56 protein-coding genes and 2 pseudogenes (1 of these 58 only partly in view) are annotated in these 55,682 nt (G+C 69.5%); 29 read left to right on the top strand and 29 right to left on the bottom strand.

Going from position 1 to position 55,682, the window contains the following annotated elements:
* Positions 1 to 313, bottom strand: the 5' portion of a protein-coding gene (locus tag PV734_RS18095; RefSeq protein ID WP_319091289.1) for a hypothetical protein. Its footprint begins 431 nt before the window's first position; 313 of the gene's 744 nt are visible here — the first part of the coding sequence; its start codon is at positions 311 to 313; the stop codon falls past the left edge of the window.
* 382 nt (positions 314 to 695) lie between these two features.
* Between PV734_RS18095 and PV734_RS18090 the strand changes: the two genes are divergently transcribed.
* Positions 696 to 2,435 carry an FAD-dependent monooxygenase gene (locus PV734_RS18090; RefSeq protein ID WP_319290291.1) on the top strand — a complete coding sequence of 580 codons (1,740 nt, stop codon included), beginning with the start codon at positions 696 to 698 and terminating at the stop codon, positions 2,433 to 2,435.
* Positions 2,436 to 2,445: 10 nt separating this feature from the next.
* Here the strand turns inward: PV734_RS18090 and PV734_RS18085 are convergent, their stop codons facing one another.
* The 7 genes from PV734_RS18085 to PV734_RS18055 form a co-directional block, all read right to left on the bottom strand.
* Entirely contained in the window at positions 2,446 to 3,030 is a 585-nt protein-coding gene (locus PV734_RS18085; RefSeq protein WP_319290289.1) for a helix-turn-helix domain-containing protein, read from the bottom strand.
* Positions 3,031 to 3,160: 130 nt separating this feature from the next.
* Positions 3,161 to 3,829 carry a response regulator transcription factor gene (locus PV734_RS18080; protein WP_319290288.1) on the bottom strand — a complete coding sequence of 223 codons (669 nt, stop codon included), beginning with the start codon at positions 3,827 to 3,829 and terminating at the stop codon, positions 3,161 to 3,163.
* A complete protein-coding gene (locus PV734_RS18075) occupies positions 3,826 to 5,118 on the bottom strand; it encodes a sensor histidine kinase (RefSeq protein ID WP_415924223.1) in 1,293 nt (430 codons plus the stop codon). Before PV734_RS18075 ends, PV734_RS18080 begins: the two co-directional genes overlap by 4 nt.
* Before the next feature lie 18 nt (positions 5,119 to 5,136).
* Positions 5,137 to 5,976 (bottom strand): ABC transporter permease, encoded by an 840-nt coding sequence (locus tag PV734_RS18070; RefSeq protein WP_319290284.1) that lies wholly within the window; start codon positions 5,974 to 5,976, stop codon positions 5,137 to 5,139.
* Positions 5,973 to 6,920: an ATP-binding cassette domain-containing protein gene (locus PV734_RS18065; RefSeq protein WP_319091295.1), complete on the bottom strand. Its 948-nt coding sequence runs from the start codon at positions 6,918 to 6,920 to the stop codon at positions 5,973 to 5,975. The genes PV734_RS18070 and PV734_RS18065 overlap by 4 nt, the downstream gene beginning before the upstream one ends.
* A 178-nt stretch (positions 6,921 to 7,098) precedes the next feature.
* A complete protein-coding gene (locus tag PV734_RS18060; protein ID WP_319290283.1) occupies positions 7,099 to 8,634 on the bottom strand; it encodes an aldehyde dehydrogenase family protein in 1,536 nt (511 codons plus the stop codon).
* Between the two features lie 113 nt (positions 8,635 to 8,747).
* Positions 8,748 to 9,560 carry an SDR family NAD(P)-dependent oxidoreductase gene (locus PV734_RS18055; protein ID WP_319091297.1) on the bottom strand — a complete coding sequence of 271 codons (813 nt, stop codon included), beginning with the start codon at positions 9,558 to 9,560 and terminating at the stop codon, positions 8,748 to 8,750.
* Positions 9,561 to 9,632: 72 nt separating this feature from the next.
* Between PV734_RS18055 and PV734_RS18050 the strand changes: the two genes are divergently transcribed.
* Together PV734_RS18050 and PV734_RS18045 are read left to right on the top strand one after the other, a co-directional pair.
* Entirely contained in the window at positions 9,633 to 10,088 is a 456-nt protein-coding gene (locus tag PV734_RS18050; RefSeq protein WP_319091298.1) for a MarR family winged helix-turn-helix transcriptional regulator, read from the top strand.
* A 61-nt stretch (positions 10,089 to 10,149) separates the two neighbouring features.
* Positions 10,150 to 10,605, top strand: coding sequence for a MarR family winged helix-turn-helix transcriptional regulator (locus PV734_RS18045; protein ID WP_319091299.1), 456 nt, complete (start codon positions 10,150 to 10,152; stop codon positions 10,603 to 10,605).
* A gap of 45 nt (positions 10,606 to 10,650) precedes the next feature.
* Here PV734_RS18045 and PV734_RS18040 read toward each other — a convergent pair whose 3' ends face one another.
* From PV734_RS18040 to PV734_RS18025, 4 genes are all read right to left on the bottom strand, one after another.
* A complete protein-coding gene (locus tag PV734_RS18040) occupies positions 10,651 to 11,814 on the bottom strand; it encodes an XdhC/CoxI family protein (protein ID WP_319091300.1) in 1,164 nt (387 codons plus the stop codon).
* Between the two features lie 123 nt (positions 11,815 to 11,937).
* Complete coding sequence (locus tag PV734_RS18035) at positions 11,938 to 14,124, bottom strand: xanthine dehydrogenase family protein molybdopterin-binding subunit (RefSeq protein WP_319091301.1); 2,187 nt, start codon at positions 14,122 to 14,124, stop codon at positions 11,938 to 11,940.
* Positions 14,121 to 15,101, bottom strand: coding sequence for a xanthine dehydrogenase family protein subunit M (locus PV734_RS18030; RefSeq protein WP_319091303.1), 981 nt, complete (start codon positions 15,099 to 15,101; stop codon positions 14,121 to 14,123). Before PV734_RS18030 ends, PV734_RS18035 begins: the two co-directional genes overlap by 4 nt.
* Positions 15,102 to 15,106: 5 nt before the next feature.
* Positions 15,107 to 15,754, bottom strand: a complete 648-nt coding sequence (locus PV734_RS18025; protein ID WP_319290281.1) for a (2Fe-2S)-binding protein — start codon at positions 15,752 to 15,754, stop codon at positions 15,107 to 15,109.
* A 281-nt stretch (positions 15,755 to 16,035) separates the two neighbouring features.
* On the opposite strand from PV734_RS18025, the gene PV734_RS18020 reads away from it, so the two are divergent.
* The 3 genes from PV734_RS18020 (at position 16,036) to PV734_RS18010 (ending at position 18,403) form a co-directional block, all read left to right on the top strand.
* Positions 16,036 to 17,235 carry a sensor histidine kinase gene (locus PV734_RS18020; RefSeq protein ID WP_319091305.1) on the top strand — a complete coding sequence of 400 codons (1,200 nt, stop codon included), beginning with the start codon at positions 16,036 to 16,038 and terminating at the stop codon, positions 17,233 to 17,235.
* Positions 17,219 to 17,911: a response regulator transcription factor gene (locus tag PV734_RS18015; RefSeq protein WP_319290279.1), complete on the top strand. Its 693-nt coding sequence runs from the start codon at positions 17,219 to 17,221 to the stop codon at positions 17,909 to 17,911. The genes PV734_RS18020 and PV734_RS18015 overlap by 17 nt, the downstream gene beginning before the upstream one ends.
* 141 nt (positions 17,912 to 18,052) lie before the next feature.
* Positions 18,053 to 18,403: a DUF4333 domain-containing protein gene (locus tag PV734_RS18010; protein WP_319290277.1), complete on the top strand. Its 351-nt coding sequence runs from the start codon at positions 18,053 to 18,055 to the stop codon at positions 18,401 to 18,403.
* Between the two features lie 219 nt (positions 18,404 to 18,622).
* Here the strand turns inward: PV734_RS18010 and PV734_RS18005 are convergent, their stop codons facing one another.
* The gene (locus PV734_RS18005; protein ID WP_319094923.1) at positions 18,623 to 19,147 is read right to left on the bottom strand and encodes a MarR family winged helix-turn-helix transcriptional regulator; all 525 of its coding nucleotides are present in this window, start codon (positions 19,145 to 19,147) and stop codon (positions 18,623 to 18,625) included.
* 84 nt (positions 19,148 to 19,231) lie between these two features.
* Here PV734_RS18005 and PV734_RS18000 point away from each other — a divergent pair, with 84 nt between their 5' ends.
* Positions 19,232 to 20,284: an ABC transporter permease gene (locus PV734_RS18000; RefSeq protein WP_319094922.1), complete on the top strand. Its 1,053-nt coding sequence runs from the start codon at positions 19,232 to 19,234 to the stop codon at positions 20,282 to 20,284.
* Between the two features lie 58 nt (positions 20,285 to 20,342).
* Positions 20,343 to 20,804, top strand: a complete 462-nt coding sequence (locus PV734_RS17995; RefSeq protein WP_319094921.1) for a MarR family winged helix-turn-helix transcriptional regulator — start codon at positions 20,343 to 20,345, stop codon at positions 20,802 to 20,804.
* A gap of 149 nt (positions 20,805 to 20,953) precedes the next feature.
* Here PV734_RS17995 and PV734_RS17990 read toward each other — a convergent pair whose 3' ends face one another.
* Positions 20,954 to 21,886, bottom strand: coding sequence for an NADP-dependent oxidoreductase (locus tag PV734_RS17990; RefSeq protein WP_319094940.1), 933 nt, complete (start codon positions 21,884 to 21,886; stop codon positions 20,954 to 20,956).
* Positions 21,887 to 22,659: 773 nt separating this feature from the next.
* Here PV734_RS17990 and PV734_RS17985 point away from each other — a divergent pair.
* The 4 genes from PV734_RS17985 (at position 22,660) to PV734_RS17970 (ending at position 25,948) form a co-directional block, all read left to right on the top strand.
* The gene (locus PV734_RS17985; RefSeq protein WP_319094920.1) at positions 22,660 to 23,052 is read left to right on the top strand and encodes a nuclear transport factor 2 family protein; all 393 of its coding nucleotides are present in this window, start codon (positions 22,660 to 22,662) and stop codon (positions 23,050 to 23,052) included.
* A 27-nt stretch (positions 23,053 to 23,079) separates the two neighbouring features.
* Positions 23,080 to 23,775: a type 1 glutamine amidotransferase domain-containing protein gene (locus PV734_RS17980; RefSeq protein ID WP_319290275.1), complete on the top strand. Its 696-nt coding sequence runs from the start codon at positions 23,080 to 23,082 to the stop codon at positions 23,773 to 23,775.
* Positions 23,776 to 23,955: 180 nt separating this feature from the next.
* Positions 23,956 to 24,831, top strand: coding sequence for a helix-turn-helix domain-containing protein (locus PV734_RS17975; RefSeq protein WP_319290273.1), 876 nt, complete (start codon positions 23,956 to 23,958; stop codon positions 24,829 to 24,831).
* Positions 24,832 to 25,015: 184 nt separating this feature from the next.
* A complete protein-coding gene (locus PV734_RS17970) occupies positions 25,016 to 25,948 on the top strand; it encodes an NADP-dependent oxidoreductase (RefSeq protein ID WP_319290271.1) in 933 nt (310 codons plus the stop codon).
* Between the two features lie 369 nt (positions 25,949 to 26,317).
* Here PV734_RS17970 and PV734_RS17965 read toward each other — a convergent pair.
* Positions 26,318 to 26,937, bottom strand: a pseudogene (locus tag PV734_RS17965) (lyase family protein); the annotation flags it as partial.
* A gap of 81 nt (positions 26,938 to 27,018) precedes the next feature.
* On the opposite strand from PV734_RS17965, the gene PV734_RS17960 reads away from it, so the two are divergent.
* Positions 27,019 to 27,825 (top strand): SGNH/GDSL hydrolase family protein, encoded by an 807-nt coding sequence (locus tag PV734_RS17960; RefSeq protein WP_319094916.1) that lies wholly within the window; start codon positions 27,019 to 27,021, stop codon positions 27,823 to 27,825.
* A gap of 69 nt (positions 27,826 to 27,894) precedes the next feature.
* Positions 27,895 to 29,193, top strand: a complete 1,299-nt coding sequence (locus PV734_RS17955; protein WP_319290269.1) for a DUF3533 domain-containing protein — start codon at positions 27,895 to 27,897, stop codon at positions 29,191 to 29,193.
* Positions 29,194 to 29,277: 84 nt separating this feature from the next.
* On the opposite strand, the gene PV734_RS17950 is transcribed toward PV734_RS17955, so the two are convergent.
* Complete coding sequence (locus PV734_RS17950; RefSeq protein ID WP_319094913.1) at positions 29,278 to 29,853, bottom strand: PadR family transcriptional regulator; 576 nt, start codon at positions 29,851 to 29,853, stop codon at positions 29,278 to 29,280.
* 422 nt (positions 29,854 to 30,275) lie between these two features.
* Between PV734_RS17950 and PV734_RS17945 the strand changes: the two genes are divergently transcribed.
* Positions 30,276 to 31,154 (top strand): alpha/beta hydrolase, encoded by an 879-nt coding sequence (locus PV734_RS17945; protein WP_319290267.1) that lies wholly within the window; start codon positions 30,276 to 30,278, stop codon positions 31,152 to 31,154.
* Positions 31,155 to 31,464: 310 nt separating this feature from the next.
* Complete coding sequence (locus PV734_RS17940) at positions 31,465 to 31,695, top strand: hypothetical protein (RefSeq protein ID WP_319094911.1); 231 nt, start codon at positions 31,465 to 31,467, stop codon at positions 31,693 to 31,695.
* A gap of 203 nt (positions 31,696 to 31,898) precedes the next feature.
* Here the strand turns inward: PV734_RS17940 and PV734_RS17935 are convergent, their stop codons facing one another.
* A complete protein-coding gene (locus PV734_RS17935; protein WP_319290265.1) occupies positions 31,899 to 32,468 on the bottom strand; it encodes a TetR/AcrR family transcriptional regulator in 570 nt (189 codons plus the stop codon).
* Between the two features lie 465 nt (positions 32,469 to 32,933).
* The gene (locus tag PV734_RS17930; RefSeq protein ID WP_319290263.1) at positions 32,934 to 34,151 is read right to left on the bottom strand and encodes an acetyl-CoA C-acetyltransferase; all 1,218 of its coding nucleotides are present in this window, start codon (positions 34,149 to 34,151) and stop codon (positions 32,934 to 32,936) included.
* 481 nt (positions 34,152 to 34,632) lie between these two features.
* On the opposite strand from PV734_RS17930, the gene PV734_RS17925 reads away from it, so the two are divergent.
* From PV734_RS17925 to PV734_RS17910, 4 genes are read left to right on the top strand one after another with little or no spacing between them, the layout of a single operon-like run.
* Complete coding sequence (locus tag PV734_RS17925; RefSeq protein ID WP_319094908.1) at positions 34,633 to 35,778, top strand: acyl-CoA dehydrogenase family protein; 1,146 nt, start codon at positions 34,633 to 34,635, stop codon at positions 35,776 to 35,778.
* Between the two features lie 42 nt (positions 35,779 to 35,820).
* Positions 35,821 to 36,558, top strand: coding sequence for an SDR family oxidoreductase (locus PV734_RS17920; protein WP_319094906.1), 738 nt, complete (start codon positions 35,821 to 35,823; stop codon positions 36,556 to 36,558).
* 17 nt (positions 36,559 to 36,575) lie between these two features.
* Complete coding sequence (locus PV734_RS17915; RefSeq protein WP_319094905.1) at positions 36,576 to 37,334, top strand: glucose 1-dehydrogenase; 759 nt, start codon at positions 36,576 to 36,578, stop codon at positions 37,332 to 37,334.
* A 35-nt stretch (positions 37,335 to 37,369) separates the two neighbouring features.
* Positions 37,370 to 37,996 (top strand): TetR family transcriptional regulator, encoded by a 627-nt coding sequence (locus PV734_RS17910; protein WP_319094904.1) that lies wholly within the window; start codon positions 37,370 to 37,372, stop codon positions 37,994 to 37,996.
* A gap of 233 nt (positions 37,997 to 38,229) precedes the next feature.
* Here the strand turns inward: PV734_RS17910 and PV734_RS17905 are convergent, their stop codons facing one another.
* The 6 genes from PV734_RS17905 to PV734_RS17880 form a co-directional block, all read right to left on the bottom strand.
* Positions 38,230 to 39,696, bottom strand: a complete 1,467-nt coding sequence (locus tag PV734_RS17905) for a class I adenylate-forming enzyme family protein (protein WP_319290262.1) — start codon at positions 39,694 to 39,696, stop codon at positions 38,230 to 38,232.
* Between the two features lie 74 nt (positions 39,697 to 39,770).
* Positions 39,771 to 40,655: an MBL fold metallo-hydrolase gene (locus tag PV734_RS17900; RefSeq protein ID WP_319094902.1), complete on the bottom strand. Its 885-nt coding sequence runs from the start codon at positions 40,653 to 40,655 to the stop codon at positions 39,771 to 39,773.
* A gap of 60 nt (positions 40,656 to 40,715) precedes the next feature.
* Positions 40,716 to 40,952 (bottom strand): hypothetical protein, encoded by a 237-nt coding sequence (locus tag PV734_RS17895; protein ID WP_319094901.1) that lies wholly within the window; start codon positions 40,950 to 40,952, stop codon positions 40,716 to 40,718.
* Between the two features lie 98 nt (positions 40,953 to 41,050).
* Complete coding sequence (locus PV734_RS17890) at positions 41,051 to 41,491, bottom strand: tautomerase family protein (protein WP_319290260.1); 441 nt, start codon at positions 41,489 to 41,491, stop codon at positions 41,051 to 41,053.
* 68 nt (positions 41,492 to 41,559) lie between these two features.
* The gene (locus tag PV734_RS17885; RefSeq protein WP_319290258.1) at positions 41,560 to 42,465 is read right to left on the bottom strand and encodes an alpha/beta hydrolase; all 906 of its coding nucleotides are present in this window, start codon (positions 42,463 to 42,465) and stop codon (positions 41,560 to 41,562) included.
* A gap of 173 nt (positions 42,466 to 42,638) precedes the next feature.
* Positions 42,639 to 43,703, bottom strand: coding sequence for an AraC family transcriptional regulator (locus tag PV734_RS17880; protein WP_319290256.1), 1,065 nt, complete (start codon positions 43,701 to 43,703; stop codon positions 42,639 to 42,641).
* On the opposite strand from PV734_RS17880, the gene PV734_RS17875 reads away from it, so the two are divergent.
* Positions 43,693 to 44,739, top strand: coding sequence for an AraC family transcriptional regulator (locus PV734_RS17875; protein ID WP_319290253.1), 1,047 nt, complete (start codon positions 43,693 to 43,695; stop codon positions 44,737 to 44,739). The two genes, PV734_RS17880 and PV734_RS17875, sit on opposite strands and share 11 nt — an antisense overlap.
* Before the next feature lie 90 nt (positions 44,740 to 44,829).
* Positions 44,830 to 45,304, top strand: a pseudogene (locus PV734_RS17870) (fumarylacetoacetate hydrolase family protein); the annotation flags it as partial.
* A gap of 14 nt (positions 45,305 to 45,318) precedes the next feature.
* Here the strand turns inward: PV734_RS17870 and PV734_RS17865 are convergent.
* On the bottom strand, positions 45,319 to 45,729 hold the full coding sequence (locus PV734_RS17865) for a cation:dicarboxylate symporter family transporter (protein ID WP_319290251.1): 411 nt from the start codon (positions 45,727 to 45,729) through the stop codon (positions 45,319 to 45,321).
* 809 nt (positions 45,730 to 46,538) lie between these two features.
* On the opposite strand from PV734_RS17865, the gene PV734_RS17860 reads away from it, so the two are divergent.
* From PV734_RS17860 to PV734_RS17850, 3 genes are read left to right on the top strand one after another with little or no spacing between them, the layout of a single operon-like run.
* A complete protein-coding gene (locus tag PV734_RS17860) occupies positions 46,539 to 47,603 on the top strand; it encodes an aromatic ring-hydroxylating dioxygenase subunit alpha (protein WP_319290249.1) in 1,065 nt (354 codons plus the stop codon).
* Positions 47,600 to 47,830: a hypothetical protein gene (locus PV734_RS17855; protein ID WP_319094838.1), complete on the top strand. Its 231-nt coding sequence runs from the start codon at positions 47,600 to 47,602 to the stop codon at positions 47,828 to 47,830. The genes PV734_RS17860 and PV734_RS17855 overlap by 4 nt, the downstream gene beginning before the upstream one ends.
* Positions 47,827 to 48,762: a PDR/VanB family oxidoreductase gene (locus tag PV734_RS17850; protein WP_319094837.1), complete on the top strand. Its 936-nt coding sequence runs from the start codon at positions 47,827 to 47,829 to the stop codon at positions 48,760 to 48,762. The genes PV734_RS17855 and PV734_RS17850 overlap by 4 nt, the downstream gene beginning before the upstream one ends.
* 170 nt (positions 48,763 to 48,932) lie before the next feature.
* Here the strand turns inward: PV734_RS17850 and PV734_RS17845 are convergent, their stop codons facing one another.
* Positions 48,933 to 49,604: a hypothetical protein gene (locus PV734_RS17845; RefSeq protein WP_319094836.1), complete on the bottom strand. Its 672-nt coding sequence runs from the start codon at positions 49,602 to 49,604 to the stop codon at positions 48,933 to 48,935.
* Between the two features lie 274 nt (positions 49,605 to 49,878).
* Here PV734_RS17845 and PV734_RS17840 point away from each other — a divergent pair, with 274 nt between their 5' ends.
* The 3 genes from PV734_RS17840 to PV734_RS17830 are packed head-to-tail and all read left to right on the top strand — an operon-like array spanning position 49,879 to position 52,293.
* Positions 49,879 to 50,535 (top strand): helix-turn-helix transcriptional regulator, encoded by a 657-nt coding sequence (locus PV734_RS17840; protein ID WP_319094835.1) that lies wholly within the window; start codon positions 49,879 to 49,881, stop codon positions 50,533 to 50,535.
* Positions 50,536 to 50,567: 32 nt separating this feature from the next.
* On the top strand, positions 50,568 to 51,095 hold the full coding sequence (locus PV734_RS17835) for a toxin-antitoxin system, toxin component (RefSeq protein ID WP_319094936.1): 528 nt from the start codon (positions 50,568 to 50,570) through the stop codon (positions 51,093 to 51,095).
* A 13-nt stretch (positions 51,096 to 51,108) separates the two neighbouring features.
* The gene (locus PV734_RS17830) at positions 51,109 to 52,293 is read left to right on the top strand and encodes an MAB_1171c family putative transporter (protein ID WP_319290247.1); all 1,185 of its coding nucleotides are present in this window, start codon (positions 51,109 to 51,111) and stop codon (positions 52,291 to 52,293) included.
* Positions 52,294 to 52,366: 73 nt separating this feature from the next.
* On the opposite strand, the gene PV734_RS17825 is transcribed toward PV734_RS17830, so the two are convergent.
* Positions 52,367 to 53,389, bottom strand: coding sequence for an alpha/beta hydrolase (locus PV734_RS17825; RefSeq protein ID WP_319290245.1), 1,023 nt, complete (start codon positions 53,387 to 53,389; stop codon positions 52,367 to 52,369).
* A gap of 214 nt (positions 53,390 to 53,603) precedes the next feature.
* Between PV734_RS17825 and PV734_RS17820 the strand changes: the two genes are divergently transcribed.
* Positions 53,604 to 53,831 carry a hypothetical protein gene (locus tag PV734_RS17820; RefSeq protein WP_319094832.1) on the top strand — a complete coding sequence of 76 codons (228 nt, stop codon included), beginning with the start codon at positions 53,604 to 53,606 and terminating at the stop codon, positions 53,829 to 53,831.
* Here the strand turns inward: PV734_RS17820 and PV734_RS17815 are convergent.
* Together PV734_RS17815 and PV734_RS17810 are read right to left on the bottom strand one after the other, a co-directional pair.
* Complete coding sequence (locus PV734_RS17815) at positions 53,806 to 54,555, bottom strand: 4'-phosphopantetheinyl transferase family protein (protein WP_319290243.1); 750 nt, start codon at positions 54,553 to 54,555, stop codon at positions 53,806 to 53,808. The two genes, PV734_RS17820 and PV734_RS17815, sit on opposite strands and share 26 nt — an antisense overlap.
* On the bottom strand, positions 54,503 to 55,411 hold the full coding sequence (locus PV734_RS17810; protein WP_319094830.1) for a metallophosphoesterase: 909 nt from the start codon (positions 55,409 to 55,411) through the stop codon (positions 54,503 to 54,505). Before PV734_RS17810 ends, PV734_RS17815 begins: the two co-directional genes overlap by 53 nt.
* Between the last annotated feature and the right edge of the window lie 271 nt (positions 55,412 to 55,682).

Here is a 55,682-nt window from a genome sequence, read left to right as displayed (position 1 = left end):
CGGTGTCGATGACGCCCTCCGGTCCCACCAGGGCCCGCATGTCCTCGACCCACCCGGCGGGCGCGATGCCCTCACCGATGAGCAGAACCCGGTCTCCGGCACGGAGTTCGAGGAGACCGTAGACGATTTCGGAGATCGGCCGGGCCAGCTCCTGCCAGATGTACGGCAGGCCGCCGGCGATGCCCATGGCCATTTCCCACTTCACCCGCTGCTCGATGTCGTGGACCTCAGGACCGAAACGCTCCTCGTCCCACGGCTGGATGTACTCCCACGGGTCTCCGCCACCGAAGCTGTCCCTGGTTTCCGCACTCATGTCGTCATGTCCTCCGTTGACTGCCGGAATCGTGTGGTGAGGGCGGCATTTCTCCGGCTGGAACGCCGCCGCCGACGCGCCCGGTCCCTCAAGCGCGGATGTTGACCGGGGCTCCGACATCTCGATCTCGACGCGCACCTCGGTGCCCCGTCGATCTGCGAGGCGCAACGGGGTCGATGTCGTGTTGGTATCCGACAACCAGAGCCAGGCAGTGGCTCCCGGTATCGCTGTGACCAGCGGGAGGCGCCATGACGCCCCCTCTCTCTTGAACCCAAGACGAGCGTAGCACCGCACGCGATCGGTCAAAAGTCTTGTGTTTTTGCAGGTCTTCCATACATCGACATGCGCGTGTAATTCTGACCCAGGTTCAAGAGATGGGACCATGAGTGGTCCGACCCTTACTCAGGAAGGCAGATCCTCAATGTCTGACCAGCACGAGAGAGCCGCATCCCGGCGTGTCCTGGTCGTGGGAGCAGGGCCAGTGGGCCTCGCCCTCGCGACCGAGTTGGGGTGGCGTGGAGTACCGGTCACCGTGATCGATCAGGGCGACGGCCAGGTGCCCTTTCCAGCGGGTGAAGCGATCTTTTCGCGCACCATGGAACATCTCCGCCGCTGGGGTTGCGCGGAAGAGGCCCGCACGGAGTCGGCACCGCCCCCGGACTACCCGCACCGCACGGTGTTCGCCACCTCCGCCACGGGGCGTGTCCTCACCGACTTCGACTACGGCGTCACCAACCGGTCTTCGGGCGTGTACACCCGGCTGACGCCGGAGGGTCCCGCGTTCCTGTCCAAGTTCTCCTTCGTACCGTTGCTCGCGCGCACCGCCGGCGAACTGCCGGGAGTCGAGATCAGGTACGGCACCCGTCTGGAGACGACGGAGCAGGACTCCGAGGGTGTCCTGGCCGTGGTGCGCGACGTGGCGAGCGGTACCACCGAGACGCTGGCCGGCACGTATCTGGTGGCCTGCGACGGAGGCCGCAGCGGCATCCGTCGGGCACTCGGCATCGAGTTCGAGGGCATGTTCGCCCAGGGGCACAACTTCGCCGTGCACTTCCGTGCGCCACAGCTACTGGACCTGCTGCGGGAGAAGCTGGGCGGCCCCGCGGTGCAGATCCACACCCTCGCGTCCGCGCGCAGGCCGTACATCACGGTCGTCAACGGCGTGGACGAGTGGCGGCTCTCGGTCTACCTGGACGAGGAGCCCGACCCCGATGACGCGGTCGCCTGGATACGCGAGGCCGTCGGTGCGCCGATCGACGTGGAGATCCTCGCGGCGCAGCCCTGGAGCGGACACTGCGTCGTGGCCCGTACCTACCGCGAGGGGCGGGTCTTCCTCGCGGGCGACGCGGCGCATCTGCTGTGGCCCAAGGGCGGCTTCGGAGCCAACACCGGGATCGGTGACGCCGTGGACCTCGGCTGGAAGCTCGCCGCGACACTCCAGGGGTGGGGAGGCCCGGCGCTCCTGGACAGCTACGAGCGGGAGCGGCGGCCGATCGCCGTCCGCAACGTCACCGAAGCGTCCAGCAACTGGAGGGCCGACGCGCAGCTCGTCCCCGATCCGGCGCTCGATCGCCTGGACGCGGAAGGCGAACGGCTGCGACGTGAGCTGGGCGAGGAGATCCGCCGGTCCCGGGCCAAGGAGTTCCGCTGCACGGGCGTCCAGCTCGGATACCGCTACAGCGGCTCCCCGATCTGTGTGCCGGACGGCAGTCCGGAGCCGCCCGACGAGCCGGACGAGTACGTACCGTCGACATGGCCCGGCTGCCGCGCACCGCATGCCTGGCTGCCCGACGGCGGTTCGGTGCTCGACCACTTCGGGCGCGGGTTCACGCTCGTGGTCTCGGGTTCCGCGGACCCGACGCCCCTGGTGGAGGCCGCCCGCGGGTGTGGTGTGCCGTTGACGGTGCTGCGCCTCGCCGACCCGGCCGCCGTGGAGTTGTACGAACGGCCGCTGGTGCTCGTCCGCCCGGACGGCCACGTCGGCTGGCGAGGCGGACAGGCTCCCGTGGATCCCGCCGCCGTGCTCGACATGGTGCGCGGGGCGACGCACCCGCCCCTGGACCCGGAAGCGGCCGGTACAGGGCGGGCGGTGTCAGCGGGGGTCGGGCCTCACCTCGTCTGAGGTACCGCGCTCAGCGCTTCCGCCCCTTGGCCGCTGAACTCCGTGCCGTGACGGACTCCAACAGAAACCGGATCATCTCGTGGGCCGGTCTGTTCCAGTCGTTGGGCACGTGCGCCCCTTCGAAGACGGCGACCGCGACATCGCGCACGAGCTTGGCATCGATGCCGGGGGCGTCGTCGAGGCCGCGCTCGGCCAGGAACTCGTCGACCAGTCCGACGATCCAGTTCAGGAAGGTGTTGTGGGCCTCGCGAACCGCCTCCGAATGGGGAAGCCGGTCGTGCATGGCCTGGTGCAGCGGCCGGGAGTAGCGCATGTCGGACAGCCCGCGCACCAGGCGGCTCAGTGGGTCGGCACCGGCCTGCTCCTCGTTCAGGATGCGGATCTCGCGACTGAGCATGCGGTTGATGGCGGCGGCGAAGATGTGGTCCTTGGAGTCGAAGTACCAATAGACGTTGCCCCGGGCCACGCCGGCGGCGGCACTGATGTCCGCCATCGTCGTCTTGTCGTAGCCCTTCGCCAGAAAGAGCTCGGTGGCCGCGGCTAGCAGATCACCCGTGCGCTCCTCCCGGGGGATCTGCTGGCGGTTCCGCGGCATCCCGACTCCTCCCGTGAGTTCACCCCGTCTCCCGTGAGTGTAGACACCGTCGGGCCGCCCCTACGCAGGAGGAAGGAGTGCCGTACCGGATGCGGTCGAGTTCCCGCGGGCCGGCAGACCGCTCGTCGGTTCAGTCCGCGGTGGGCCGGACGAGGCCGTGGTCGTAGGCGAAGATCACGGCCTGGATACGGTCACGGGCGCCGATCTTGGCCAGTACACGGCCGACATGCGTCTTGACCGTGGACTCGGACAGTACGAACCGCGTGGCGATCTCCCCGTTGGTCCAGCCTTTGCCGACAGCCACGAGGATCTCGCGTTCCCGGTCGGTCAGGGAGGTCAGCCTCGGGTCCTCGGCCGGGTCGGTTCTGTGGGAGGGGACGTACTGGGCGTACTCCTCGAGGAGGCGGCGGGTGAGCGCGGGCGCGATGACGGCGTCTCCGACGGCGACCGCGCGGATCCCGGCGAGGAGTTCCTCGGGACGCGCGTCCTTGAGGAGGAACCCGCTCGCGCCGGCCCGCAGGGCGGCGTGGACGTACTCGTCGAGGTCGAACGTCGTGAGCACGAGGACGCGGGAACGCTCGCCGGCCGCCACGATGCGGCGGGTGGCCTCGATGCCGTCCATGCCGGGCATGCGGACGTCCATCAGGACGACGTCCGGGCGCAGTTCGGCCGTCTTGCGGACGGCCTCGGCTCCGTGTCCGGCCTCGCCGACCACGTCGGTCTCCGGGACGGAGTCCAGGAGCAGGTGGAAGCCGTAGCGTTGCAGCGGCTGGTCGTCCACGATGAGCACGGTGGTCATCGGTCACCGCCGCTTCCCGGCGTGAGGTCGAGGACGGCCTCGACGCTCCATCCTCCGCCGGCCGTCGGTCCCGCATGGACGGTGCCGCCGTACAAGGCCGCTCTCTCCCGCATGCCCACCAGGCCGTGTCCTTCCTCGTTCGGCGGTCCGGACGATACGTCCGGACCGGTGTCCTGGACCCGAATGGTCAGCCGGCTGTCCTCGACGAGGATCGCCAGGTGTACCCGGGTGTCGGGTGCGGCGTGCTTCAGGGTGTTGGTGAGGGCTTCCTGGACGATGCGGTACACCGTCAGCTGCACCCCGCTGTCCAGGGCGTCGATGTCGCCGGAGGTCCGGTAGACGACCTCCAGCCCCGCGGTACGCACCGTGGCGCACAGGGCGCCGAGGTCCAGGATGCCGGGCTGCGGGCTGAGTTCGGGCCCGCCGGTGGGACCGCCGTCGGCCTCGCGCAGCACGCCGAGCACGCGCCGCAGTTCACCGAGGGCCTGTCGGCCGGTGTCGCCGATGAGCTGGAGGGCCTCCTTGCCCCGTTCGGGGGCGATGTCCGTGGCGTAGGCGCCGGCGTCGGCGAGCGTGATGATGACGGACAGGTTGTGGCCGACGATGTCGTGCATCTCGCGGGCGACACGGGTGCGTTCGGTGGCCGTGGCCAGCCTGCTGCGCTGGTCGCGCTCGATCTCCAGCCGGGTGGCCCTCTCGCGCAGTCCGGCGAGCTGGGCGCGGCGGATCCGGACCGTCATGCCGAGTGCGAGGGCCGCGGTCGCCGTGCTCAGCAGGAAGAACAGCGTGTCCCAGACGGACACGGCCGAGGACGCGCGAATCGCGGCCAGTGTCATGGCTGCCGTCATGGCGGCACAGGCGTACGGCAGCTGCCGCAGCCGCCCGTGCAGGGTCAGGCTGTACAGCGCGACGAAAAGGGCGATGTCCGCGCGCAGCGCGGCGCCCAGGGACCACTGCAGGACGAACACCGCGGCGATGACGCCGAAGGCCAACGCGGGCTTGCGCCGCCGCCACAGCAGCGGCAGTACCAGGCCCGCCTGCAGGACCAGCATGCCCGCGACGGGCAGGTGGGTGAAGGCGAGCCGGAAGCGGCGCGGGCTGTCGCCGTCGTCCACACCGCCGTGGATCAGGTCGGGCAGGCAGAACACCAGGAAGACGAGGGCGACGACCGCGGTGTCCAGCACCCAGGGATGTGCCCGGTCGGCCTGCCGCAGCCGCTGGCCGCCCCGGGACAGCCGGGCGACCAGCGGTCCCATTCCGCTGAGGTCATCACTGCTCACGGGCGTCACCTGTCCATGGTGCGGGCCTCAGGCGTCGCTGCGCGCGAGCCGGTACGCCGCGCCGCCCAGCACCACCGCCGTCCAGCACAGGAACACCAGCAGTCCGGCGCCCGGCGACAGGGCCGTGGAGTCGTGAGTCAGGGCGAACATCGACTCCCCCGCGTTGGACGGGAGGTAGGGGCTGATGTCGTCCCGCCAGGAACTCGGCAGCAGGGAGATCAGTCCCGGTATCAGCATGAACGTGGCGACCAGGACCGAGATCCCGCCGGCCACCGACCGCAGCAGCGCGCCCAGGGCGACGCCGATCACCCCGACCAGGCCGAGATACAGCCCGGCGCCCAGCAGACTCCGCAGGACGCCCGCATGCGAGAGGCTCATGGCCGCGGGCGTGCCCGAGACGATGCCGCTCCCGATCAGGAAGGTGACGAACGCACCCAGGGTCCCGACCGCCAGGGCGACCAGTCCGAACACGGCCGCCTTGGACCACAGCACGGGCAGCCTGCGGGGCACCGCCGCGAGCGTCGAGCGGATCATGCCGGTGGAGTACTCGCCCGCCGTGACCAGGACGCCGAGCACACCCAGGGCCAGCTGGGCGAAGTTCGTACCGAACAGGGACAGGCTGACGGTCGAGGAGTCGGCGAAGTCCGAGTCCAGGTTGCCGGAGTCGATCCCCGACCTGTAGCGGCTCGCGGCGATGAGACCGAAGGCGACCAGGAAGAGCAGGCCCAGGCCCAGGGTGATCCAGGTCGAGCGCAGGGACCACAACTTGGCCCACTCGGAGGCCAGCACGCGCCGTCCGGTCACCCGGTATACGGGTCGGGCGGGGGTGGTGCGCGGTTTCTCGGTGGTTGCGGTGAGGGTGCTCATGCGGGCCTCCCGACGGCCTCGGGGGTCTCTGTCCCGGTCGTGGAACCGTGGTACTCCACGGCGTCCCTGGTCAGGTCCATGAACGCCTCCTCCAGCGACACGGTCCGCGCGCTCAGCTCGAACAGCGCGATCCCGTGCTCGGCGGCCTTCAGGCCGATCTCACGGGCGGTCAGCCCGGTCACCTGCAGTTCCTCGGAGCCGATCCGGCCGGTGACGTCGACGCCCGGTCCGGCCAGCACGTCCCGCAGCCGTGCCGGGTCCTGGGCCGCGACGTTCACCATGTCGCCGCCCGCCTCACGGATGAGGTCCGCCACGGTCGTGTCCGCCAGCAGCCGGCCGCGTCCCACGACGATCAGGTGGTCCGCCACCAGGGCCATCTCGCTCATCAGGTGCGAGGACACGAACACGGTCCGACCCTCGTCGGCGAGCCCCTTGAGCAGGTTGCGGATCCAGAGCACTCCCTCCGGGTCCAGCCCGTTGACCGGCTCGTCCAGCATCACCGTCTGCGGGTCGCCCAGCAGCGCCGCCGCGATGCCGAGCCGCTGTCCCATTCCGAGGGAGAAGGCGCCGGCCCGCTTCTTCGCGACACTGCCAAGGCCGGCGAGGCCGATGACCTCGTCGACCCGGCTGCCCGGAATGCCGTGCGTCAACGCGAGTGCCCTGAGGTGGTTGTACGCCGAGCGGCCCGGGTGGATCGACTTCGCCTCCAGGAGGGCGCCGACCTCCTGGAGCGGTGCGTGGTGGCGGGCGTAGTGCTGGCCGTTCACGGTGACGGAGCCGCTCGTCGGGGCGTCCAGGCCGACGATCATGCGCATCGTCGTGGACTTGCCCGCGCCGTTGGGTCCCAGAAATCCGGTCACGGTGCCCGGCTTCACGACGAAGTCCAGCCCGTCGACAGCCGTCTTCTCGCCGTATTTCTTGGTCAACTGCCGTGCGTCGATCATGCGCGTTCTTTCTCTCGGGCGGCGGCGTCCGTCACTTCGGGCGCCTCACCGGCAACGCTAGGTGCCGGATCACCCGAATCCGGTGGTACCGGGAGGCTGACCTGCGCCGTACTGGTCGTACCGCGGTACTACGCCCCCACCTGCGAGGCGCTTACGGCGTCTCCCGGCCGAAGCCGTGTCAGTCGGTCTGCTGACCGTCTTCGGCCAGGATCCTGTCGCGTACGCCGGCGAGGGCTCCCGCAATCGCGCCCGGGGGCCTGCCGAAGGTGGTCGCCGAGAACTGGGCGGGTCCGGTCTTCGCCGTGAAGGAGTGCGGGTAGGCGAACTCCCGGAGCCCTTCCTCGCCCTGCTTGCGCCCGTAACCGCTGTCGCCTCGACCGCCGAAGGGCACCGCGGGGTTCATGGAGAACACCAGGGCGTCATTGATGCTGGTCATTCCGACGCGGAGCCGGCGGGCGATGGCCTCGCCGCGGTCGCGGCTGAAGACGGCGCTGCCCAGTCCGTACCGGCTGGCGTTGATGTGGGCGATGGCCTCTTCGGTGTCGGCGACCTTGACGACGGCCAGTGTCGGACCGAACGTCTCCTCCGTCGCCGCGAGGGCGTCGGGGCTCACGCCGACGAGGACGGTGGGAGTGACATAGCGTTCCCCCACCGCGTCGAGGCCGCCCACGGTGGCTGTCGCGCCGCGATCGAGAGCGTCCTGGATGTGCTCCCTGATGATCGGGATCTGGGTGGGCAGGGGAACCGGCCCGATCTCCGCGTCCTCGTCGCTGCCGACGCGTACCTGCCTGGCGAGGTCGCTGATCTTCGCGACGAACTCGTCGTGAACCGACTCGACGACGTAGGCCACTTCGAGACTGATGCAGCCGTGCCCGGTGTTCTGTACGGCGCCCCAGACGACGTGCCTGGCGGCTTCGTCGAGGTCGGCGTCCTCAGCCACGATGACGCCGTCCTTGCCCCCGAGTTCCAGCAGTACGGGGGTCAGGGTCTGCGCGCACTGGGCGGCCACCGTCCTGCCCGTGGTGACGCTGCCGGTGAACGCGAGCTTGTTCAGACCGGCCTCGATGAGCGCCCCGCCCGTGGCCCCGAACCCGTTCAGGCTCTGCAGGACGGAGGGAAGGTCCGGAACGGCCCGCTGCCAGGTCCGGACGATCCACTCCCCGACACCGGGCGTGATCTGGCTGGGCTTGAGGATGGCGGCGTTTCCGGCCGCGATCGCCTCGATCAGGATGGCCCCCGGCGTCAGGAGAGGGAAGTTCCACGGGCCGATGACACCGACGACGCCGTAGGGCTGGTATTCGACCCACGCTCGCTGGTTGGGCACGGTACGGCTGCCGGGGACCTCCCTGCGCCCCAGCACCCGCTCGGCGTTCTCGATGGCGTACTGCACATGCTCCAGAATCCCGAGCACCTCGACCCGGGCGTCGTCGAGCGGCTTGCCGTTCTCGGCGTGAATGAGGGCGGCCCCCTCCTCGCCGCCTACGGCTATCTCCCGCCGCCACGCGCGCAGCCGCTCCGCGCGGCCCTCGAATCCGAGGTCCCACCAGGGCCCGGCGGACGAGCGTGCGGCAGCGACAGCCGCGACCGTCTCTTCCTTGCCGGCCACGGGGTACCGGGCGAACTCTGCCCCGGTGGCCTGGTCGACGGTGACCACATGGTCTCCGTTCTGGCCGATGGCTCCGTCACGCGTGATCGCCGGAGTGTTGTTGATCATGGTCTTTCCTACTTTCCTGCGGGTGGTGGCAGACGGGGGCACGGTCTTCGGCGCGATGAAGGGCAACCGCGCGGCAGCGGGTGCGCGCCGACGTGAATGACTTCAGCGAAGGCTCATGCGGAGCCCGACAAGCCCTGAGCCCGCGACTTCGTGTAGCGAACCGCGGGTGTCGGCTGGTTGCCGCCCGCGACAAAGGCGGCCTCCGCGGCGAGCAAGGCGTCCAGGGCCGAGTCCTGGTCCTCCAGACCAGGGGCACAGACGGTCTCGCCCAGGTGCAGCCCGGCCAGGCCGGCCGAGGCCACGTCCTCGGGCGGCATCGCCCAGGGGATGCGGTGGCCGGCGCCGCCGTTCCACTCCGTTGCCACAACGCCGGGGCACACCACCTGGACGCGAACCGGGGTGTCGGCGAGTTCACCGGCGAGGGTGCGCGTGAAGCCCAGGACGGCGGCCTTCGCGGCGACGTACAGAGTGCGCCGAGGTGCTCGCGAGTCGGCGAGGCCCCCACTGAACGCCAGCAGCGAGGCGACGGTGACGATCGAGCCTTCGCCTGCCGCGAGCATTCCGGGAAGTGCGGCGTGGACCAGCCGAACGGGGGCGACGGCGTTGAGGGTGAGCAGGCGGTCGATGTCGGCGGGGTCGACATCGACGAGCGGGGCGTAGCCGCCGGCGCCTGCGTTACTGATCAGCATGCCCACGTCCCCGGCGGCCAGCCGGTCGGTGACAGCGGTGATGCCGTCATGCGTCGCGAGGTCGGCCGGCAGCACCTCGACGGCTGATCCATGGGTGCGGAGCTCGTCGGCGAGATCGGCGAGCCTGTCGGCGCGTCGCGCGACCAGAACGAGGTCGTGATCGTCCGCCAGGAGACGGGCATAGGCGGCGCCGATACCGGAGGAGGAGCCAGTGATCAAAGCGATGGGGCGATTCATGGGACCAGAGTCCATCAACCGCTGGGTATATGTCAAACGCTTGATAGCTTTGAAGTGTCGTATCCTTCTCGCGTGATACGCAATGACGAGGAGCCGGTCGGACTCGGTGCGCTCGACCGGGTGACCTGGGCGTTGCGCCGCGCGGAGCTGGCGGTGCAGAGCCTCAAGGAGCAGCGGCTGCGCCCGCTGGGCATGATGGCGGCGCACTACACACTCCTGATCTCCGTGCACGACGAGCCGGGGCTGACCGGCGCCGAACTCGCCCGCCGGCTCAACGTGACCCCACAGGCCATCGCCTCACTGGTGGCGCGCCTGGAGGGCCGCGGGCAGTTGGAGAGACGTGAGCACGCGCGCCACCGGCACATCCAGGAGCTGCACCTCACCGACGCCGGTCGGGAGGCGTTGCGCGCGGCCGACGCGGTGATCGCCGACATCGAGCGGCAGATCACCGATGGTCTCGGCGCCGAGACAGCACGACTGCGAGCACTGCTCGACCAAGTGGCCAAGGCGGTTCGCGAGATCTCGTGATTCACACACTTGAGGGCAATCAAGTAACTTGACAAGTGCCCAGGTGTCGTATTCTCACCGGGTGACGAAGGATGATGAACGGCCGATCCCTGCCGAGCACTTGACCCGGGTGACCTGGGCCCTGCGGCGGGCGGAGTGGGCCGTGCAGGCCCGTAAGGAGCAGCGGCTACGACCGCTGGGCATCGCGGCCGCGCAGTACACCCTGCTGATCTCCGTCCACACCGATCCCGGCCTGACCGGCGCGGAACTGGCTCGCCGCCTGAACGTCACCCCGCAAGCAGTGGCCTCCCAGGTGTCCCGCCTGGAGGAGCGGGGTCAACTGGAACGCCGACCGCACCCGCGCCACGGCCACGTGCAGGAGTTGCACCTCACCGACGCCGGCCGCGACTCCCTGCGGGATGCCGAGGCCGTGATCGTGGACATCGAACTGCGGATCGCCGAGAAGCTCGGACCGAAGAAGGCCGCACAGCTGAGGGCACTGCTGGACGAGGTGGCGGACGTGGTCCGGGAGGCGTAGGACGGTTGGTGGGCGCCCGCCTCGTCTCCGGGCGCTGTGCAGGGGTTACGGCGCCGTCACCAGGCCGGGCAGGGGCAGCACGGGAAGGTGGATGGGGCCGGTGCCGTGTGAAAGAGGCCGTCCTGTGCCGCGGTTGGTGTCAGCGATGATCTCCGACGTGATGGAGATCGCTGTCTCCTCGGGGGTGAGGGCGCCGATGTCCAGGCCGATCGGTGAGTGCAGACGCGCCAGTTGGTCCTGGGTGACGCCGGCTTCCCGGAGCAGGTCGACGCGGTGCTCGTGGGTGCGTCGCGAGCCCATGGCACCGACGTAGGCAACGGGGAGTGTCAGTGCCAGACGCAGCAGGGGGATGTCGAACCTGGCGTCGTGGGTGAGGACGCAGACGGCGGTGCGGGCGTCGGTCTCGGTGGCCGCGAGGTAGCGGTGGGGCCAGTCGGTGACGACCTCGTCGGCGTGCGGGAAGCGGGCCGGGGTGGCGAAGACCGGGCGGGCGTCGCAGACGGTCACCCGGTAGCCGAGGAAGCTCCCCGCCCGGCTGAGAGCGGCGGCGAAGTCGACGGCGCCGAAGATCAGCATGCGGGGGCGGGACGCGTGCACGTGGACGAGGACGGTGAGCCTGCGCGGGCAGGCGCCGTCGTCCGGGTTGTCTGCTTCTCCCCCACCGCCGCCGACCTCGATCGAGGCGGTACGGCCCGCCCGCAGGAGCGCACGCGCATGCGCCACGACCGCCCGGTCCTCGCCCTCGTCGCCGAGTGTGCCGTCGTGGGCCCCCTCGGCGGGGACGTGGAGCGTACGGCCGACAAGCTCACCGGGACCGTCGACGACGTGGGCGACGGCAGACGGACGCCCCGCGGTCACGGCATCGAGGGCGGCGGCGAGTTGGGGTTGGCCGCGGGGCTCCACGCGCTGTACCAGGACACCGATCTCCCCACCGCAGGTCAGGCCGGCGGCGAGGGCGTCCGAGTCGGAGTATCCGAAGGCGACGCGTGCGGGGGCGGCGCGGTCTGCCAGCACTTGGCGGGCCAGTTCGTACACCGCTGCTTCGACACAGCCGCCGGAGACGCCACCGACCGCGTTGCCGTCGGCGTCCACGGCCAGCGCGGTGCCGACCGGCAGGGGTGCGCTGCCTCTGACGTCGATGACGGTGGCGAGGGCGAACGGCCGGCCCTCGTGGCACCAGTCGTGCAGTGTGTCCGTGATGTTCAGCATGGGGGGCTTTCCGTGAGGTGTGGGTCAACGGGCCGTCGCCGCGCCCTAGGGGAGGAAACCGCGACGACGGCCCTCGGTGCCCGGGGAGCCGCGTGTTGTGGGGTACACCGGCCCCCCGGGGGATCAGAGCAGCGCTTCCGCGGTGATGGGCAGTTCGCGGATGCGGCGGCCTGTGGCGTTGAACACCGCGTTGGCGATGGCGGGTGCCACTCCGACGATGACGACCTCACCGAGTCCTTTGACGCCGATGGGGTCGGCTTCGTAGTCCTCCCCGTCGATGAAGATCGCCTTCAGGTCGTGGATGTCGGCGTGGCTCGGCACGAGGTAGTCGGCGAAGTTCGCGTTGACGATCCGGCCGTCGCGGTGGTCGGTGACCGTGTGCTCGAGGAGGGCCTGACCGATCCCGCCGGTCATGGCCCCGATCGCCTGGCTGTCGGCGAGTCTCGGGTTGACGATGCGGGCTGCGTCGTACACGCCGAGCATGCGCCGGACCCGGACCAGGCCGAGGCGGGCGTCGACGGCCACCTCGGCGAAGATCGCGGAGTAGGCGTAGAGAGAGAACCTCTCGGGTTCCGGCGCCCCGGCGTACGAACCGAGCACTTCGAGATGGGTCCGGTCGTTGCGGGCCAGGAGCCGCTGGTACGTCTCCCCGCGGGTGGGCTCGTCCTTCACGTACAGCCGGCCGCCTCGTACGACGATGTCGGCGGCGTCGACGCCGTACAGCGGTGATCCCTCGTCGTCGACCGCGAGCGTGATCGCCTGCCCGCGCAGCTTGTCGCAGCCGTCCTGGACGGCGGATCCGACACTGGCCATGGTCATCGAGCCTGCGTGGACGGGGGCCGGAGGCATGAGGGAGTCTCCGAGCCGGAAGGTCACCTGGCGCATCGTCAGGCCGAGGGCGTCGGCGGCGACCTGGCTCATGGACGTGGCCGTGCCGGGGCCCATGTCGCTGGTCGAGGACTGCACCAGGGCGGTGCCGTCGGCGTCGAGCCGGACCGAGGCCTGGGCCTGGCTGCGCGCGGTGTCGTAGACACCGGCCGCCATACCCATGCCGATGAGCCAGTCACCGTCACGCGTCGAGCGGGGCTTGGGGTTGCGCCGGTGCCAGCCGAACTCGCGGGCGCCCGTGCGGTAGCACTCGCGCAGGCGGCGGGTGGAGAACGGCAGCCCGCTGGACTCGTCGTCGGCCGGTTCGTTGCGCAGGCGCAGCTCGATCGGGTCCACGCCCAGCTCGTGCGCGAGTTCGTCCATGGCCGACTCGACGGGGTAGGTGCCGCTGGCGTAGCCGGGTCCGCGCATGAACCACGGTGTGCTCACATCGAGCGGGACGTGGTCGTAGGCCTGGCGGACGTTGGGCGTGCTGTAGAGCATCCGGCCGGGGACGAGAACGCTCTCGCTGTACGTCTCGTAGCGGGAGGACTCGGCGCGGACGTCGTGCGTCGACGCGGTCAGCCGGCCCCCTCGGTCGGCGCCCAGTCGCAGTCCGTACTCGTACGCGGGCCGGAATCCCACGGTGAAGTACATCTGCCTGCGGGTGAGGACGAGTTTCACGGGGCGTTTCACCTCGCGCGCGGCCATGGCCGCGATGACGGAGTGCACCCAGGTGCGGGCGGCGTTGCCGAAGGCTCCGCCGACGAACGGCGAGATGACGCGGATGTTCCCCGGAGGGATGCCGAACTCGCCGGACAAGGTGAACACGGCGCCCTGCACGTACTGGGTCTTCTCCCAGACGGTCAGCCGGTCGCCGTCCCAGCGGGCGACGATGCCGGCCGGTTCCATCGGGTTGTGGTGGTTGCGGGCCGTCCGGTACGCGCTCTCGAGCCGGACGGGGGCGGAGTCCAGGGCCCGCTCGGCGTCGCCGCGTGCGTAGGTCTGGGTTTCGCCGTCGGTGTCGGCGCCGCTGAGGTCGGTCGATGAGGTCTCGGCATCGTAGGAGACCTTCACCAGGCTCGCGGCGTGCTGTGCGATCTCCAGCGTGGTCGCCACCGCGACCGCGACGGGCTGTCCGAAGAACTGGACCCGGTCGTCCTGGAAGGCGCGCAGCGGCCTGCCCGGCGGGAACCGCCCTTCGACAGACGGCAGTTTGGGCGCGTTGAGGTGGCTGATCACCTTCAGGACGCCGGGTTGGGCTTCGGCGGAGCGGGTGTCGACGCCTGTGATCCGGCCGCGTCCGACGCCGCTTTCCACGATGACCGCGTGCACGACTCCGTCGGGATTGTTGTCGGCGGCGTACTTCGCTCCCCCGGTCACTCTCAGCCGTGCGTCGACCCGGGGTACGGCCGCACCGACGGCAGCCTGCGGCTGGCTCACTTGGTGCCTCCCACGGTGCGCAGCCGGCGTTCGACGGTACGTTTGAGCAGCTCGGCCTTGAAACCGTTGTGGGCGAGGGGTCGCGCCCCCTCGGCCGCGTGCTCGGCGGCCTCTGCCCACAGCCGGTCGGAGGGGCGTTCGCCGATGAGGTGGCGCTCCACGGCGGGCAGTTTCCAGGGCACGGTGCCCACGCCGCCGGCGGCGACCTTCGCCTCTCGGATGACGCCGCCACGGATGTGCAGCGCGACCGCGGCCGACGTGAGCGCGAACTCGTACGACTGGCGGTCGCGCACCTTCAGGTAGCCGGACCGCAGCGGGCGCGGAAGGGCGGGGATCTCCACAGCGGTGATCAACTCGCCCTTGCGCAGCGCCTGTTCGCGGTTCGGGGTGCTGCCGGGCCGCAGCAGGAAGTCGGCGAAGGCGATACGTCGTTCCCCGTCCCGGCCCAGCACGTGCACCGTCGCCTCCAGTGCCGCGAAGGCCACGGCAACGTCGGAGGGATGGGTGGCCACGCAGTGATCGGAGGTGCCGAGGATCGCGTGGCCGCGGTTGTAGCCGTGCAGCGCGGCGCACCCGGAGCCGGGCTCGCGCTTGTTGCAGTCGGCGGTCACGTCCCGGAAGTACGTGCATCGGGTGCGCTGCATGATGTTGCCGCCGATGGTCGCCATGTTCCGCAGCTGGGCCGAGGCGCTCAGTTCCAGCGCCTCGGCGACGACGGGGTACAGGACCCGCACCTTCGGGTGGGCGGCGGCCTCGGCCATGCGGACCAGGGCGCCGATGCGCAAACCACCGCGCTCGGTGACGGTGACCTCGCGCAGCGGCAGGGAGCCGATGTCGACCAGCTCTCCGGGGCGCTCCACGGTCTCCCGCATCAGGTCGACGAGCGTGGTGCCGCCCGCGAGGTAACGCCCGCCACGCCAACCGGCACTGAGGGCGTCACGCGTGTCCGCGGGCTTGGCGTAGGTGAAGGGATGCATGGGGGTCAGCCCTTCCGGCCGGCGGCGGCCTGCTCGACCGCGCGCTCGATCTTCACATAGCAGCCGCAGCGGCAGAGGTTGCCGCTCATCCATTCCCGGATCTCCGCCCCGGACCCGGTGTGACCCTCCTGGATGCATCCGACGCCCGACATGATCTGGCCCGACGTACAGAAGCCGCACTGGAAGGCGTCCTGATCGATGAACGCCTGCTGCAGTGGGTGAAGTCGGTCGCCCTTCGCCAGGCCCTCGATCGTGGTGACCTCGGCTCCCTCCAGGCGCACCGCCAGTGTCAGACAGGAGTTGACCCGGCGGCCGTCGACCAGGACCGTACAGGCGCCGCAGGCACCGGCGTTGCAGCCCTTCTTCGAGCCGGTCAGGTCGAGATGCTCACGCAGGAGGTCCAGCAGCGAGGTGCGGTTGTCGATCGTGACGGTGCGTCGGACGCCGTTGACGACCAAGGAGACCCGACTGCCGGGCGGCACCGCGAGGGCCACGGTTTCCTCGGCGGCGAGGGCGGGCGGTCCCGCGACCAGGCCGCCCACCACGGCGACTCCTCCCGCGGCGGTGGTCGTGGCGATGAAGGTACGCCGGGTGGGCGCGGATGGGGGTTCGACGGGGGAAGTCTCTGCTTCTGCGGGATGTTCGGTGGACATGTCCACTCTCCCTCGATGGGGTGCGGGCGGTTGTCGGAGGACGTGCTGGTGACCGTGCCGTCCGCGAAGGCGCGCCATGCCCGTTGCTCCGGCGAACACCGGGTCCGGACACAGGCCAAGCATGAACCTCTTGATTAATATCAAACAAGCGTTGGTGTATCAATCATCTTTATAAGTCCACGCCCGGATGGCTGGACGAGCCCGCCGGGCCGGTCCGGGGTGGCCGGCATCGGCCTGCGGGCCGACCCGCCGCTCGGCCGTACGTCCGTACCCTTTGCGGCGTGGAATCCGATATCCCTCTCTCCCCGGCCGTCCTGCGCACCATCACGGTCTCCCTCTGCGGGGGCCTGGCCCTGGTGTGGCTGTTCGACCTGGTGTCCTTCTACGACCCGCAGAACCGCTGGTCGAGCTGGCTGCCCCTGGTCTCCGGCCCCCTCGCCGCCGCCGCACTGCTCTTTCCCGCCCGCCGGCCGGACCCCGAACGGCGGGCCGGCGCCGTCGCGCTGGGCTCCTTGGCCCTGACCGTGGGCCAGTGCGCGTACGCCCCGCTCTCCAGCGGCACCTGGGGTGTGCTCGAAACCGTCGCCCTGCTCATGCTGCTCCCCCGGACCGTGCGGCGGGTGACGCGCCCGGTCACCGCCGTGACACTGACGGCGGCGCTGGCCGCCGCGGTGATCGCCATGCCCTGGCGAGAGGGCACGGAGCACGGCTCCTTCGCGTACTCCTTCGCGCTGACGTTCGCCGTCGCCCCCGTCGTGGGCCTCGGTTGCTATCTGCGCCTCCTGGACGCCCGCCGAGCCAGAGCCGTGGACTCCGTACGCCAGAGCGAGCGCATGGAACTCGCCCGGGACCTGCACGACTTCGTCGCCCACCACGTCACCGGCATCGTCGTGCAGGCCAATGCCGCGCTGATGATTCAGGAGACCTCGCCGGAGCAGATCAAGCCACTGCTGGAGGGCATCTCCCGAGCCGGCGGGGAGACCCTGGACTCCATGCGCCGCCTGGTGCGGGTGCTGCGCGAGGACGACCATCCGGCCGCCCGCCCGGGTGAGCTACTGACCGAGCTGGACCGTCTGGTCTCCGCGTTCGCCGAGAACGGAACCGACGCGACGCTGCACGTCGCGCCCGAGGTGCGCGGGATCCGGCTGGCTCCCGAGGTGGAGACGTCCGTCCACCGCGTGGTGCAGGAGGCGCTGACGAACGTGCGCCGCCACGCCCATGGTGCGGACGTCGTCGTCCGCCTCGAACTGGACTCCCAAGGTCGCCTGTGGGTCGAGGCGCGCAACGCCGGGCCGCAGACGCGCGCCGCCGGGCCGGTCGGCGGGCGGGGCGGCTTCGGCCTGGTGGGCCTGCGGGAACGCGTGGAGGCCGTGGAGGGATCACTGACCAGCGGACGGACAGCGGACGGCGGCTGGTGCGTGAGCGCCGACTTCCCCGTCCTGGCCGCTGTGGAAGGATCACGGCATGAGCGGCGGCAGTGATCGCGACGGGCCACGGACACGCGTACTGATCGCGGACGACCAGGAGATGGTCCGCACCGGCTTCCGGCTGATTCTCGGCACCCAGCCCGACCTCGAAGTGATCGGCGAGGCCGCCGACGGCGCCGAGTGCGTCGAACTCGCCCGAAGGACGCGTCCCGACGTGTGTCTCGTCGACATCCGTATGCCCAGGCTGGACGGTCTGGAGGTCACCCGGGCCCTGGCCGGGCCAGGTGTCGTCGACCCGATCCGCGTGGTCGTGGTGACCACCTTCGACCAGGACGACTACGCCTACACCGCCCTGCGCAACGGCGCCTGCGGCTTCCTCCTCAAGGACGCCGGCTCCACCCTGTTGATCGAGGCCGTCCGTTCCGCCGCCCGCGGGGATGCCCTGGTCTCCCCCGCCGTCACCGTCCGGCTGCTCAAGCACCTCGCCGGACAGCGGCCGCCGGAAGCGGTCCCGCACCCGCTCTCCGAGCGGGAACTCGACGTCGTACGCCTGGTGGCGGTGGGCCGCACCAACCAGGAGGTCTGCGGCGAGCTGTTCGTGTCCCTGGGCACGGTCAAGACCCACCTGGCGAACATCAAGGACAAGCTCGGCGTGCGCAACCGCGTGGAGATCGCCGCCTGGGCCTGGGAGAACGGGCTCGTACGCGACCGCCGGACGCCGCCCGCCTGACCTGTGGGCCGGCCTTGGATCGGCCCACGGGCCGACCCCGGCAGCACGCTCTCGGCCGGCGGGCCGAAGCACGGCCACCGTCCGGTGGGCCACTCTCCCGGTGACAGCATCACCGCAGCGAACGCATCGCAGGAGAGAAACATGAAATACCTCGCCGCTTCCCTGGCAACCGCCACCGCCCTGGCCATGGGCGGGCTCGCGTTCGTGGCCGTGCCTCGGCTGCTGAGCACGGAGTCGACCAGCACTGCCAACTCGACCGGGACCGTGAGCCGTCCGGAGGTCGAGAAGCAGGTCCGCGACAACTACTCCCTGCCGCTCTTCCAGGAGAAGCCGAAATCCGTGAGCTGCGCCGGAGGCCTCAACGCACGGCAGCGCGACTCGGTCGAGTGCAATGTGACGTCCGCCGACGGGAAGCGACAGCAGATCATGGTGTCCGTGACCAGGGCCGACGGAGACAGGATCTCGTACGACTACGCGGTGCTGGAGCGCTAGGGCCTGTCTGACAATTCCCGTCGTCGCCCGGAGGGCGGCCTCGCGGCGTCAGGTGCGTGCTCTCGGCGTGCCGGGCGTAGAGCCTCGTACTGGATGTACTCGGGTCTGCGCCCGGTGCGGCGAGAGGGCGTGCATGGCGTCGCGGGGCAGACGGGAATTGTCAGACAGGCCCTAGGAGTGGCCTCCGTCCGGCCTCTCCCGGACACGGACACAGCGCCCTCAGCCCTCCCGGACGCAGCCCAGGGCCGCGTCCGGAAGATTCGCCGCTCCGGAGTCCGCACCACGCGGATCCAACGGCGGCAGGGCATCAGGATTGAGCTCGGCGAGCACGCGGAGCAGCAAGGAATGAATCAGCGCCCGCTCTGCGGGGGCGAGGGCCGCGAGGGCCTCCGTGTCCAGTCGCTCCACCAGCTCCCGCGCCCGATCGGCGAGCTTCGCGCCGCTGCCGGTGATGGCCAGCCGCACGGTTCTGCGGTTCGAAGGATGCTCGCGGCGCGCCAGAAGTCCACGGTCGACCAGCGCGTTGACGGCGGCACCCATGGACTGCGGAGTGAAGCCGGTCCGACGCGCGATTTCCGCGGCGGAGATGCCGGGCGTCCAGCCGACGTGCTGCAACGCGTTGTGTTGCGCCGCCGTGAGGTCGAGCGACCGCAACGCTCTCTCCAGCCGCGTTCCCATCACGTGGACCATCTGCCAGGCCAGGTAGCCCATGCGCGTGGACGGATCTGCGTGCGTGCGGCTCATGAGCGACTCCGACAGTAAGGCACCTTATATTTCCATGATAGAACTATAAGGCACCTTACAACCAGAGACGGAGAGTCCTCTCCCATGCCCACATCACCCACCACTTCCGTCGAGGCGCACCACGCGCCCCATCACCACGCGATGGACACCGCTCCAGCACCGCAAGGCGCCACCGGAGCGAAGGGAGTTCTGCTACCGGTCGCGATCGTGCTGGTCATCGGCTCGATCTTCGTCAGCGTGTTTCTGGCCGCCTTCCACGCCCCCAGGCCTCACGACCTTCCGGTCGCCGTCGTCGGGACCACCCAACAGCTCGAACAGGTCACCGGCGGGCTGGAGCTCGGACTGCCCGGCGGCTTCGAGGTGAAGCGCTACGCCGACGAGAACACGGCCCGCCGCGCGCTGGAGGACCGCAAGGTGTACGCCGCCTACGTCACCGGCCCCGGGAAGTCCGCCACCCTGCTGTACGCCGGAGCCAACGGCCCTTCGGTGACCTCGACGGTCACCGGCGCCTTCTCCGGCATCGCGAAGGCGGACGACGAGCGGCTGACCGTGCGCGACCTCGTGCCGGCCTCGGCGGGCGACACCCGCGGCATGTCGGTGTTCTACGCCGGGTTCGGCGTCGTACTGGCCGGATTCCTGTTCGGCATGATGACCTACCAGATGGCTCCGCGACTGGAGTACCGGTGGAGACTGGCCAGCCTGGCCTCCTTCAGCATCCTGGCCGGCGTCCTCGTGGCGGCGATGGCCGGCAGCCTCGGCTTCGCCGCGCTGCCCGGGCCCTTCCTGGGCATCGCGGGGATCATCGCGCTGATGGCCGCTGCTGTCGGCAGCGCGACCATGACGTTCATGCGCCTCTTCGGCCGCGCCGGGATGTCGCTGGCCGCCGTGGTCCTGCTGACCTTCGGCAACAGCACGAGCGGTGGCACGCTGCCCACCGCCTACCTGCCGGACTGGCTGCATCCGCTCTCCGAGGTCCTCCCGGTGGGAGTCGGCGTACGAGCTGTCCAGGGGTTGTCCCACTTCAACAACGACGGTCTCACCGCGGGCATCGTCGTCCTGGTGGCATGGATCCTCGTCGCCGCCGTGGTGCTCTTCCGGCTCGATGCCCGCGGACCCCGCCGCACAGCCGCCAACTGACCCGGCTCCTCGGTTACGGCCCCGCGAGCAACGCACCCCGCTCTCGTAGACTTCGGCCGTGACCGACGCCGCGTTCCCCACCACCGGATACCTCGCCTGGCAGTTCTCCCAGATCATCGCCGGACGGCTGGAGCGGGCACTGCGCGCGGAAGACCTCACGCTGGCGCAGCACAACGCACTGCAGCAGGTCCTCTGGACGCCGGGGGTGTCGGCCGCCGAGATCGCGCGCCGCTCGGGCATCACGGCCCAGTCCATGGGGGCGGCGGTGAGTCAGCTCGTCGAGCGAGGACTACTACGACGTGAGCCGCACCCGACCAGCCGCCGCAGCGTGCGCCTGTTCGCGACCACCGAGGGAGAGGCGACTGCCGCTCGTGCCGCGTCGATCGCCCGGCGGATCGAACGGGAGACGACCTCACCACTCTCCGAGGACGACAAGGACGGCATTCACCGACTGCTCCACCGTTTGGTCGAGGAACTGAACCCCGATGCCCTCGCCGTCGACAGTCGCTCCTCTGACTAGCCCTGGAGCCCCGGCTGTCCAGCAGACGGCAGAGTCGAGCAGCACCCGCGGGCCGTGAATCGCCGATGACCCGTACCTCCCCGGATGGGGCTCCGTTCACGGACCGCCGGTGACCATTGCGCACGTGGGCATTGACACCGGGTTTTGGCTTACGGCACCAGGACGATCTTTCCGCTGGTGTGACCTGCCATGATCTCGCGATGGGCGGCAGCGGCCTCGTCGAGCGGGTAGCTGGCGGCGATCAGGACTCGCAGTCGCCCGGCCTCCGCGGCCTCGGTGAGCTGCAGGCGGGCGGCGTCGCGGATGTCCGTGCCCGGATCCGCGCCGGGACTGCCGCCGAGAAGTCTGATGCCGGCCTGGGCCCCGCGCGCGAAGCCCGCGATGGTGGCGATGCGGGAACGGTCCGCCACGAGTTCCACGGAGACGTCCACCGCCTCGTCCGTGCCCACCAGGTCTGCCGCCCCGTGGACGCCCTCCGGTGCCGCCGCGCGTACCCGGTCCGCCAGACCGGGCCCGTACGCGACCGGCACCGCCCCCAGCTCGCGCAACAGGTCGTGCCTGGCCGGGCTTGCCGTTCCCAGGACGGTGGCGCCGCGCGCGACCGCCAGCTGCACGGCCATCAGACCGACTCCGCCGGCAGCGCCGTGGATCAACACCACCTCGCCCTTGCGCAGGCCGATCACCTCAAGAGCGTGCACGGCGGTGACGCCGACGACCATCAGCCCGCCGGCCTGCTCCCAGGACAGGTTGGCGGGCTTCGGCACCACCGAGGAGGCCGGGACGACGAGTTCGGCGGCATAGGCGCCGGGCGCACGGTAGGCGATCACCTCGTCCCCGACCTCGACCGGACCCGCGGGGCCGGTCGCGTGCTCGCCTGCCGCGGTCACCACTCCTGCCGCCTCCAGACCGAGCCGTAGCGGCAGGTTCCCCGGAGAGGTGCCGAAGGCGCCGCTGTACACCTTCTGATCGAAGGGGTTGACGCCGGCGGCACGGACCGCGATACGCACCTGGCCCGGCCCGGGCTCGGGTACGGCTTCGTCGATCACCGACAGCACCTCAGGTCCGCCGTATGCGCTCGCCACCACCACCCGGGCTTCGCTCATGCCGGAGGCCGACGCCGTATCGGAGGGGTTCATCGTGCTCACTGGTGGTCACTTCCTTGCTGCACAGGCCTTACGGAGTTCGACAGCCAGGTCCGGCACCGGTCGAGACGGCGGGCCATCAGGACGACGTCCTCAAAGTACTTCAGGCGACTGTCGCAGATCAAGCATTTGATGTCAGTTAAGGTGCCTTACTCTCGACTCAGGACCGGCGGCAGCTGTCCCGTGCCTTCCCTGCAGGACGAAAGAGTTGTTCATTACCGAAGGTGCGACTCATTTCGCAGTTCCCCGTGCACCGGAACGGGCCGCTCTGCGAGGTCCGGCCGGCGGACCGGATTCTCATCCCGGGCGAGCGGTAGGCAGGGGAAAATTTCTTACCCCTCACAGCGTGCTCTTCCGATGCGATGCTCGGTCACACATCGGAAGAAGACTTTCGAGGAGCCGATCACCATGTCCCCTTCCGGCCGCACCACGACCGCCGTCGGCTTTCATCGGGCCACGGGCGTACGGCCGCCGTCGCCGCGGCCGTGGCATGTGGCGCGGCGGGAGCCGGTGCCGACGTGGTCGTGATACCGGCGCCGCGGCTTTCCACGCGTTCGCCGAGACGCACTCGATCAGCCTGGGCCTGACGCCGGGCCGGAATTCCACCAAGGGCAGCGATCTTCCATGCCGGACAGGCGGCCCTCACGGCTCAATTACCGGGCCCCTCCTTTCATGTCATGCGTATCCATTTCCCGCGTACCAGGAGCAAGATCATGTCCGAATCCCCGCATCTCGCTCTCATCCGGCGGGTCTATGAATCCCGGATGGCGCCCGAGGTCACCTCGGAGGTCATGGCCCCGGACCTCGTCTGGGACATCACCCCCGGTTTCCCGAACAGCGGCGTCTACCACGGCTGGGACAGCGTGGCGAAGGACTTCTTCGGCACGCCGATGCCGAACATCGTCTCCTTGGGCGCGGTGCCCGAGGACTTCTACGCGGACGACGAAGGCCACGTCTTCGTGTTTGGGCACTACCACGCCGAGACCAAGTCCGGCAGCACGGTCGACGTCCGGTTCATCCACTTCTGGACCGTCCGTGACGGCAAGGCCGTCAGTATGCGGCAGGCCGCCGACAGCCATGTCCTGCAGGAAGCCCTCAAAGGCTGAGACCACCCCTCTCAAGGAGATCCACCCATGGCGAAGATCCTCTTCGTGATCACCGCGTCCGACCACTGGACGCTGGCCGACGGAACCCGGCAGCCGGCCGGTTTCTGGGCCGAGGAAGCGATCGGCCCCTACCAGGTCTTCAAGGAGGCCGGATTCGAGATCGCGGCGGCGACGCCCGGCGGTGTGCCGCCCACAGCGGACGCGCTCAGCCTCACCGCGGACTTCAACGGCGGCGAGGAAGGCGCGCAGCGTATGCGCACCGCCCTGCGCGAGGCGACCGAGCTGGCGCACCCGATGCGCATCGAGGACGTCAACATCGACGACTACGCGGCCGTGTTCTACCCCGGCGGCTGGGGCCCGATGGAAGACCTGCCCGATGACGCCGCCTCCGGCAAGCTGCTCACCGACTGGCTCGCCTCGGGCAAGCCGGTGTCGCTGGTCTGCCACGGCCCCGCGGCGCTGCTGGCCACCATCGGCCCGGACGGGACATCCCCGTTCGCCGGTTACCGTCTGACCGGCCTCTCCAACGCCGAGGAGAAGCTGAACGGTCTCGCGGACCGCGCGAAGTGGCTGCTGCAGGACCGTCTTGTCGACGAACTGGGTGCGGACTACCGCGAGACCGAGCCGTTCGCCCCGCACGTCGAGACGGACCGCACCCTGCTCACCGGCCAGAACCCGGGCTCCGCGGTACTCCTCGCCCGGGAACTGCTCAAGGCACTGTGAGCTGACACCAGAGCCATGTATTCGCTCGGCGGCCCGGTACACACCCCGGGCCGCCGAGTTCTGTTCCCCTTGTTGTCGTCGAGGTCGGAGCCAATGTCATCCTCATATACAGGTAAAGCCCAACATGGACGGGATCACCCACCGTCACAGCTCCGGGGTTCCTGTGCGAGGCTGCAATTCATGAACCGCAACCCGCATCTGAACGAGCTGGGTGAGTTTCTCAAGGCCCGCCGTGCCGAACTGAGTCCTGCCGAGGTCGGACTCCGGGCCGGGGAACGGCGGCGTGTGAGCGGTCTGCGCCGTGAGGAGGTGGCCCTTCTCGCCGCGATCAGCACCGAGTACTACACGCGCATCGAGCAGGGCCGTCTCCAGGCATCGGCTCCCCTGCTCGACGAACTCGCCAAAACGCTCCGCCTCAACGACGACCAGCGCACCTACCTCTTCGACCTCGCGGCGAAGGAGAGGGTGCGCCCCTCCGCGTCACGCGAGCGCCAGCAGGTGGATACCCAGCTGCAGCGCATGCTGGACGATCTCACCGCCTCCCCGGCCTTCGTCATCGGCCGGCGCACCGACATCCTGGGCTGGAACCAGCTCGCCGCCGCCCTGTGGACCGATTTCGGGCGCTACCCGGAACACGAGCGTGTGTTCGTCCGGCTGCTGTTCACCGAACCCTGGATGCGCACGCTGTACGCCGACTGGGAAGAGGTCACCCGGCTGGCCATCGCCCAGCTGCGCATGGAAAGCGCCCGCTACCCCGACGACCGGCGCCTCGCCGCTCTCGTCGAGGAACTCTCCGCCCGCGACACACAGTTCCGGCAGTGGTGGACCGAACACGACGTCGCGATGCGCGGCAAGGGCGTCAAGAAGCTTCATCACCCCGTGGTGGGAGAGCTGACCCTCGACTGGAACACACTCACCTGCGGCACGGACCCCGACCAGCACATCATCGTGTGGAACGCCGAACCCGCCTCCCCGTCCCACGACGGGCTGCGCCTCCTGGCCTCCTGGGCCGCGGACCAGAAGCAGAAGCGGACACCGTCCGACACCGCCACCTGAGCCTTCTCCCCGGCACAACCGCCAGGAGCTGTGCGTTCTCTCGTCGGCACCGCTGTCATGGGGGGAGAGACTCGTCCCCCCTATGAAGGCACCCCAGCCAGAATCCTTCCCCTTTTGCGGGCGCACGCGAGACGGAAGGGTCGGACACCTCAACGACCGCATGGCAAGCGATGAGGTGCTTCGAATGAAGGCTGTAGGTTTCACGGAATTCGGTGGGCCGGAGGTGCTTCGGGTTCTCGACCTGCCCGCGCCCGAGGCCGGTCCGGGTGAGGTGCGCATCCGGGTGCACGCCGCGACCGTCAACGCTGTGGACGCCCTCCAGCGCGGCGGCCCCGCCCGGTCGCCGGACGCCCTGCCGCCGTTCGTCCCCGGCATGGAAGCCGCAGGCATCGTGGACCAGATCGGCACGGGTACGGACACGGAGCTGAGCGTCGGCGACCGCGTGATGGCGATCGTGCTCGCCGACGGCTCACGCGGTGCGTACGCCGAACAGGTCGTGGTTCCGGCCGAGTCGGTCGTCCGCGCTCCGCACGGCGCGAGCGACGCGCAGGCCTCCTCCCTCCCGATGAACGGACTGACCGCGCGCCTGGCCCTGGACACCCTCGGCCTGGAATCCGGCCGGACCGTCGCGATCACGGGAGCGGCCGGAGCGGTGGGCGGATACGCCGTCCAGCTGGCCAAGGCGGACGGACTGCGGGTGGTCGCCGACGCCTCGGAGCAGGACGAGGCCCTGATCAGGGAACTCGGCGCCGACGTCGTACTCCGTCGCGGCGCCGAATACCCGGACCGGGTACGCGCGGAGGTCCCGGCGGGCGTCGACGGACTCCTTGACGGCGCGTCACTCGGCGCTCCCACCGCACGAGCGGTCCGCGACGGCGGCCGGGTGGTGACACTGCGCGGCTACGACGCCCCCGGCGAACGAAGCGTCGCCTTCGAGCCGATCGTCGTGTTCAGCTACGCCCGGGAGCACGCCAAACTCGACGCACTCCGCCAGCAGGTGGAGAACGGCCTCATCACTCTCCGGGTCGCCAGGTCCCTCCCGGCGGAACAGGCCGCCGAAGCGCACCGACTCCTCGCCGCAGGCGGCGTTCGAGGCCGGCTGGTCCTGACCTTCTAGGCCGAGTCAAGTACCTCGGCGCCACCGCACGGCTGTGGCCGAATGTCGAACGAACTTCTCCGCCCTCCCACCCCTTGGTCCAACCACGGCACGCGGGGCGACGACGCCCCGCCGACAGGGACGGGAACGCCATGCCCCACACCACCGCATTCGCCAGGAACCAGTGGTGCAGCTAGCGCATCTCTCTGACCTGCGCTTGTGTGGGGGCGATGAGGCTGTGACCTGCTAGGACGGGTTACAGAGGCGAGCGGAGGCAGTCAGCGGAAACCGCTCTGATTCGACCCCGGTTCGACCCGGGTCGCTCGGAGGCAGGCAGAGGCAACAGCCTCTGCAACAGGCCTCTGGGGGGCCTGAGTCGGCCGGTGTGGATCACCAGTGGACCACGTCGGCCGTCTGATGAGCCAACGACGTCTGCTGCCCCACCACGCCCTCGGCAGCGGCGGGCAGCAGGCCCTTCTCCAGGACGAGTTCGGCGACTCCCCGGCCGCTGACGAGGGCCTCCTTGGCGATGTCCGTGGCCGCCGTGTACCGGTGATGGTGACGTCGTTGCCGATCACCTCGAAGGCGACCTGGTCGACGACCTCGGGCATCACCGGGTTGACCTTGCCGGGCATGATGGACGAACCCGCCTGCACCGGCGGCGGGTCGATCTCACCGAGGCCCGCGCACGGCCCCGAGGACGGCAGCCGCGGATCGTTGCTGCTCTTGGAGAGCTTGACGGCGACGCGCTTCAGCACACCGGACACCTGGGCGAACGCGCCGCGGTCCTGGGTGGCCTCGACGAGGTTGGCGGCGGTGACCAGGGACAGCCCGGTGATGTCGGCGAGGTGGCGGCGGGCCGACTCGGCGTAGCCGGCGGGGGCGTTGCGGCCGGTGCCGATGGCCGTGGCCCCCAGGTTGATCTCATGGACCAGTTCGACGGCCTCGACTCCTGCATGAGCGGCGTCACTTTGCAGGAAGGTGAGCCCGGCGGCTATCTTCATACTCAATAATGCAACTAGGTGCCTAGTTGTTTAGTGATGGCCGTGTGCCACTTCTGCCAGCAGCGTTGACGAGAGGCGGTCGGCCCCGTGTCGAGCAGTGGGTACCTGCGCTATGTCGCCCTGGGTGACAGTCACACCGAGGGACTCGGGGACGGCGACGACGTCCGTGGCCTTCGGGGCTGGGCGGACCGGCTCGCCGAGCAGGTCGCCCGCCACAGCCCCGGCCTGCTCTACGCCAACCTCGCGGTGCGCGGCCGTAAGGCCGGTCAGGTGCGCGCCGAGCAACTGGCTCCGGCGCTCGCGATGCGGCCCGACCTCGCCACCGTGGTCGCCGGGGTCAACGACGTGCTGCGTCCGAGCTGCGACCTCGACGAGGTGGCCGGCCATGTCGAGGCGATGTTCGCCGCCCTCACCGCCCAGGGCGCCACCGTCGCGACCCTCATGTTTCCCGATGTCGGGCGTATCACGCCGTTGGCCCGCCCGATCGGTCACCGCGTGCTCGCACTCAACGCGCGCATCCGGGAGGCCGCCGGCCGCCAGGGCGTGGTGGTGGCGGAGACCGCCGCGCACGCGGCGGCGACCGATCCGCGGTTGTGGAGTACCGACCGGCTGCACGCAGGCCCACTGGGACACGCGCGCATCGCGGCTGCCGCGGCCCAGGCGCTCGGCCTGCCGGGCAGCGACGACAAGTGGACCCTTCCCCTTCCGGCCGAGGGGACAGACATCTCCGCTTGGAGGACCATGGGTGCCGAACTGCGCTGGGCCGGCACCTTCCTCGGCCCCTGGGTCGGCCGCCGACTGCGTGGCCGCTCCTCCGGCGACGGCCGCCGGGCCAAGCGACCGGCCCTGCTTCCGGTGGCCGCGTCCACCGGGGACACCTCCTCAGCCGTATGAGACCCCGCCCGCGACGACGCCGGCGGCTCCTCCTGCCGCACTTCTCTCTTCCTCGTACCGGAGCTGGAAATGAGTAACGCCCACCCCTTCCGCGTCCTGCGCGCGAAGCGTCTGTGGACCGTCAACGGCGCCATCGTGGGCTTCGTGGCACTGCTGTTCACGGTGTTCTACGTCGGCGCCAACATCGACCCTGCCGATCACCTGCACAAGCTGCCCGTCGGCCTGGTCAGCACCGATGAGGGGGCGAAGGTCGGTGGCAAGCAGACCGACCTCGGTGCACAGATCACCCAGTCGATCAAGAAGTCGTCCCAGGGCGGAGACAGGATCGACTGGAAGCTGATGGACGAGGACGAGATGAAGGAGGAACTGGGCAAGGGCAAGCTGTTCGGCGCGCTCGTCGTGCCCCGCGACTTCACCGCCACTGTCGCCGCCCTCACCGGCCCCGGGGCGGCCGGCAAGCCCGTCCGCCCGACACTCACCGTGCTGACCAACCAGTCCGCCGGCAGCATGGGGTCGAGCATGGCGCGGCAGGCCACGACGACGGCCGCGCGGTCGGCCTCCGCACAGGTGGGTGAACAGTTGACCGCTCAGGCCGCGGCCGCGCAGGCCCAACTGCCCGCTGCCGCGCGCCTGCTGCTGGCCGACCCGGCCGTGGTGCAGATCGAGGACGGGCATCCGCTCGACTCGCACAGCGGCCTCGGCCTGAGCGCCTTCTACTACTCCCTCGTCCTCGTCGTCTGCGGCATGCTCGCCGCCAACGTCATCAGCGGCCAGGTGGACCACGCCCTCGGCTACACCCACAGCGACATGGGCCCGCTGCGGGTCCACAACCCGCTGCTGCGCGCGACTCGCGTCCAGACCCTGGCCATCAGCAGCACGCTCATGATCGGTCTGTCCCTGTTCATGGGGAGCCTGGCCCTGGCCGGTGCGGTGGGCATCATGGGCATGGACGCCTCTCACCTGCCCCTGCTGTGGCTCTTCTCCGTGTGCACGATCGCGGTTGTCGGCATCGGCGGGCTCGGACTGCTCGCTGTGTTCGGCACGCCGGGGATGCTGTTCATCACGATCTTCTACATCGCCATGGCGGTACCGACGTCCGGCGCCACGGTCCCCCTCCAAGCCCTCCCCGGTTTCTACCGCGTCCTCGGCGAGTTCGAGCCCCTGCGCCAGATCACGGGCGCCGTCCGCTCGATCCTCTACTACGACGCCCAGGCCGACGCGGGCCTGACCCGGGGCTGGGTGATGCTGGGCGTGGGACTCGCGGTCGCCGGCCTCTTCGGCTTCGGCGTGACCCGGTTCTACGACCGCAAGGGACTCCATCGCATTCCCGCCGACGAGGAACCGCAGCCGCTCCTCGCCCGGGCATAGTCCGAGCACCGGTGAGGGGTAGGGCGGGCACGGCCGCCCCACCCCTCACTTTGTTGACTGATCGTGCAGGTGGGATCGCCGCGGTCAGCCGTCGGCCCGCGGTACGGCTGTGCGCTGCTCGAGCCTGCGCAGCGCCATGTCCCCCCACTGGAGGTTCTCCCGCTCGAACGACATCCCGCGCAGCAGGGTGAGATACGGGCCGATGCGCTCGGCCTCGGCGAAGTACGCCTCCTCGGAGCGCCCGTCGAGCAGGCGCTGCCGGAGCCGCTCGTAGTGGGCCAGCTTGGCGGTGGCCCACTCCATGCGCTCCGCGATGGCGGTCCGGACCGCTTCCATGTCACCCACGTCCACGCACTGCACCTTGACGAGCAACTCGTCCCGGACCACCGCCGGTTTACCCAAGGGCTCGGCGGTGTAGGCGCGGACGGCCTTCCGTCCGGCCTCCGTCAAGGAGAACAGCCGCTTGTTGGGGCGGCGCTCCTGCTCGACGACGCGGGCCGTGACAAGCCCTTCGGCCTCCATGCGATCCAGCTCCCGGTAGAGCTGCTGAGGCGTCGACATCCAGAAGTTGGCCACCGTCGTGTCGAACGCCTTCGCAAGGTCGTACCCGGACGCCTCACCCTTCAACAGCGCGGCCATCACCGCGTTCCGCAAAGCCATGGATGCACGCTAGCAGATTAATCAACTACCTGACTAATAGTCACACTTGCCCTGTAGACAAACCCTAACGGGCCATCTACTCTCTATTGCACCTATTAATCTTTTTGAGTACTAAGGGGGGCTCATGCTCCCCTTCCGCAAGGCCGTCGAGAGTGGCGACCCGGCCAGAGGTGCCGCAGTAGCCCTTGAGTGCGAAATCCGCGACCACTGTGCGGATGCCACTCTCGCGCCCCTCCTGTCCACTGGCCCTATGACCGTGACCGGCATCCTCCGCCTTGCACTCGGAAACCGATCGGTTTACGCTGATGGAAACCGGTCGGTTTCTCCCCGAATCCAAGGCCTGGTCCGTGGTCACGCCCCCTTCGGGCGGGCCCTGTCCGAATCACCCGTCCGCCGCAGTTCACACAAAGAGGAGCCAGCAGATGCCCAGCTCAGAATCACGTCCCACGATTACCGTTCCGGGGACCACCAGCCACACCATCGCCCCGCGCGGGGGACGCCGCAGCCACGAGGGGACCCTGCGTTACCTCAGAGCGGGCACCGGCGCTCCGCTGGTCCTGCTGCACACCGTGCGTACCCAGGCCGAGCACTTCCGCCACCTCATCCCGCTGATCGCGGACCACTACACCGTGTACGCCCTGGACCTGCCGGGGATGGGCTACTCCGAGATCGTGCCCGGTGCGTCGTACGACGAGCCGGCGATGCGTGCGGGCGTCGAGCGGCTGCTGACCGAACTCGACCTCCACGACGTCACGTTGGTCGGGGAGTCCATGGGTGCGGTGCTCGCCCTGACCGCAGCGGCCGATCTGCCCGAGCGGGTCCGGCGCGTCGTCGCGGTGAACACCTACGACTTCCCCGGCGGGATCACCCGGTCCAGTCTCCTCGCCCGTGTGGTGGTCGCCGGTGTTCTCACTCCGGGGGTGGGCCCTGTGGCCGCCGGGGTGGAGCCCAAGCCCGTCGTCCGCAGGATCCTGCAGGGCGGGGTGGTCGACAAGACCGCGCTGCGGGAGGACTACCTCGACGAACTCCTCCTGGTGGGCAGCCGCCCCGGCTACCCGACCGTCGCCCGGGCCGTGTACCAGAACATGCCCAGCCTCATCGCCGCCCGCTCGCGCTACCCCGAGGTCAAGGCGCCCGTCCACCTCGTCTACGGAGAGAAGGACTGGTCCCGCCCCTCGGACCGGGAAGCCAACAAGAAGCTGCTGCCGGCCGCCGACGTCACGCAGGTGCCGGGAGTGGGCCACTTCATCGCCCTGGAACGGCCAGACCTGCTGGCCGGCCTGCTGAACTCGGTGGCGTGACCGCGCTGAGAGCGCCGTAGTCACCCCCCGTTCGGGTGTAGTGCGGGACGGGGACCACGTTCGACCATGTGTCTGGCGGCGTCATGGCATGCAAAGGAGCAGGCGCGTGGCGCAGATCCAGATCGAGTTCGACGTTCGGGCAAGATGCGTGACGGTGCCGCGCGCGCGGATGTCTACCAGCCCGGCGGTACGGGGCCGTGGCCGGTGCTGCCGGCCCGGTTGCCGTATATGGCAAGCAGACGCCCATGAGGGGCGTCATGCTCGATCCGCTGGGCCCGGCGGGGCTTCATGGTGGTCGTCCAGAACACGCGTGGCCGGTTCGCTTCGGAGTCGGCACGACGAGGTGGACCTGCCCACCTTCCAGTTCGGCGGCTGGTACGACGTCTTCACCCAGGGCCCGCTCGACCGCGCCGCCCAGCGGACCACCCACCACAAGCCGAGTACCGAACTGGTACACGTCCGCGTGACGGCCAACCGAATCACCAACCAGCCGAACCGCCAGGCCGGCACGGCCCAACCCCGATCGCGGGTCAGCCCGTAAGCGGTCTGGGCCGACTGGAGAAGGCTTCGGGGGACCGCTGCCTAACTGTTGGGCGCCGACGTCGACGAGACGACGGCCTTCCTGGCGCGCGGCACGCCCGTCAACACCCCATCAGCCACCGCCCCCTCGATTGCGGGGAACCAGGGTCGGAGCCATCGGCTTGGAGAGGGCACAGTCACGGCGCCTGCTCGAGAGGGGGTGCGTCAGTGCATGCCTGCCGCATCGAGCAGGGTGATCACTGTGGGCGTGACGAGCCCGGTCAGACTGTCGGCGCCGATGCCGGCGCGGGCGCTGGCGCCGTCGAAGACCAGGATGAGCTGCCGGGCCAGCAGGTCAGGGTTGCCCACCCCGGCCCGTTCGGCCTCGGAACGGAAGAAGGCCGTCAGGTTCGCCTTGATCCGGTGGGCCACCCGGCTCGCGGGGTGGGCCTGGTCCTTGAGCTCGATCTGCACAGCCAGATACCGGCAGCCCTGGAAGTCGGGCGCGCCCGCCTGCGACTCCACCCGCTCGAAGACGTACAGGATCCGCTCGCGAGGGGAACGGCCGTCGTCCGCCGGCGGCAGGGCCCTCGCCGCGAAGGCAACGGCGCGCTCCTTCAGGCTCGCGGCCAGCAGTTCGTCCTTGCTCTCGAACAACTGGTACATGGAGCGCTTGGACACCCCCGCCGCCTTGCACAGCGCCTCGACGCCGATGCCGACGCCGTCTCGGTACGTGAGCGTGGCCGCCGCCTCCAGCAGCCGCTCCCTGGTACTTGGCTTCACTTCGGTGGTCATACCGCGAGAGTAACTCGATTCGGACGAAATGAAAACCGATCGGTTTACGGCGCTTTGCCGGTGCGCTCTTCGCGCCGCCCACGGGCCGGGCGGGCATGTGAGTACGGTCCGCCACCCCCGGGCGGCGGTCTTCCGAGGCTTCGTCCGGGCGGAGACGCGGTGCGGCCCCCCACCCCCGAAGCCGGAGAGTGCGGCCGCGACGAGGCCGACGGCCATCCTCTCCCAGCCCCCTGGCCATGCCCGAGCCCACTGGGCGCCGTTGTAGAGGCGCCGACGCGGCAGATGGCATCCTCGCGGAGACGATGCTCGTGCTCTGGCACAGTCTCGAGGACCTGCCCGGGCTCGGGAAGGGCCCCGTGACCGACCCCGACAGCGTGCCGCCCTGGTGTTACGGCGTCGCACGCGGCTGCCTGTCCAACGCCCGCCGGGCGGACGGGCGCGTGCCGGGACCGGACGGGCTACGCCCTAGGCGAGCCGCTCGATCAGCATCGCCATGCCTTGCCCGCCGCCGACGCACATCGTCTCCAGGCCGATCTGTTTGTCATGGGCCTGAAGGTTGTTGATGAGCGATCCGGTGATCCGCGCTCCGGTCATCCCATAGGGGTGGCCCAACGCGATGGCCCCGCCCGAGACGTTGAGTTTGTCCTCGTCGATCCGCAGCGCCTGTGCGGAGCCGAGCACCTGCACGGCGAATGCTTCGTTGATCTCGACGAGATCGACGTCGCTCATGGTCAGGCCTGCGTAGTCGAGTGCCTGACGGGTGGCCTCGATGGGGCCGAGGCCCATGATCTCCGGCGAGAGAGCGGTCACGCCGGTGGAGATGATGCGGGCCAGCGGCTGCAGGCCGAGTTCACGCGCCCTGACATCGGACATGACGACGAGGGCCGCCGCTCCGTCGTTGAGCGGGCACGAGTTGCCGGCGGTGACGGAGCCCTTCTCACGGAAGACCGGCCTGAGCGCGGAAACCGCATCGAGCGTCGTCCCCGGCCGCGGGCAGTCGTCCGCGGTCACTGTCGAGCCGTCGGGCAGGGTGATCGGGGTGATCTCCTTGCGGAAGTGACCGCGCGCGACGGCCTCCTCGGCTCGGTGCTGCGAACGAACCGCCCACCGGTCCTGCTCTTCGCGACTGATGCCCGTGAGGGAGGCGACGTTCTCCGCGGTTTCACCCATGCTGATGTACACGTCGGGCACCAGTCCCGACTCGCGAGGATCGGTCCAGGCCTCGTGGCTCGCCTGCCTGACGGCCGAGCGTGCCTGAGCGACACCGAACACGGGATTCTGCGTGTCCGGCCAGGAGTCCGAGTTGCCGTTGACAAACCGGGACACGGCCTCGGTGCCCGCCGAGATGTAGGCCGAACCTTCGCCTGCCTTGATCGCATGGAAGGCCATCCGCGTCGTCTGCAGGGACGATGAGCAGTAGCGGGTCACCGTGGTGCCCGGCAGATTGTCGTAACCCAGTTGGACCGCGACGTTGCGCGCCAGGTTGAAGCCTTGTTCGCCACCGGGCAGACCGCAGCCGAGGATCAGGTCTCCGATCTCGTCGGGGTCGAGTCCCGGGACCTTGGCGAGCGCCGCAGCGATCACCTGGGTGGCGAGATCGTCGCTGCGCATCTCCTTCAGCGACCCCTTGAACGCCCGACCGATCGGCGAGCGGGCGTAGGACACAATCACGGCTTCGGGCATCTGAGTGCTCTTCTCGGAGATCCGGCGGTGGGTTCTGTCCGGGCGAGCGGCTCTCAAGCTCCGGCAGAACAGGGATTACGTCAGCAAGGTAGCCACCCGGAACAGGTACTCCATAGGACGATCGCGCCTCGCCGTGGTACGTCCGCGCCAGACGGTCCCTGCCCGTTTCGTCTTGATTCGGGTACCTCGGCGAGCGCCTCGCCCCGGCCCGCCGTCCTCCCGCATGCCTCGGCGACCGAGGCAATCGCATACAGACGTTCGGCGGCACTGCGGAGCGAGCACACCACCGATCCGACTCCACTACGCGCGACGGCGGACCACCGTGGCGTACGTCATGTCCGCCTACCTCGCAGACGGGGTTGACGGAATCGACCCGCCCAAGAAAACTAAGCACTCGCATAGTTACTATGCACTCGCTTACTTCATGCTTCCTCCTTCCTGCTTCTTACTTCCTGTTTCCGGCGAGCGACGAGGAGCTCCTGTGCGCCGTACTGTCTTCGATGCCGACCACGAGGCCTTCCGGACCTCCGTCCGGGCATTCGTGGAGCGCGAGCTGCGGCCGCGCCAGGAGGAGTTCATCCGGCAGCGGGCGATCGACCGCGCCGCGTGGAAGGCCGCTGGGCAGCAAGGACTGCTCGGGCTGCTGATACCGGAGCAGTACGGCGGCAGCGAGGCGGGCGACTATCGCTTCACCGCGGTTCTGCACGAGGAATTCGCCAGGCTGTCGGTGGCATTCGCCTCCTCGTTCACCATCCACTGTGAGGTCGTCGCCCCCTATCTGGTCGAGCTGACCACCGAGGAGCAGCGTGAGCGCTGGCTGCCGCGGTTCTGTGCTGGCGAGCTGGTCACCGCGATCGGTATGACCGAGCCCTCGGCTGGTTCCGATCTTGCGGCCCTGCGGACCACGGCCGTACGCGACGGCGAGAACTGGACCCTCAACGGCTCCAAGACCTTCATCACCAACGGCTTCGGCGCCGACCTCGTGGTCGTCGCCGCTCGCACCAGCCCGGAGAAGGGCGCCAAGGGCATCACGCTGTTCGCCGTGGAGACGGACATGCCCGGTTTCGAGCGCGGACGCAAGCTGGAGAAGGTCGGTCAGCACGAAGCCGACACCGCCGAGCTGTTCTTCCACGACGTGCGCGTCCCGGGCGCCAACGTCATCGGCGAAGTCGACCGCGGCTTCATCCACATGATGGAGCGGCTACCGCAGGAGCGGATCGGTGCCGCCGTGCTCAACCTGGCCCACGCCGCGCAGATCCTGGACGAGACGCTGGAGTACGTGAAGGAGCGGAAGGCCTTCGGCCAGTCCGTGGGCTCGTTCCAGTACAACAAGTTCCGGCTGGCCGAGATGGTCACCCAGATCGAGGTGACCCAGGCCTTCGTCGACCAGTGCGTCGCCGCCCACGTCACGGGCCGGCTCTCGGCGGTGGACGCGGCCAAGGCCAAGTGGTGGACAGCCCAGGTGCAGAACGAGGTCCTCGACGCCTGCGTCCAACTGCACGGCGGGTACGGCTACATGAACGAATACCGGGTCGCCCGAGCCTGGCAGGACGCCCGCGTCACCAAGATCTGGGCCGGCTCGAACGAGATCATGAAGGAACTCATCGGCCGCGACCTCGGCCTGTAAGGCCCTTGGACGCGGACACCACCATCCGGATTGGAGCGCCCCATGGGCAACCTCAGCTTCGACTTCACCGGCCACACCGTGATCATCACCGGCGCAGCCCGCGGCATCGGCCTCGAACTCGGTCGCCACCTGCGCACTTCAGGCGCGGACGTGGTCCTGGTCGACCGAGACGAGGACGAACTCCGTGCGGTGGCGAAGGAGTTGGACGCTCTGTGGGTGGCCGCGGACGTCGCCTCCAGCGCTGACGCGGAGCGTGTCGTCGCCACCGCGCTGGCCGAGACCGGCCGCGTCGACGTCCTGGTCAACAACGCCGGGATCCTGCGCGACGGCGTCCTGTGGAAGCTCACCGACGACGACTGGGACGCCGTACTGGCTGTTCACGCGGGCGGCGCCTTCCGGTTCACCCGGGCGTGCGTCCCCCACTTCCGCGCGCAGAGGTATGGCCGGGTGGTCAACGTCACCTCCTACTCCGGTCTGCACGGCAACATCGGCCAGGCCAACTACGCCACCGCCAAGGCCGGGATCATCGGCTTCACCCGCACCGCCGCCAAGGAGCTCGCCCGCTTCGGCGTCACCGTGAACGCCATCTCCCCCAACGCGGAGACCCGCATGGTCTCTTCCGTCCCCGCCGAGAAGCGCGCCGAGCTGACCGCCGGCATCCCGATGGGCCGCTTCGGCGACCCGAGCGAGATGTGCGCGGCTGTCGCCTTCCTCGCCTCCGAGGAGGCCGGCTACATCACCGGTGCCGTGCTGCCCGTCGACGGCGGCCTGTCCATCTGACCTCTCTGGAGCCCTCTGTGAACATCCTCGACCGTTTCCGTCTCGACGACCGCGTCGCCATCGTCACCGGCGCTTCCTCCGGTCTCGGCGTCGCCTTCGCCCAGGCACTCGCCGAAGCCGGGGCCGACGTCGTCCTGGCCGCCCGACGCACCGACCGGCTTGCCGACACCGCCCGCCTCGTCGAGGCCACGGGCCGCCGCGCCCTGTGCGTCAAGGCCGACGTCGCCTCGCCCGACGACTGTCACGCGGTCGCGGCGGCCGCCGCGGACTTCGGCCGCGTCGGCGTCCTGGTCAACAACGCCGGCGTGGCCGGTGCGGTCCCGGCCGGCCGGGAGACACCGGAGCACTTCCGGCGCATCATCGACATCAACCTCATGGGTGCCTACTGGATGGCCCGGGCGGCAGCCCAGGTGATGACCGGCGGCGGCTCCATCGTCAACATCGCCAGCGTCCTCGGCCTCGTCAACACCGGCCTGCCGCAGGCCGGTTACTCCTCCTCCAAGGCGGGCCTGCTCGGTCTCACCCGCGACCTGGCCGCCCAGTGGAGCCACCGCAAGAACATCCGTGTCAACGCCATCGCCCCCGGCTACTTCGCCTCCGAGATGACCGCCCGTCAGGACGCCGGCAACATCGACGACATCGTCCGCCGCATCCCGCTTCCCCGCACCGGCGAACCCGAGGAACTCGCCGCCGCGGTGCTCTTCCTCGCCTCCGACGCCTCCAGCTACGTCACCGGCACCACCCTCACCGTCGACGGCGGCCTCGTCATCAGCTGAGCAGACCGACAGACGTGATCCGCGAGAATGGGCGCGTGACAACCATCGCAACCGACGACCTGTGGGGCGAGGCCCGCCCCGGCTCCCGGCGCATCCTCGAGGCGGCACTCACGGCCTTCGCCGCCCGCGGCTACCACGGCGCCTCCACCCGCGACATCGCCGCCGCCGCCGGGATGAGCCCGTCGGCCGTCTACGCACACCACCGCACGAAAGAAGACCTCCTCCACGCGATCAGCCTCGCCGGCCACCGCAGCGCACTGGCGGCAGTGGAAAACGCCTTGGCGGAGGAGGTGACGGCGGTCGGCCGGCTACGGGCGCTGGTTCACGACTACACCGCCTGGCACGCCCGCCACCACCAGCTGGCCCGCGTCGTCCAGTACGAGCTCGGCGCACTCGCGCCGGACCACCGTGACGAGATCCTCCGGCTCCGCCGCCGCACCGAGGAAGTGGTGCTCGACGAGATCGCGGCCGGCATCGCGTCCGGGGCGTTCCGCACCGAGGACCCGGGCGGTGTGGCGCTGGCGGTACTCTCCCTCGGCGTCGACGTCAGCCGCTGGTACGCCCCCGGCGGTCACCACACACCCGTCAGCCTCGGCCGCCGCTACGCGACGCTGGTGCTGGCCATGCTGGGCACCGACCACCGGTCCGCGACCGCAGGCTGACGAACGCCGTGGTGAGTCGCGGCGGTCGGACGCGGCGCGGAACGTGGAACCGTTCGCCAGATGCTCGCCCCTTGCCTCGCGGTCGTCCATCCGCACCAGCATGCCCCTGAAGCATTGCGCCGGGCCCTCCTTGCACCTTCGGAGACGATCGGGTGGCGGGAGGGAATCCCGCCCCGCGGGCCACCCGACCTCAGAAGATGGCGAGCCCTCGATGACCGGGCATCTGCTGGTGGTCAGTGGGATGACAGAGCTGCGGCGTGAGCGGCCCGCAACGAGGGCTTGTCGATCTTGCCGACAGCGTTCTTGGGGAGGGCGTCGACCACGAAGAACGACGTCGGCCGCTTGTAGCCACTGAGGTGTTGCGCGGTCATCGCTTCCAGAGCCGCGGGGTGGACGGTCGTACCGGGCCGCGCCTGGACGTAGGCGACCACCACCTCTCCCCACTTGTCGTCGGGCACACCGATGACGGCGGCCTCGAGGACAGACGGGTCAGCCGTGAGGACGTCCTCGATCTCCTTGGGGTAGATGTTCTCGCCGCCACGGATGATCATGTCTTTCGATCGCCCGACCAGGGTCAGGTAGCCGTCCGCGTCCAGGTGGCCCACGTCGCCCGTGTACAGCCAGCCGTCCACGATCGCCTTCGCCGTGTCTTCCGGCCGGCCGAGATAGCCACGCATGACGTTGGGGCCACGCACGATGACCTCACCGTCCACGCCGGTCGGCAGCTCGTTGCCCTGCTCGTCGACGATCCGGAGCTCCTGCCCCGGGACTGCGACCCCCACGGTGCCCGCGCGGCGCGGACCCGCGACGGGGTTGACGGTGGAGAAACAGGTTCCTTCGGACAGCCCGTACCCCTCGATGATGGGGAAGCCGTACCGAGCCTCGAATCGGATCGGCAACTCGGCGGAGGCGGGTGCCGCGCCGCACGTGCCGTAACGCAGCGAGGACGTGTCGGGGCGAACGTCGGCCGGCAGCGCCTCGAGCACGTTGTAGATCGTGGGCACGGCACTGAAGTAGGTGGGCCGCTCCCGCTCGACGAGATCGAAGAAGGTCTTGGGGTCGAATCGGTCGGTGATGAAGACACTGCCGCCTGCCACCAGCGGCATCAGCACGCTGACCACGATGGCGTTGACATGGAAGAGCGGCAGGATCAGCAAGCAGCGGTCGGTCGGCCCGGTCTCGACCACCCGGCACCCCATCGCCGCCATCGCGTCGATGTTGGAGTGGTCGAGCATCACGCCCTTCGGTACGCCCGTCGTTCCGCTGGTGTAGATCAGGAGTGCCGGCGCGGTCGAGTCCGGCTGCGGCGTCGGCCCCGGCCCCAGCGCCTCTCCGTACAGGTCGTCGACGGCCAGCGTGGCGACGCCTGCAGCGGTCGTGGCGTCCTCGACGACCAGCACACGTGCGCCCGAGTCGTGGAGCTGCCGTGCGACCTCACCCTCGGTCAGGCTCGGATTGACCGGGGTGACGGTCGCCCCGAGCCGCCAGACCGCGAACAGCAGAAGCACGAACTCGACGCGGTTCCTCAGCTTGAGCGCCACGACATCGCCAGTACCGATCCCAAGGTCCTGAAGGTGACGGGCAGCAGCCCGGACACGGGTCAGGAACTGGGCATCGGTGAGCGACTGACGCCCGTCGGCAACCGCGGGCCCATCCGGAGTGGATGCGGCGCGACGGTCGGGCAGAGAGGCGAAATTCATGGTGAGGTCACCTATCGTGGTGTGGCGCGTTTCAACGCGAAGGCAGCAGTGCGGGCTTCGGGTGACAGGCTCGGTCACTCAGCGGCATCGCGCTTCGCGATCGCCTCGCCGGCGGAGAACTGGAGCGTCCAGACGTTGCCGTGGTGCGGGTACTTCTCCACCATGGTGGCCACCAGCTCTTCGGCGTCCTTCGCGACCTCGGAGGCAGCCGCGAAGTCCTGGATGTAGGCGCGGGTCTGGGCGATCATGGTCTCGACCGCGTAGTCGTCGCCGTCGGGCCTGCGGTGTCCGGACACGATCATGCGCGGGCGGAGCTTCTCCACGGTGTCGATGGTCTCGAGCCAGTCCTGCCACTCATCCGGCGTCGACAGGCCGAGCATCGGGTGGATCTCGTTGTAGACGGAGTCACCGGCCACGACGACGTCGATCTCGGGGATGTGCACGATGCTCGTGGGATGGATGTCGGCCTGCTTCACCTCGATGATGTGCAGGGGGGATCCGTCGACGTACAGAGTGTCGCCTTCGAGCGGCTCCGGAACCGGCCCCGCCATGACGCAGGTGTCGCCGAACAGCATGCGCCACTGCTCGATCTGGAGCTGCATGTTCTGCTTGATGGACTCGACCACGTGGGGCAGCGCCACGGCCTTCGCCTCCGGGAACCGCTCCAGGAGCGGTCCGAAGCCCAGGTAGTGATCAGCGTGATCGTGGGTGATGTAGATCGTCGTGAGCTTCTTGCCGGTGCGCTCGATCAGGTCACCGAGCTCCCGGACGTCGTCCTTGAGGTAGAGCGCGTCGATCAGCACCACCTCGGTGGCGCCGCTCACGAGCGTGGCCGTGGTGGGCGAGAAGGTGCCGTTCGGTACGCCGGGGAACTCCGCGGCCGGGACATTCGGCCAGCGACCGACGAAGGCCGTGGCGCGGATGGGGGCGGCCGGCGAGGAGTGGGTGTCAGTGGTCACGAGGTACCTCCGGTTGCGGTGTCGTCGGCCGACGCGGCATTGCGCACGTCGGCGGCGAAGTCACGTTGTGAAGCAGGTCGGTGAACCGAGGACGAGCAGGACGGGACGGCCGTCCGCGGCGATACTTTCGCTGCTGAAACGGCCTGCGTCAGTTGTCGGCAGGTCGATGTGGGGAATCCTGTCCCCGGCTCCCAGATCGCTCCTCGGGATCCGCAGATCGCACATGATGTCCGCGAAGGTCGGCCGGTCGATGCGGCAGCGGGTGCCCTCGCCGCGGGTGGTACGCGCTGTGGTCATCATGCGTTCCTCGGACGGATCCTCCGGAGATGGATGAGGTCCCGGGGCCCGCACGGTGGACAGGACCCCCACGGTGCCTCGGGACCTCGGTCAGGGGGTCAGCGGGTCAGCTCGTAGGGGACGGGCCGGTTCTCCTTGGCCCAGAGCTTCTCGATGTCGGACTCCGGCGGAGGCGGAACGATGCCCTGGACGCGCCACAGGTCCATGGGGGTCTCGTCGATGTGGACCTCCCAGTCGTAGCCGCGCTCCTTGACCAACGGCGCCAGCTTCTCCTCGATGACCTCCATGCACAGGAACCGCATCTCGGGGTCGTCCATCTGCCGGGCGATGTGGTCCACGCGGATCCGTATGAAGTTGTTGTTCGCCTTACCACCGACGTACATGGTGTTCGCCGGCATTTCCTTGAACAGGACGACGACATAGAACTTGGGCAGGTCATAGGCGTAGTCCGTGTAGAGCGAGGTGATCCTCTGGGACAGCTGTTCCTTGTCCTGCGGGGTGAAGGCGCTCTCGGGGGTGAAGATCTCCCAGTACGGCATTGCGGCTCCTTGATGGATGGATCGGTGACGGAAGGTGCGGCTCGTCGGTGCGGCTCAGGAGGGAGGGCTCAGCCCCCGAGGTGCTTGACGAAGTGGTCCCGTGCGGCTGCGGAGAGTTCGTCGAAGCCGGGGCCGCTGTAGAAGTCGAAGTGGCCGCCCTGCTTGACGATGATCTGCTTCGGCTCCCGGGCCTCTTCGTACGCGTCGAGGGCCAACTCGAACGGTGCCACCCTGTCGTTGTCGGCCACGATCATCAGGAGGGGGGTCGGCGCGATGCGGCTGATGAAGGTACCCGGGGCGTACTCGGTCACCATTTCCATGCTTCGAGCCGTCAGCTCGTTCTTCCAGTTGGGCGCACGGTCCGCCGACGTCTTGCTGAACCACTCGTAGGCGTCGGCCGCGGGCATCACGGCCTGTGCCGCAGGGTCGGCCGCGACGACCGGGACCATGGCGGGCTCTCCGCCGGTGAACCGGTTGAGTCGGTCGCCCTCCTGGATCGCACGGAAGACCGGGATGAAGTCCGGCCGGATCGCCCGGCTCAGGGTGCGCGGACCCGTGATGAACGGCACCTGGGAGACGACGGCCTTCACCCTCTTGTCGATCGCCGCGACCATGAGGACGTGTCCACCGGAGAAGCTGGAACCCCAGATGCCGATCTTCGACGCGTCCACCTCGGGGCGGGTGGTGGCGTAGGTGATCGCGTTCCGGAAATCCCGGTACTGCAGGACCGGGTCGACCTCCTGGCGGGGAGTTCCCCCACTGTCGCCGAAGTTCCGATGATCGTAGGCGAGCACGTTGAGGCCGGCTTCCGAGAAGACCACGGCATAGTCGTCGAGGTGCATCTCCTTGACGCATGACAGCCCGTGCGCCAGGACCACGACCGGTGCCGGCGTGCTGGTGTTCCTGGCCGGACAGAACCAGCCCCGGAGGGTGACGTCGCCCTCGCCCCGGAACTCGATGTCTTCTCGATTCATGTGCTCTTCCGATTCGCTTGCGATGGTCCGTCGGTCGGGTGGAGGTTCACTCGGAGTGATCCGACACTCGCGAGTAGTGGTGTCGGGCCCAGAATCCACGAATGCCGGTGAGGGCTCATAGAAGGATCGCGCCGCGGGTTGGTACGGCTGTGCCACGGCCTACGAGGAGACGGTCAGGCGCATCCGTGGGCTTCCCGGTAGTCGCCGGGCGACAGCGAGAACTCTCGACGGAACTCCCGTCCGAAGTGGCTGGCATCGCAGAACCCCCACCGGTGCGCGATCGCGGCAATGCAGAGGTTCGTGTTCACCAGGTCGCCTCTGGCCGCTGCCAGGCGGTGCATGCGGATGACCGCCCCGACGGTGTCCCCGGTCGACGCGAAGGCCCGGTGGACCGTCCTCGGAGAAACGCTGTGGGCGGCGGCGAGGTCGGCGACTCTGACCGGTCCACCGGCGAGATGGTCGATGATCCAGTCTTCCAGCCGCCGTCGGAGCAGATGCAGGAACTCGTCGTCGCCGATGTGGGCTCGACTCGCACGGATCATGCCGGCGATGAGGGCGAGTAGGGCATTGCGCGCTCCCTCGACCTCCGCCGCGGACATCCGCCCGATGTGACGGTCCATGCTCATGAGGAAGCCGTGGAGGAGGTTGGCCAAAGGGTTCTGAGCCGCGTCCAGGAGCAGGCAACCGGGTGCGCCGCCCCCCGCGCCGAACGGGGACAGGGCGCTCATGGGCACCCGGACCGTTCGTTTGGCCAGGTGATCCGGGATGACGAACCGCCCGGTGGTGCGGGTGCTCATGATGAGAACCGTTCCTGGTCGCAGAACTACGGTCTCGTCAGCGGTCTCGATGATTTGCCGGCCGGCGCTGGCAGCGAGGAGCAGCAGCGCGTCGTCGTCCTGACGCACCGCGTTTCTGTCTCGGGTCCCTTCGACCTGCGCGCACACCCAGTCGGTGATGAGAAGGTCTCCGAGGTCCAGCTCCTCAGCGGATCCGAGGCGCTCGACCGGCCCGGTGAGCCGCAGGTCCATGGCGGCCAGGCGGTCGCGGACGGCGAGCCTCCAGCGGACGTCCAGCTCTTCGGGTGTCAGCAGGTCGGCGGGGCTTAGCATGGGTGGGGCGACAGTCACTTCGGCTCCAGCTCGGTAGAAGCTGTCCTCTCGGTCGTGACGTGTAGTTTGCTTGGTTGAAACATTCCGGTACTTGCCCTGAGGCGACAAGGATTTGTCCTTGCGTGACACCGATCTTCCTGTCCGGTGCTCTGCCCTGCAGGGGCTGTCCACGCTCGTCACCGAGATCGGCGGCTCGGGCCCCGAACTCCTCGCGGCATATGGCTTCGACGAGTCAAGGATCGCCGAGGGCAACTCGTTCGTGAGTCTCCGACTGGTCCAGCACGTTCTCGAGGAAACGGCCGGCCGATTCGCGCTCCCGGACCTCGGGTTGAGGATGGCGGCGCAGCAGGATCTGCATGTGCTGGGACCGCTGGCGATCGCCATGGAGAACTCACGCACGATCGGCGAGGCCGTCGAGTGCGCGAGCCGCTACCTGTTCGTATACAGCCCGGCCCTCGCCCTCGAGGAAACCGACGATCCGCTGGGAAGTCCCGGTGTGGTCGGCCTTCGCTACACGACCACGGGCATCAACGCATCACCACAGGCGATCGATTACGGCATCGGGATCGTCCACCGAGTCCTGACGCTGATCCACGGCGACGCACCCTACGGACTTCGTTCGGTCCTGCTTCCACACGCTCGCCTGGTGCAGGAAAGCTCCTACCGGAAGTACTTCGGGGCCGAGGTCAGATTCGACTGTCCCAGCGCGGTCCTGCGTGTCCCGAGCCAACTGTTCTCGATACCGGTCAGCGGCGGCGATGACCTGTTGCGCGACATCGCGGTGGACTATCTCGAGACGCACTTCGGCCACCAGCACGTGCCGATGTCGGACCTGGTCGCAGCGATTCTCGGCGAACAGCTCGGATCCAGCGGTCCGGACCTGTCGAAAGTCGCGCGCCTGCTGAGTCTCCATCCGCGTTCACTGCAGCGGTCCCTGTCCAAGGAGGGCACGACCTTCTCCGGAGTCGTCGATCGTGTACGCATGAGTCAGGCCCTGGACTTGATCACGAGGACCGACCTGTCCTTCTCGCAGATCGCGACCAGCCTGGGGATGCAGGAACAGTCCAGCCTCACTCGTGCGGTACGTCGGTGGTTCGACACATCGCCTTCGAGACTGCGACGAGAAGGACAGGAGCCGCAAGGTCGGTCCGCCCTCATCGACTGAGCGTGCTCCGCAAGCCCCGAGTCGGCAGGGTGATCTCGTCTCTCTACGGTCTCCATCAGGTCGATGTCCGCGAGATTACGGACGGCCTGCACGATCCTCAACGACTGGTCCGCCCGTGACCTCCAGGGCCGCGAAATGAAGGTCGAACTCGGCCCGGCCAAGGGCAAGGACACCGCCACCACCCTCGGCCCCTGGCTGGTCACCGCCGACGAACTCGAAGCCCACCGCACCCCGGAGGGCTTCCTCGACCTCGCCCTGACCGTCCAGGTCAACGGCGAGACCGTCGGCCAGGACCGACTGGCCGGCATGGCCTGGACGTTCGAGGAGATGACGGCGTACGCCTCCCGCGGCACCTGGATCCGCCCCGGCGACGTCCTGGGCTCCGGCACCTGCGGCAACGGCGGCTGCCTGGCCGAACTCTGGGGCCGCGGCGGCCTGTTGGACCCCGCCGCTTGTTCCCGGCGACATCGTCACCATGACGCTCGAGGGCATCGGCACCATCAGCAACGCCGTCGTCGAAGGCGTTGCCCCGGTGCCTCCGCCTTCCGCCCGCCGCAGCCAATGACCAGCGGAGCGAGCCTACCTGCCGGTTTCCGTTCCTCCGTGTCCGATCCAGCGGTCGGCGAGGGTCCGCCCGCACTGGGCGAGCAGGTGCGACAGGGCGCTGTCGTTCGCGCAGTCCTGGTCGGTGAGGTCCGTCAGGGCCTGGACGGAGCGAAAGCAGCCGGCGGTGCTGTCGGCGGGACGGGTGCAGCGGCCTGTGCCGACCTGGAAGTAGGTCAGCGCCTTGATCCCGGTGCGGCCGACCTTCCTCAGGTCCGCGACACCGGCGATCCCGCCGATGATCGTCAGGAAGACGATCGGGCCGATCAGCATCTTCATCGCGGTGATGAACGTCGTGCCGATCGGCTCCATGTCGGTGGCCAGATCCGGCCACCGCCAGCCCAGCACGATGCCGATCACGATCGCCACCAGTACCTGGACGTACAACTGCCGGTACCACGGCTTCGCCGCGATACGCGCGGCTTGTTCGGCTTGTCCGTGGCTTGGGGTATGCGTCAGTGCAACCTTCCTGATGGCGCGACACCGAGCCCGATCGGTCCGCGCAGACTTTGGCCACAGTGAACCGGGCCAGGGATGAGGGGTCCACGACCAAAAATCGATGCCCTGTATAGGCCGGACCTATCAGTTGCCGCACAGGCCCGCGGGCCACCTGCCGGGCGACCGGCGGTCGACTGCCGCTCTTCCGTCAGGAGTTCCCACGCCGCTTCGAGAAGCCGTACGGATGGCTGGCAGCGGCAGTTGTCGATCCGGGCTCTGCCGCGGAAGTACGGCGTTCACCGCCGCCTGGTACGGGAGGCACTCTCCTCGCCGGTCCCCACCCCGCGCCGCCGGCCGGTGAGGACGTCACCTCGGATGGAGCCGTACAAGAAGACGGTCGATGCCTGGCTGCGGGCTGATCCGAGGCTCCGCGCAAGCAGCGGCACACCGTGCGGCGGATTGTCGCGCCGTCCCCACACGAGGCGAACCGGTACGTGACCTCACACGGCCCCTGACCAGTGGCGACACGCTCAGCAACCTGGTCCCCGGCCAACCCGGGCGCGAACCGAACAGCAGCACCACCCAGGCCACTTGCTCCGGCAACCAGGGGCTGCCACAACAGGGCTCTGACCAGCCTCTTCACAGAAGTCCTTCCGCCTGACAGAAGCCGCCTTGCCGAGCCGACACAAGTCTCACGATCCTGATTCCAACCACGGCACGCGGGGCGACGACGCCCCGCCCTCAGGGACGGGAACGCCATGCCCCACACCACCGCCTTCGCCAGGAACCAGTGGTACGTCGCCGCCTACAGCCACGAAGTGGGGCGGGACCTGCTCGGCCGGACCGTTCTCGGTGAGCCGCTCGTCTTCTACCGCACCGAGGACGAGGGAACGCCCGTCGCCCTGGCCGACCGCTGTGTGCACCGGCGCTACCCGCTCTCCGAGAGCGGACTGGACGGCGACCGGATCGTGTGCGGATACCACGGCTTCACCTACGACACCACGGGCGCGTGCGTGTACGTGCCCGGGCAGAAACGCATTCCGCGCACCGCTCGCGTCGCCTCCTACCCGGTGGTCGAGCAGGACGCCCTGATCTGGGTGTGGATCGGCGACCCGGCCCTGGCCGACGCCGACACCATTCCCCGGGCCCGGCACCTCGACTCCCCCGGCTGGGTCACCGTCAAGGGCATGGAGCCGATCGACGCCGACTACGGTCTGCTCGTCGACAACCTCCTCGACCTCTCCCACGAGACCTACCTGCACGGCGGTTACATAGGCACCCCCGAGGTCGCCGAGACGCCGATCAACACGGAGGTCGACGAGGGCGCGGGTATCGTCCGGGTGAGCCGGCACATGGACGACGCCGAGTGCCCGCCGTTCTACGCCAGGTCGACCGGCATCGAGGGCCGGATCACGCGCTGGCAGGACATCGAGTACCACGCGCCGTGCCTGTATCTGCTGCACAGCCGGATCGCGCCGGTGGGTGTCCTGCCCGAGGCCGACGGCAGTGACCCGAACGGGTTCCACACCGAGATCACCTACGCCATCACGCCCTCGGCCGACGGCAAGGTGTACGACTTCTGGATGGTCTCGCGCGACTGGGCCACGGACGACGACGAGGTCACGGAGTTCCTGCGGGGCAACAACCACACCGTGGTCATGCAGGACGTCGACGCGCTCAACCTCCTTCAGCGGACGCTGGGTTCGGAGCGCTCCGGGTACCAGGAGCTGAGCATCAACATCGACACCGGCGGTCTCGCCGCCCGCCGGATCCTCGCCCGGCTGGTCGAGGAGGGCGAGAAGCCCGTGGAGAAGGTCCTGTGAGCGGCCGGCCGCTCTCCGAGACACCCCGCGAGATCTACCGCATCGCGTGGCTGCCGGGCACGGACGTCCTGCACGGCACCTGTCACTGCGGCCGGGAACACCGCTCGCAGGACCCCATCGAGATGTGGGAGTGGATGCTCGCCCACCCACAGGGACATCAGCCACAGGAAAACCAGGCGCAGGGAAACCAGGCGCTGACGGACCAGCAACAGGGAAACAGCTCATGAGTGTCTACGAAGCCGAACTCGTCGTGGCACAGCGGGAGTCGGCGGCAGACGGGGTGCTCGCGCTCACCCTGCGGCATCCGCTCGGTGAGGAGCTGCCGGGCTGGGAGCCGGGCGCCCATGTCGACGTCGTGCTCGGGCCCGGACTCGAACGGCAGTACTCGCTGTGCGGCGACCCCGCCGACCGGTCGACCTGGCGGATCGCGGTGCTGCGTGAGCCGGAGGGACGCGGTGGATCAGCGTACGTGCACGGGCAGTTGGGGCTGGGCGACAAGGTGCGGGTACGCGGACCCCGGAACCACTTCGCCCTCAAGCCGGCCCCCCGGTACCGCTTCGTCGCGGGCGGTATCGGCATCACCCCGATCCTTCCGATGCTCGCCGCCGCCGAGGCGGCGGGCGCGGAGTGGACGCTGCTGTACGGCGGGCGCACCCGTGACTCCATGGCGTTCACCGAGGAGTTGGGGCGCTACGGGGACAGGGTCACGTTCGCTCCGCAGGACGAGACCGGGCTCCTGGACCTCGAAACGGAGGTCGGGCGACTGCCGGAGGGCACCCTGGTCTACTGCTGCGGTCCCGGGGCCCTTCTCGACGCGGTGGAGACGGTCTGCCCCGCCGGTGCGCTGCACGTCGAGCGGTTCGCACCCAAGGCCGGGCAGGGCGGCGCCGACAGCGAGTTCGAGGTCGTCCTGCAGCGCAGCGGTCGTACGCTGACCGTGCCCGTCGAGGTGTCCGTGCTGGACGCCGTGCGGGGCGCGGGGGTCGAGGTGCTCTTCTCGTGCACCGAGGGCACCTGCGGGACCTGTGAGACGGACGTGCTCGAAGGCACCCCGGACCACCGGGACTCGGTACTGTCGGACGAGGAGCGGGAGACGGGCGAGACGATGCTCATCTGCGTGTCCCGCTGCCGTGGTCCACGGCTCGTCCTGGACCTCTGAGCCACCATCGCGCCGCCCCGGCCGCACTCCGGGGCGGTGACAGGGCGCGGCACGGGGATCGCCACACGCGCCGATCCGGAGGACCTCGCGAGGGGGCCGTGACAAGAACGGCGGTGGCCCCGGTGCCGTCGACGACCTGAACGCCGACGGTTCCGGGGCCAGGTCCCGTCTCACGCCTCCGGGGTCGGCACCACGCTCAGGTGGCTCGCCGAGCGCCGCGGGCGGCGTGGTCCGCGTGAGGTGTCCGCCGGGCGCCGCGTCTCGCGGAGCACCAGCGTCAGCCTCGTATAGCCCATGTCCGCAAGGGACTTGGGGGTCTCGCCCACGATGCGGCACTCGGTGGCGCCCCAGCGCGGATCGGGGTGCAGCAGCGGGCGTACCGCCCCGTCGTGCTGGACGGCCTCCGCACCGACCGCGCGGATCCAGTGCGGCAGGCCCTGCCGGTAGGCGGCCTCCATGAGCGGATCCTGGGCGATGTCACGGCGGATGGCCTGGAGGACCCGGTCCTGGGCGTGCCGCTCCACGGCGGCGGCGAAGTGCGCCAGCATCGGCAGACACCAGCTCGACTCGTGCTCGCCGAGAACCGTGCCCGCGTCCGGATGAAAGAGGACGAAGCGGAGGAAGTTGTCGCCGGGCATCGCCGTGGGATGCGGGCCGACGGCGCGGAAAAGTGTCTCGAACGCGGTGTTGGAGAGGACCACGTCCCAGCGGTGGTCGAGGACGACGGACGGAAAGGTCACGGCCTCGACGAGTGCGGCGTAGTCCCGCAGATACGCCTGGGCCTCGGGACTCTCGGGGACGGGCCGCGGCGCCGGCCGCTGCCCTCCTGCCTGAAATGCCATCGGGAGGTCACCCCTCTTGCCTATGCGGCCTTCACGCGGCGCCCTGATCCTGCTGCCCTGGCAGCAGCCGTGTCAACTATCGTGGCATTTCATGCCTGTTGACGGCTGAATCTGGCCACAGATGTGGCGAGAGCTGGATGTGAGTTCGAACAACCCGCTACTCTCTCCGGGCAGTTCACGGCGACCGCCGAAGTCGCGGTAGACGTAAGACGTACGGGGACGCGAGGACTCGAACAGCGACCCACAGACACAGCAGACGGTAGGAGACCTGTCGGTGACGGATGGCTACGAGGTTCCGGGCGCCACGGCGACGGTTCTGCTGTCCGCCGTGGTGGCCCGGGTCACGGCGCTCGCGGACCGGCTCGGAGTAGCGCACGCAGAGGTCTTCCGGACCGGGCGGCTCTCCGCCTCGTCCGGCGTCCCGGAGAGCGTCGTCAAGGCCCTGCTGAGCGGGCAGAGCGCCGGCGAGCCCGATCTCCAGGCCCGTTTCCTTCAGCGGCTGGGTCTGCTGCGCCGCACCCGGCTGAAACCGAACGGCCGCAAGTACACCCAGCAGGAGATCGCCGACGGCGCGGGCATGTCGCGCCAGCAGGCGGGCGCGCTCATCAACGGCGACCGGCGCCCCACCATGGAGCACTGCGACGCCATCCAGCGCTTCTTCAGAGTGCACGCCGGTTTCCTCACCGCGGAGGATCCCGAGGCACTCGCGGGCGCCCTCCAGGCCTGCGAACAGGAGCTTCTCCAGCAGCTCGCCGACCGGGAACGCGAGGCGGCGAAGGCCGCCGACGACCCGCTGCAGCGGCTGCTGCAGGACCACGGCGTCCGCGGCATCGCCTGGCGGGCCGCGCAGCTGCCCTCCGACCAGCATCGCGACAAGGTCGCCGAGTGGCTGGACATGCTTCTGGAGAGCGTCAAGCGGCCGGAGTCGTGATCCGAGGGATGACTGTGAACATCGGCAAGGAAATGCGCCGTCTGTGCGGCGAGTTGGTGACCGAGCTGAAGCTCCCGGCACCGGCCGAACCCGCCGACCTCTACGCGGCGCTGTGCGACGCCATGAGCAGGCGCCGGGGCCGTCCCGTCGTGTTCCGAGCGGCCCCCTTCCCACCCGGCACGGCCAGCGGGCTGTGGCTCGACATGGCCGACCAGGACCTCATCGTGGTCGAGGAACGCACGGCGCCCGACCACCAGTTGGTGATCCTGGGCCACGAGCTGTGGCACATGCAGGCCGGGCACTGCGGCCATCATGTCGAGGGCGCCGCGGTCGCCGCCCGACTGCTCAGCGACACCGCGGACCTCCGGGCCACGGTCCGCAAGGTGGCCGCCCGCACCCGCTCCGACCTCGCCGACGAGCAGGACGCCGAGAGCTTCGGTCTGCTGCTGGCCAGCAAGTGCCGTACGTGGCTCGCCGGTTCGGCGCGCCGACCGGTGCGGCGCGACGAGCTCGCGGGCCGTATCGAGGCCTCCCTGGGCTATCGCGGGCCGCAGAGCTGAACGGGCGCCCGCCGTGAACGACTCCAGTTACTACGTACCGTCCGCCGCGATGGTGATCGTGCTCCTCCTCAAGGGCCGGGCGGTGCTGCGCGCCTGGCGCGACCCGCTGCTGCGGTCGGTGTACGCGCTGCTCCTGCTGTCCGTGCTGGTGTTCCTCTTCGCGGCCCCGCCGACCATCGCCTGGGTCAACCGCCTCACCGCTGTCCCGAACTTCTCGGCGCCGCTGGTGTACTGCCTGCTGAGCGCCTTCAGCGCCTCCTGCCTGGTACTGATCATCAACTGGCGCGGCGGGCCGCCCGAGGCCACCCGGCGGGCCTCGCACCGCTGGATCGCCGGGTACGCCGTCGTGATCGCGGCGACGGCGGCCCTGTTCGCCCTCGGGGACACGCCCGAGCAGCGCCTGCGCGACTTCGACACGTACTACGCGAACACCCCGTTCGTCCGCGAGATGATCGTGCTGTATCTCGTCGCGCTGACGGTCGCGAACATCGCGATGAACATGGTGTGCTGGCCGTGGGCGCTGAGAGTGCACGGCTGGCTGCGGGTGGGGCTGCTCGTCATCGTGGCCGGCTTCTTCTGCAACATCGCCTTCGCGGCCACCAAGCTGACGGCCGTCGTCGCCCGCTGGAACGGCACAGACCTCGACTACCTGAGCACCTACGTCGCCCCCGCGCTGGCCGCCGCCGCGGAGGTCGTGACCGCGGCCGGCTTCTGCATCCCGCTGGCCTGCCAGCGCGTCGGGGACGTGTGGAGCACCTGGTCGACGTACCGCCGGCTCAGCCCGCTGTGGCGCGAGCTCGCCCCGCTGTCGGACCACGGCGACCACGCGGTCCGCATCGCCTGGTGGTCACCTGCCGAACTCCAGGTCACCCAACGGGAGTCCGACATCCACGACGGCATGCTCAGCCTCTACCCGTACTTCGACCCGACCGTCCGGACCAGGGCCTACGAGGCCGCCCGCGCCGCGGGGTCGTCCCCCGACGTGGCTCGGTCCGAGGCGGACGCGGCCATGGTGACGGCGGCCTTACGGGCCAGGGCGGCGGACCCGGAGGGCAGGATCATCAGCGCGGCGGCCACGGAGAACGGCGGGCCGTCGTCGGCCGCCGAGGGCCCGCGCGACCTGGTGGCCATGTCCAACGCCCTGCGCCGGTCCCCGGTGGTAGCGGCGGTACGAGAGGGAACGGCGGCCCAGCGCTAGGGTGCGCTGTCGCTTTTCAGGGGCGCGGGGAACTGCGCGACCGGCCACGACGGACCCGCACCCGAAGACGGACCTAGGTAGCACTACGTTCGCTGACCTCACGCAAGTCCCTTTCCACCACCCGCCCATGGACATCGCAGGGCCGCCCGTCGATCAGCAGCTCCCGCCAGTGCTCCCGGCTCCAGTCGGCGGGCGCGCTTCCCCGGGTGAACTCCTCCACCAGCGCCACGAACCGCGCCGGATCACCGTGGAACGGAAAGTGGCCCGCCCCTTCGAAGATCTCCAGCCGGCTCCCCGGCATCGCCTCGTGCGCCCGGTACGCGTGCCGCACCGGCACCACGCTGTCCCGGTCACCCCACAGCAGCATCGTCGGCATGCCCTCGGTGAGATAGCACCGGTCCAGCATCGTCACGACCTGCCCGCGCCAGTCGACGACCGCACGCAGGGTGCGGATGAAGGCGTTTCGGGAGGTCTCGTCGGGCAGCGCGTCGACGAGGGTGAGCAGTTCCTGCGCGTCCTGGCCCAGATCGGTGTCCAGGAGCTTCATCAGCCGTACGGCGAGCCCCACTTGAAGCCGCATCCCGGGCAACCGCAGGGCGGAGAGCGCGAGATGGGCGCCGGGCAGCGACACCGCGCGCAGGACCGGGTTGACCTCGCGGCCCACACCACCCGCGCTGACCAGGATGAGCCGCTCGGTGCGCTCGGGGAACTGATAGGCGAACTGCATGGCCACCCCGCCACCGAGCGAGTGTCCGACGAGCGTCGCGGACTCGATGCCGAGGCTGGTGAGCAGATCGCGCACGCCGTTGGCGTAGGCGGCCACCGAGTAGTCGGCACGCGGCTTGTCGGAGGCTCCGTGGCCGAGCAGGTCCGGGGCGATCACGGTGTGGTTGCGGGCGAGGTCGGGGATCAGTTCGGCCCAGGTCTCCGAGGAGTCCCCGATGCCGTGGATCAGGACGAGAGCCGGGCCGTCGCCGGCCATCCGGAAGGCCCGGCGGTAGCCGTGCACGACGCGGTACCGCAGTTCCAGCTCACCGTCGCCGACCGGTCGCAGCCGTACCGCGCGCGCCGGTCCGTGACGCGGGATGTCCGCCACGCCGCTCACCTCCCCGCTTCCTGTGCCCGAACTCCTTGCCGAAAACCCTTTCTGTCCAGCGTAGAACCCCATTCCCACGAGGCGTTTCGAGGAGGTTTCGCCTCCGCTAAGCGAGCGAACCGATGTGCACGGAACCGGGATTGTCAGTGGCGGGCGGCAAGCTGGGAGGTGCACCACTGAGCAGAGATGACGCCGACATGGGGAGAGCCGTCCGATGCCGACCGCCGTACTGACCGACCGTGAGCGCACCGCCGTACAGGCCTACTTGCGGCTGCTGCACACCGTCCGAGCCGCCTTCGACGTACCGCCGGGGAGTCCGCGGCCACCCGTGGTGCCGCCCGCCGTCCTCGCGGAGGCGGAAGCGGCCCTGGCGCAGGCGGGTCTGACGGGCAACGAGGAGAGATTCTTCCGGTTGCTCAGGCAGGCTGGTGCGGCACACTGACCGCCGTCGCCAACAGCCCTCGACGCACGGTCCAGCGCCCGTCGAAGTGCCCGAGTTCCCGGCCGTCGACGACCGGTCCGGGTACCAGCAGCCGTGTCCTGAAGGTGCCGTACGGGTGCGGGCCGGGGACTGCCGTGAACTCGATGTCGGCCTCGCTGAAGTCGAGCCACCTGCCGGTGAGGGGGAACCACGCCTTGTAGACCGACTCCTTGGCGCTGAACAGCAGCCGGTCCCAGTGCACCGGGTCCCAGTGCACCGAGTGCTGGTGCAGCCGGTCTCCGGGTGCGTTCGCCGTCAGTGCGCGCAGGTGTGCCCGTTCGGCGGGCAGGGACACGGAGTCGAGGACGCCCTCGGGCAGTGGCTGGTGGGGTTCGGCGTCGATGCCGACGGAGGCCAGGTCGTCCGCGCGGACCAGGGCGGCGGCGCAGTAGCCCTCGCAGTGGGTCATGCTGCCGACCAGGCCGGCCGGCCACCGCGGGGCGCCCCGCTCACCGGGGAGCACGGGCTGTGGCGGCACGCCGAGCTTCTCCATGGCCCGGCGGGCGCACGCCCGTACGAGGGTGAACTCGCGGACGCGCTTGGGCACCGCCCGGGCCACGAGCGCCTCCTCCTCGGGATACAGCGTGGCGCCCCCTGGCCCGCCGACCCCGTAGGCACTGTCGGCCCACTCGTCACCGTGTGTCTCCACGGCCACCACCGTGGCCGGAAGCAGCTCCTCGATCACCGGATCCGACCTCCATCGGCAGTATGCGGCGCAGCCGTCCCGGGTCCCCCGGGCGCTTCTGCCATTCGCGGGGGTAGCCCACGGACACTTCTTCGAAGCGGACGCCCTCGTGCCAGGTGGTCCGAGGGATGTGCAGATGGCCGTAGACCATGGTCGCGACGCGGAACCGGCGGTGCCAGTCGGCGGTCAGCGTGGTGCCGCACCACATGGCGAACTCGGGGTGCCACAGCACGTCCGTCGGATGCCGGTCCAGCGGGTAGTGGTTGACGAGCACCGTCGGCAGGTCGTCGGGAAGCTCGGCGAGCCGCCGCTCGGTCTCCGCGACCCGGGCCCGGCACCAGGCCTCGCGGGTCGGGTAGGGGTCGGGGTGCAGAAGGTACTCGTCGGTGCAGACGATGCCGGTACCGTGCGCGTACGCCAGCCCCTCCTCCTTGGTCGCGGAGCCCCGCGGCAGGAAGGAGTAGTCGTAGAGGAGGAAGAGCGGCGCGACGACCACGGGGCCGCCTGGGCCCTCCCACACGGGGTACGGGTCCTCGGGCGTCGTCACACCCAGCTCGCGGCACAGCTCGACCAGGTGGTCGTAGCGGGCGACGCCGCGCAGGGTGACCGGATCCTTGGGGTGCGTCCACAGCTCATGGTTGCCGGGCGCCCAGACGACCTTGCGGAAACGGCCGGCGAGGGTTTCGAGGACCCAGCGGATGTCGGCCACCGACTCCGACACGTCGCCTGCGACGAGCAGCCAGTCGTCGTCCGTCTCTGGGCGCATCTGTTCGACCAGGGCGCGGTTCTCCGGGTAACCGATGTGCAGATCACTGATCGCCAGCAGCTGTCCGGCACCGCCGGCCGTCGTCTCCACCCCAGCCCCTTCCGCATCCGAACTCCGCCTCCGCGGGCGCACGTTCGGACCCACAAGAACACATCACCGGCAGCCGGACAAGTACGGCTGCCCGCCCTCGCGGCATCCTCTCGGGGCAGCTCACCGGGCGGGCCGAAGATCATTACAGGGGACCACTGTTGGTGCACAAGGCAACACACGGGGTACTGCTGTCAATTCCGTAACACGCGCGTAGCAGGAACAGGGTCTCTGGAGCCTTATGATCGCCTCAACACTTCCGCCAAAAATCCGG

The organism is Streptomyces sp. AK08-02 (assembly GCF_033795085.1).
Lineage (GTDB): Bacteria > Actinomycetota > Actinomycetes > Streptomycetales > Streptomycetaceae > Streptomyces > Streptomyces echiniscabiei.
This window is presented reverse-complemented; position numbering and strand designations above follow the sequence as displayed.

Bases quoted from the DNA above. Each gene is read 5' to 3' on its own strand.
- PV734_RS17955 (WP_319290269.1), top strand. From the start codon at position 27,895: ATGAGTAACGCCCACCCCTTCCGCGTCCTGCGCGCGAAGCGTCTGTGG.
- PV734_RS18065 (WP_319091295.1), bottom strand. From the start codon at position 6,920: ATGATCGACGCACGGCAGTTGACCAAGAAATACGGCGAGAAGACGGCT.
- PV734_RS17845 (WP_319094836.1), bottom strand. From the start codon at position 49,604: ATGGCATTTCAGGCAGGAGGGCAGCGGCCGGCGCCGCGGCCCGTCCCC.
- PV734_RS17970 (WP_319290271.1), top strand. From the start codon at position 25,016: ATGAAGGCTGTAGGTTTCACGGAATTCGGTGGGCCGGAGGTGCTTCGG.
- PV734_RS18010 (WP_319290277.1), top strand. From the start codon at position 18,053: ATGAAATACCTCGCCGCTTCCCTGGCAACCGCCACCGCCCTGGCCATG.
- PV734_RS18015 (WP_319290279.1), top strand. From the start codon at position 17,219: ATGAGCGGCGGCAGTGATCGCGACGGGCCACGGACACGCGTACTGATC.
- PV734_RS18025 (WP_319290281.1), bottom strand. From the start codon at position 15,754: ATGTCCACCGAACATCCCGCAGAAGCAGAGACTTCCCCCGTCGAACCC.
- PV734_RS17930 (WP_319290263.1), bottom strand. From the start codon at position 34,151: ATGCCCGAAGCCGTGATTGTGTCCTACGCCCGCTCGCCGATCGGTCGG.
- PV734_RS17850 (WP_319094837.1), top strand. From the start codon at position 47,827: ATGAGTGTCTACGAAGCCGAACTCGTCGTGGCACAGCGGGAGTCGGCG.
- PV734_RS17905 (WP_319290262.1), bottom strand. From the start codon at position 39,696: ATGAATTTCGCCTCTCTGCCCGACCGTCGCGCCGCATCCACTCCGGAT.
- PV734_RS18080 (WP_319290288.1), bottom strand. From the start codon at position 3,829: ATGACCACCGTGCTCATCGTGGACGACCAGCCGCTGCAACGCTACGGC.
- PV734_RS18090 (WP_319290291.1), top strand. From the start codon at position 696: ATGAGTGGTCCGACCCTTACTCAGGAAGGCAGATCCTCAATGTCTGAC.
- PV734_RS17860 (WP_319290249.1), top strand. From the start codon at position 46,539: ATGCCCCACACCACCGCCTTCGCCAGGAACCAGTGGTACGTCGCCGCC.
- PV734_RS17985 (WP_319094920.1), top strand. From the start codon at position 22,660: ATGTCCGAATCCCCGCATCTCGCTCTCATCCGGCGGGTCTATGAATCC.
- PV734_RS18055 (WP_319091297.1), bottom strand. From the start codon at position 9,560: ATGAATCGCCCCATCGCTTTGATCACTGGCTCCTCCTCCGGTATCGGC.
- PV734_RS17895 (WP_319094901.1), bottom strand. From the start codon at position 40,952: ATGACCACAGCGCGTACCACCCGCGGCGAGGGCACCCGCTGCCGCATC.
- PV734_RS17920 (WP_319094906.1), top strand. From the start codon at position 35,821: ATGGGCAACCTCAGCTTCGACTTCACCGGCCACACCGTGATCATCACC.
- PV734_RS17890 (WP_319290260.1), bottom strand. From the start codon at position 41,491: ATGCCGTACTGGGAGATCTTCACCCCCGAGAGCGCCTTCACCCCGCAG.
- PV734_RS18060 (WP_319290283.1), bottom strand. From the start codon at position 8,634: ATGATCAACAACACTCCGGCGATCACGCGTGACGGAGCCATCGGCCAG.
- PV734_RS18085 (WP_319290289.1), bottom strand. From the start codon at position 3,030: ATGCCGCGGAACCGCCAGCAGATCCCCCGGGAGGAGCGCACGGGTGAT.
- PV734_RS18070 (WP_319290284.1), bottom strand. From the start codon at position 5,976: ATGAGCACCCTCACCGCAACCACCGAGAAACCGCGCACCACCCCCGCC.
- PV734_RS18005 (WP_319094923.1), bottom strand. From the start codon at position 19,147: ATGAGCCGCACGCACGCAGATCCGTCCACGCGCATGGGCTACCTGGCC.
- PV734_RS17885 (WP_319290258.1), bottom strand. From the start codon at position 42,465: ATGAATCGAGAAGACATCGAGTTCCGGGGCGAGGGCGACGTCACCCTC.
- PV734_RS17835 (WP_319094936.1), top strand. From the start codon at position 50,568: ATGCGCCGTCTGTGCGGCGAGTTGGTGACCGAGCTGAAGCTCCCGGCA.
- PV734_RS17975 (WP_319290273.1), top strand. From the start codon at position 23,956: ATGAACCGCAACCCGCATCTGAACGAGCTGGGTGAGTTTCTCAAGGCC.
- PV734_RS17820 (WP_319094832.1), top strand. From the start codon at position 53,604: ATGCCGACCGCCGTACTGACCGACCGTGAGCGCACCGCCGTACAGGCC.
- PV734_RS18030 (WP_319091303.1), bottom strand. From the start codon at position 15,101: ATGCATCCCTTCACCTACGCCAAGCCCGCGGACACGCGTGACGCCCTC.
- PV734_RS18000 (WP_319094922.1), top strand. From the start codon at position 19,232: ATGCCCACATCACCCACCACTTCCGTCGAGGCGCACCACGCGCCCCAT.
- PV734_RS17945 (WP_319290267.1), top strand. From the start codon at position 30,276: ATGCCCAGCTCAGAATCACGTCCCACGATTACCGTTCCGGGGACCACC.
- PV734_RS17935 (WP_319290265.1), bottom strand. From the start codon at position 32,468: ATGACCACCGAAGTGAAGCCAAGTACCAGGGAGCGGCTGCTGGAGGCG.
- PV734_RS17980 (WP_319290275.1), top strand. From the start codon at position 23,080: ATGGCGAAGATCCTCTTCGTGATCACCGCGTCCGACCACTGGACGCTG.
- PV734_RS17950 (WP_319094913.1), bottom strand. From the start codon at position 29,853: ATGGCTTTGCGGAACGCGGTGATGGCCGCGCTGTTGAAGGGTGAGGCG.
- PV734_RS18040 (WP_319091300.1), bottom strand. From the start codon at position 11,814: ATGCTGAACATCACGGACACACTGCACGACTGGTGCCACGAGGGCCGG.